The sequence below is a fragment of the Pseudomonas sp. AU12215 genome (assembly GCF_001675465.2).
Lineage (GTDB): Bacteria > Pseudomonadota > Gammaproteobacteria > Pseudomonadales > Pseudomonadaceae > Pseudomonas > Pseudomonas nitroreducens.
The window spans coordinates 1-57,671 of sequence record NZ_MACM02000049.1; the positions used below are offsets into that span (position 1 = coordinate 1).

The following is a 57,671-nucleotide window of genomic DNA, read 5'->3' on the forward strand; positions in this document are numbered from 1 at the left end:
AAATGCCCGATTGAGGTCATGACAGAGGTAGTGGCGTTGCAGCATGATGCACCTGCTTCAATCCAGTAACCGTGTTGCACTCAGCTTCTGCAACCGCCCACTTTTAAATTTCTGCCAAAAGCGCATCGGGATTCGCTCTTCTATAAAACGAGCCTGAATCTGATGGCGAAAGCTGCGATTCAGTCTGAAATTGGATGCGAAGTCGAGATCTGCCGTAATTGTAGTCATGACAGAGGTGCTGCCGGAGATGATTGAGGCCCTATCCTCTCTGGCTTGACGCGAGTAGGCGCGAAAGCCAGCTTGGCCACTAAGACTGCTATAGCAAGCATCATTGCGGATGCGATGAAGCTCGTATCCAATCACCCATCGCATAGCAGACCAACGAAGGTTCGACCCCGCTGCTCGAGGACAGATGCGACTGGGGCCGGAGTATTTTTCCATGATCGAGCAATTTCTGATGCCCGATCTGGGCAGTGTGATACGGCTTTGGCATATTTGGTGGCAAAGTGCTTCATCAATCGGCGAAAATTGAGCAAAAGCTCCAGTAGAATTCTTGGCGCTGGTTGGTCGGTATGTCTCGGCTGTTATCTCCCCCTTCATCATCCATCCACTTGTGGCACTCGATGCCTAGGCTCCTGAGGGCTTTATTTTGATCTGGTTTCTTGAAGGGCAGTCCAGCCAGCGCGACATAATCCTTGGTGCACGGAAAGCCCTTCCAGCACATATCAAGATCTGCGCTTCCCATCGCCAGGACAGGCCGGAGATAACCGCCAACGCTGATGTCAGCTTCACCGAGCCGACGGACAACCAAGAGCGCATCGACTGGGTACTGGATACCGCAGTCACCAACGGTATCAAGGTGATCCTTGCTGGCCGGGTGGGCAGCGTCTTTGAGGCTCAACGGCAGCGTTTCGTTGATGCGGGTCTGGATCTGGTCACCGGCGGATTGTCGATGGATACCTTCCATCTGGTAGACAACAAGACCAACTTCACCGCCGAAGCCGAATTGGCACATCTGGCCTGCGTGCCCGCCATCACTGCCACCAACTCCCAGCAGCTGGCGGACGCGTACAGAGAGCTCAGTGCACATGGAGAGGTGTGCGTTAAGCCCGCGGTGGGCATTTACGGACAAGGCTTCTGGCGGTTCAAAGAGGGAGCGGACCCATTCCGTTGCTTTGCCAACCCGGACAGCAGGGAAATCAATTTCGAGACCTACCTGCAAGCCTATTGCGCTTCTTCTGAGCGGGCACCGCTCTTGGTCATGCCTTACTTCGCAGGAAGCGAATGTTCGATCGACATGGTGTGCAAAGGTGGCGAGCCGATCGCATATGTGGGACGCCGCAAGCAAGGCCTTCATCAGACCTTTGAGAGAGACACCGCGGCAGTAGAGCTGGCGCTTCGTGCAGCCCGCCATTTCAAGTGCGACGGATTGGTCAACGTCCAGACTAAGGATGACTCCAATGGCATCCCCCACCTTCTGGAAATCAATCCCCGCTATTCCGGTGGTATTGGCTACACCCAACATACCGGCATCAACCTTCCTGGCATCTTCGCTACAACACGCCTGGGTCTGCCGGCGCCAGAGAGTGAGTGGCGACCGAATGTCAGAGTGAAGGCCATCACGATTGCGATACCGACAAAGCCTGATATTTAATCAAACCTTAAGTTTGATACTATTTTGCCTTGCTTTGTAAGGATCACGATTCAGGGAGCGATGCAGGGATGATGGTGCTGGCGCCAGGCGCAAACACCGCGATAGGAGCACCGCAGTGCTCCTGGACGCTGGAGTGCGCGAATACCACGGCCTTCGGGGAATATGCTGCAGTTGCTCTTCTTCCGGTTGATGACAAGCGTCAGCCGAAAGGAGATGCGGCGCTCTTCCAGGTTGATCAGAGCTGGATGGAGTGGAATGGCAGTCAAGAGAAGGTTGGCTGCAAGCTAAATCTGTCTGCTTTGCCAGCTGGAGCCGACCGTGTTCTGGTCGTTGTCTACGCCTTTTCGGCCATTGGTCCCGTTCGCGAACTGCGAAACCTCCGACTGCAAGTCGACGGTCAGATTGAGTACAGCCTCGATCTTTCTGACAACGGCGAAGCAGCGATCGTCATCGGCGAATTCTATTGCCGCAATCAGCAGTGGAAATTCCGGGCCCTAGCGGAGGGCTCTGCGTACGGCTTGGCCGCCCTTGGACGCCGAATTGGCCTGAATATCGACGATGCACATCCACATCGTCGCTCCAGCTCTCCTGACTGCAGCCGCTCTAGCAGTGCAACTGGAACGGGGTTTGCCGTCTCCCCAACTCACATCCTCACTTGCGCACATGTCATCGAGGACATGCAGGAAATCCACATTGCATCCTTTGACGGTCGACACCGTGCTGAGCCGGTTGTTGTCGACCGCAGGAACGACTTGGCATTACTGCGGGTTCACGGTGCGCCGGCGTTCAAGCAGGTGACCTTCCGTGACGGCATGGGCTGCGACTTGGGCGAACAGGTCGTTGCGATGGGATTCCCCATGGCCGGCCTGGCTGGCGGTGGAGTGCACGTCACCCAAGGTGGCGTATCCGCCCTGTTCGGTCTTCACAATGACGCCAGCCTTTTGCAGTTCACCGCCCCGATTCAGCCCGGTTCGAGCGGCAGTCCGCTTTTCGATACATCAGGCGCAGTAGTGGGAATGGTGACCTCAACCGTACCCGACGCGCAGAACATGAACTTTGCGGTGAAGGCCGGTCTGTCCCTCGCGTTCTTGGATGCCTGCCAAGTGCAAGCGCTCAGAAATCCCCCTACTGGCCAGACCTTCACTACGTCCCAGATCTCCCGTGATGCACAGCAATCCCTATGGCGAATTGAGGCGAGAAATCCATAGACCGGTTTTGACTTGAAACACAGGGAGCAGGCGTTAGGGTCACCCCCCCTCGCGCCAACCAAGGAAGCAGATATGGAAAGCCAAGCAGTACCCGTCTCCATCCGCGCTCAACTGAAGCGTGGGGAGCTCGAAGTCAAAGTCAACGATGCAGTCCTGCCTCCGGATGCTCTGCTTGGCTTTGCAGAACGTCGCAACCCCAAGCGCGCCTTCCTGTTCGTGTCCAAAGTCCTGGGCCGGCATATTCCTGTTCGACCGTCCGTCATGGCAGCCAGTTTTGAAAGCCTGGCTGCAGAAATCCCGACAGATCTCCCGGGCCCGGTGTTGGTTATTGGAATGGCCGAAACCGCGGTAGGTCTCGGCGCAGGTGTTCACCGCGCCTTTAGCGCAACTCGCCCGGACACCATGTACCTGGTGAGCACCCGCCATCCGCTAGGCACCGAGCTGTTTACTCGCTTCGAAGAGGAACACAGCCACGCCAGCGCTCACCTGATCCACATGCCGGTGGACCCCGCACTTCGGGAAATGATGCTCCAGGCCCGTTCCCTGGTACTGGTTGACGATGAGGCCTCCACCGGGAAAACCTTCGTGAATCTGCACAGAGCGCTAGTGGATGCTGGCCTGAGTAAGATCGAGCGTGTGGTGACCTGTGTCCTCACCGACTGGTCCGCAGGAGCTGTGACCAAATCAATCGGTGATTCGGCGTCATCCGTCTCGCTGCTGCAAGGCTCGTACAAGTTCCACGAAGACCCGGAGGCGCCGTTACCTGAAATGCCCGATGTCGGGGCTGTCTCTATCGGTGAATGGCCGATTTCTCCCCGTAATGACTGGGGCCGCTTGGGTGTACAGCATGTAGATGACACCCTCGCGCCTGACCTGCAGGTAAAGCCGGGCGAGAAAGTCATCGTGATCGGCACCAGTGAATTCGTCTGGCGGCCCTTCCTCCTGGCCGAGCGCCTGGAGCGTGCAGGTGCGGATGTCCGTTTCAGCTCCACAACGCGCTCCCCCATTGCCATCGGGCATTCGATCGAACACGCGCTGTATTTCTCGGACAACTACGGCCTCGGCATTCCGAATTTTATCTACAACGTGAAGCCTGGGCAGTTCGACCGGGTTCTGTTGTGCTCCGAAACGCCGGCGCAGGCGCTCCCCGCCGAGCTCATCGATGCTCTGGGTGCGGAGGTGATTGTTGATGAGCAGTAATCGCCCGCTGGTGCTCGTCGACCTCGACGACACACTGTTCCAGACCGCCCGCAAAATGCCTGAAGGTATGCCGCGTAAAACCGCAACGCTGGATGTGCATGGACAGCCAAATGGCTACATGAACCCGGTGCAAGAGTCCTTCATCAACTGGCTGCTGGCGACTGCAGACGTAGTGCCGGTTACCGCCCGCAGCGTCGAGGCGTACAGCCGCGTGAAGTTGCCCTTCAGCCATGGAGCCATCTGTTCTCATGGCGGAGTGATCCTGAAACCAAACGGCTCGGTTGACCAGGACTGGCACGGTCATATGGCCGAATCGCTCTGGACATTCCAGGATCGCCTTCCAGCACTGAGCGAAGCCACCCTGCAGATCGGTGAAGAGCTTGGATTCTCACTTCGCGGCTGGGTGGTAGAAGAGGAGGGTCTCCGCCATTACGTCGTGACCAAATACAACGAGGGCACCGACGAGGTTCTCACTCAGGTGCTCGCGGCGGTTCAAGCACGCGGCTTGCTGAATGGCATACACATTCATGGCAACGGCAACAACCTGGCCTTCTTGCCCAATGGGCTTGCAAAGCGCCTGGCGGTTCAAGAGCTGCTTCGCCGCGATATCGAGCTCAACGGTGAGCGCCCTGTGCTGGGCTTCGGTGACAGCATCACAGATCTCGGTTTCATGGACCTCTGCCACATGTGGGCAACCCCAGCACGCAGCCAGTTGGCCAAAGCGGTGGAGGGGCTGATCCATGAGTGAGTCCATCACCTCTCTGGCTACGGTCGGTAGCGGCAGCTACGCACCGGACGACGTGCACTTCCTGCTGCAGCCCATGCAAATGGAAGTCACCGATGTCCAGGAGAAGGAGCGGCTGATCCAGAGCAATCGGAAACACTATTCCGAGATGATCAGCATGGAGCACGCGCCGACTGAGGTTCATAAGAACCTTTACGCTCGTGCCCTGGTCCAGAACGGCAAACGCATGGCCACCGACGTCCAAGCTTTAGCGCTGGCGCTCAATGCTGCATGCTCCGGGCCGAGCATCGCGCTAGTCTCCTTCGTTCGAGCTGGACTGCCTCTGGGAGTTCTTCTGCGCCGGTCGCTGGTGGAGATGGGCCGAGATGCCCACCACTATGGCGTCAGCATCATCCGAGACCGCGGCATCGATACAGTCGCTCTGGAATCAATCATCACCCGCCACGGCGCCGAGAACATCGTTTTCGTCGACGGCTGGACAGGTAAGGGAGCCATTTCTGGAGAGCTCAAACGTACGCTGGGCGACGATGAACGCTTCCCTGAAGACCCGCGCCTAGTTGTACTTGCCGACCCGTGCGGTCGTGCTTGGCTGGCAGCGTCCGCCGAAGACTGGGTAATCCCTTCCGGGATTCTGGGGGCGACTGTTTCCGGCCTGGTTTCGCGGTCCATCTGGCCCGCGGATGGGGGGTTACACGGCTGTGTCGTTTACGACCATCTACACGAGCACGACGTCACCCGCGAGTTCATCGAGCAGATTGAGGACCAGCGTCGTGCTCTGATCGCCGTTGAGCCTGCAACGCCATGGTCTGCAGACGAAAGCCTACGCCTCCAAGAGGCTGCTGTGGCGGTTGTGGATGGCCTGGCAAGTCGATTCGGCATCACCAACATGAACCGCGTGAAGCCAGGTATCGCCGAGGCGACCCGCGCCGTTCTTCGGCGTGTGCCTGACCATGTGCTCGTGCGCGATCGCTCCGATAGTGACGTTCAGCTTCTGATGCACCTGACCGAGCGGGCGGGCGTCTCCGTGGAAGAAGTCGGCGAAGAGCTTGGACCTTATCGTGCAGTGACCATCATCCGGAGTGCGAACTGATGAAAGTGATTTCGCCGTTCGCCCTGGGGGCGACCCTGTACATGCCAGCGACCCGAGATGACATCCTCGAGATCGTCTTTGGCACGAAGCTGCCTGAGCTGCGCTCTCTCGTTGTGTGCCTTGAGGACGCTGTTGCCGAAATCGATGTCGCGAGTGCTCTGGCCAACCTGCAAAAGCTGCTGATGCAGATCGATGCTCATGGAGGCCGCCCGGAGTGCGGACCACTGCTCTTCGTCCGCCCCCGGGACTCGGGAATGGCTGCAGTCCTGAACGACTGGCCGCTGATGAAGAATGTTGATGGCTTTGTGGTCCCGAAACTGACGCTGAAGAGCCTCGGAGCTTGGGAGAAGGCCGTCAGCAATCCTGATCTGCTGCTGATGCCAACCCTTGAAACTCCTGATGTCTATAACCCCGGTGCAATGGTGGAACTGGGAGAGGCGCTAAAGGCAACACTCAATGAACGCATCATTGCGTTGCGTATCGGTGGCAACGACCTGATGGGCTGCCTGGGCCTGAGACGCAACCCCAGCAAGACGCTCTATGACACCCCGATGAGCTACGTCATTCCGATGCTCACAGGCGTCATGGGAGCTCAGGGTTTTGCCCTGACTGCCCCGGTCTTTGAGCAACTGGCTACGCCTGAGCTGCTGCAGGAAGAGCTGGAACTGGATATCTCCCACGGCCTCGTCGGTAAAACCGCTATCCATCCGACCCAAATCTCGATGATCCAGGATGCACTGCGCGTCAGCATCGAGGATCTGAATACGGCGAAACTCATCGTCAACCAGGGTGCACCTGCGGTCTTCAAGCACAACAACGCAATGTGCGAGCCAGCGACTCACTTCAAGTGGGCGAGCAACATCCTGGAGCGTGCCAAGTGCCTCGGGGTGAAGCCTGCGGAGATCAGCGTGGGCGAGCCTGGCTTCCGACTGGCGGAGGTGAGCGGGTGAGCCTAGAGATGCTTGAGGCAGGCCCCACGGGAGCGAAGGTGCTGTCGGTATTCGACTTCGACGGCACCCTGACGCGGCACGACAGTTTCGTGCCGTTCCTGCGCTTCGCTTTCGGACGTGGAGAGTTCCTGCGGCGGATCTTCAAGCTGGTGATTCCCAGCCTGAGATACATCGCAAAAGGAATGACCCGGGACGAGCTCAAGGCACGCCTGATCAGCACATTCCTGACAGGAGTAGAACCCAAATGGGTAGGCCAGAAAGCAGAGGAATTCTGCCACCTCATTTGGCCGCGGCTCATGCGCCCTTCAGGGTTACGATCTGTCGCCGAAGAACTGGCCTCTGGTGCAGAAGTGACTCTCTGCTCTGCCTCGCCGGCACTGGTCCTCCGACCGTTCGCAAGTCGGCTGGGGATCAAGCTGATTGGCACCGAGTTGGAAGTTCAAGACGGCCTGCTTACCGGAAGAATCCTCGGGGACAACTGCCGGTGTGAGAACAAGGTCCGCCGACTGGAAGCGGTATATGGCCCGCTGACGGAGTATCGCCTTCGCGCATGGGGCGATACCCGCGGAGATCACGAATTGCTTGCTGCTGCCCAAGATCCTCACTGGCGGCATTTCCACCCTACCTGGCGGCGAAGCCGCGCACCTTTCAAGCAAGTCGGGAGAAAGGAGGGCGCTGTTGCTTCCCAATCCCAACCGAACAATGAAGATCAACAAGGAGCGTAATCATGGCACTCACCCTGAGCAAAAATCAGAGCATCTCTCTGGAGAAAGAGGCTGGTACTGGTCTGAGCAAAATCAGCATGGGCCTGGGCTGGGACCCCGAAAAAGCCAAGGGATTCCTGGCCAAACTGGTCGGTGGCGGCAATAACGAGATCGATCTCGATGCCTCCTGCATCATCCTGGACGGCAACTATGAGCCGCTCGATCTCGTCTGGTTCCGCCAACTGCAATCGCAGGATGGCTCGATCAAGCACTCCGGTGACAACCGTACTGGCGAAGGCGACGGCGACGACGAAACCATCTACGTCGACCTGCAGCGCCTTCCTTCTCAAGCTCAGCACCTGGTGTTCACGGTGAACTCCTTCACCGGCCAGAACTTCTCGAAGGTCGAGAATGCGTATTGCCGCATTCTGAACGAGGCGAACAACAAAGAAATCGTACGCTTCAACCTGTCCGAGAAAGGCAACCACACGGGCATCGTAATGGCCAGCCTGAGCAAGGGCGCCAACGGCTGGACCTTCAAGGCTATCGGTCAGACCACCAGTGGTCGCACCGTCGATGATCTCGTGAACCTGGCCGTTCAGGCGGTGCGTGCATGACCACTCTGGTTCCTGGCGGTAATGCGCCGGTAGCCACCGGCCAAGTGCGCGTCGACATCAACTACACCCCGATTCCGGGCGCTGATATCGACATTTCTGCATTCGCTCTCACTGCCACCGGCAAGGTGCGTGGCGACGGGGATATGTGCTTCTACGGCCAGCCGAATATTCTCGGCGGCGCAGTGCAGCAGAGCGGTAACTCTGCAGGAAACGCGTCCTTCACCCTCGACCTCAGCCGTATTGACCCGGCCGTTGAGAAGGTCGCGCTCACTGCAACGATCTACGAAAACAAGGCGTCGTTTGACCGCGTAAGCACGCTAGCTCTTGCGGTAACTGGCGGGATCGAAGCTCAAATCCCGACTCGCGGAATGAACGAAACCGCACTGATCCTCGGCGAGTTCTACCTGCGCCAAGGTGCCTGGAAGTTCCGTTGTGTCGGGCAGGGCTTCGCTGGTGGACTGGAACCTCTGGCCAAGCATTTCGGCGTCGACATTGCCGCACCTGCTCCTGTCCCGACTCCGGCTGCAGCACCCGCGTCTGTGCCTACTCCTCCCCCCGCGCCGGCTCCGGTACCACCGAAGTCCACCATCAGCCTGAGCAAGGTCACTCTCGATAAGAGTCGGTCCAGCATCAGCCTGGAAAAGCCTGCTGCAGGCTTCGGTGAAATCAAGGTGAACCTGAACTGGAATCAGGGGAATAACGGCGGCGTGCTCGGTGGCATCTTCGGCAAGAACAAGTCAGTTGACCTCGACGTCGGCTGCCTGTTCGAACTGCAGGACGGCTACAAGGGCGTCGTGCAGGCTCTAGGTGAAGCCTTCGGCGACCTGAATCACGAACCTTACATCCAGCTCATGGGCGACGACCGCACCGGCTCCGTAGCAGGTGGTGAGTGGCTTCACATCAACGGCCGGCAATGGGGTGAAATAAAACGCGTCCTGGTCTTCGCATACATCTACGAGGGCGCTCCGAACTGGAAGGCCACCGACGGTGTTGTGACGATCTTCATCCCCGGCCAACCCGAGATCGAAGTGCGCTTGAACGAAGAAGGCGGCCGCCAAGGTATGTGCGCCATTGCCATGCTTGAAAACGTGGGCGGCGCCGTTAAGGTCACCCGCCGTGTCGACTTCCACCGTGGGCACAAGGACATGGACATCGCCTACGGCTGGGGTATGCGCTGGACCGCCGGCTCCAAGTAATAAACATTACGGCGGGGCCCATAGCCCCGCCATTTGAGGGGAAAAACCGAATGCTCGAATGGCTGAAAACCAACGCGGCTAAAGCCCGCGAAACGCTGACCACCGAGGTCAGTAAGTTCAAAAATCGGACCTTCATGGAGGCTGTGGCCAACGGTTGCGCATTGATCTCCGCAGCCGATGGCGAGATCAAGTCCGAAGAGAAGATGAAGATGACTGGCTTCATCAATACCTCTCCGGAACTCAAGGTCTTCAACCTGACCGACGTCATCAAAGTCTTCTCCGATGCCTGCTCGAAGTTCGAGTTCGACTTCCAGATCGGCCAGGCCGAAGCCCTGAAAGCCATCAGCAAGATCAAAGGCAAGGACGGCGAAGCACGCCTGCTGGTCCGCGTCTGCTGCGCCATCGGCGCATCCGATGGCAACTTCGATGAAAAAGAAAAGGCAGCCTGCCGCCTGATCTGCCTGGAGCTGGGTCTGAACCCGGCCGATTTCGAACTCTAAGGTACAGAAACGTGGAATCGACTCACATTGGCTTCCCTCCGCTGACCATGGCGGTATTCGTCGGCCTGGCGCTCGCCGCCCTGCTGCTGGACATGGTCACCCACCGCGATGACAAGCCGATCACCCTGGCCCGCGCCTCGATCTGGTCGGTGTTCTGGGTGGCTATCTCCCTGGCGTTCGCCGGTTTTCTGTACGTCCAGCACGGTGCAGAAGTAGCCAGCTTGTTCGTCACCGGTTATGCCTTGGAGAAGGTGCTTTCTGTCGACAACTTGTTTGTGTTTATGGCCATCTTCGCTTGGTTTAAGGTCCCGGATGGGCTGCGTCACCGCGTGCTCTACTGGGGCATTATCGGTGCCATCGTCTTCCGCGGCGTCTTCGTGGCCATCGGTACCGGCCTGCTCGCATTCGGCCCCTGGGTCGAAATCATCTTCGCGCTCATCGTCGCCTGGACTGCCGTGATGATGCTGAAAGGCGGCGACGATGATGACGAGGAGGAGGACTATTCCCAGCACCTGGCATATCGCTTCGCCAAGAAGCTGTTCCCAGTCTGGCCGAAGCTGTACGGGCACAACTTCTTCGTGAGCCGTAAAAAGCTTGAAGTAGAAATCCAGAAGACCGAAAACAAGGGCATGTCGTTGGCGGCCAAGGGCGGCATCTTCGCCACTCCGCTGTTCCTCTGCCTGGTCGTTGTTGAGGTGTCCGATGTACTGTTCGCCTTCGACTCTGTTCCGGCCGTCATCGCAGTCAGCCGGGAACCTCTGATCGTTTATTCGGCCATGCTGTTCGCCATCCTCGGCCTGCGTACCCTGTACTTCGTCCTCGAGGCACTTAAGCGCTACTTGGTGCACCTCGAGAAAGCGGTGGTCGTGCTGCTGTTCTTCATCGCCGCAAAACTCGGCCTGAACGCGACCGACCACCTGTTCCACCACGGCATCAGCATCTCGCCGAATACCAGCCTGATCATCGTGCTGGCGGTTCTGGCAGTCGGTATCGTGGCAAGCGTTCTCTTCCCCGAAAAGGAAGAAACGCCGGCAGAAAACCCGTAATCAGTAGCAACCAAAAGGAGCTTTACGCATGGCACTGTCTCTCCAAAAAGGCGGCAACCTTTCCCTGTCCAAGGAAGCCCCCGGCCTCACCAAGATTCTGGTTGGCTTGGGCTGGGACCCGCGCGCGACTGATGGCGCAGAATTCGACCTGGACGCAAGCGCATTCCTGCTGGGCGCGACCGGCAAGATCCGTAGCGAAGCCGACTTCATTTTCTACAACCAACTGAAAAGTGCTGACGGCTCCGTGGAGCACACCGGTGACAACCGTACCGGTGCCGGCGATGGTGACGACGAAGTGCTGAAAGTCGACCTGAGCCGTGTTCCGGCTGACGTCGACAAGATCGCCTTCACCGTCACCATCCACGACGCCGAAGGTCGCAAGCAGAACTTCGGCCAGGTCAGCAATTCGTTCATCCGCATCGTCAACGAAGCCAACGGCTCCGAGATCGTTCGCTACGATCTGGCCGAAGACGCTTCCACCGAAACTGCGATGATCTTCGCTGAGCTGTACCGCAACAACGGCGAGTGGAAGTTCCGCGCTGTTGGCCAGGGCTATGCCGGCGGTCTGCGCGCTGTAGCCAACGGCTACGGCATGAACTTCTAATCCACACCACTTCTGAACAAGGAATTTCACCATGGCAGTGTCTTTGACCAAAGGCAGCAACGTCAGCCTCTCCAAGGAAGCACCGGGCCTGAGCGAAGTTATCGTCGGCCTGGGCTGGGACCCGCGCGTAACTGACGGCACCGAGTTCGACCTCGATGCGTCCGTATTCGTCACCGGCGAGAGCGGCAAAGTGCTGAACGACGCCAGCTTCATCTTCTACAACAACAAGAAGAGCGCTGACGGTTCCATCGAGCACCTGGGCGACAACCGTTCCGGCCAGGGCGACGGCGATGACGAGCAGGTCAACGTCAAGCTCACCGGTCTGGCCGCTGACGTGAAGAAGCTGGTCTTCGCCGTCACCATCCACGATGCCGACGCCCGCAAGCAGTCCTTCGGCCAGGTTTCGAACGCCTACATCCGCGTTCTGAACAAGGCTGACGGCAAAGAAATCGCGCGCTACGACTTGTCCGAAGACGCCTCCACCGAAACTGCGATGATCTTCGGCGAACTGTACCGTCACAACGACGAATTCAAGTTCAAGGCGATCGGCCAAGGCTTCGCCGGCGGCCTGAAGCCTCTGGCAGAAGCTCACGGCGTGAGCATCGGCTAAGGCCTGCACGTTGAAAAGCCCCGGCTCCGGCTGGGGCTTTTTCACATCTGCAGCAAGGGAATGAACCGTTCCGACGACACGACCACGTATTCATGGAAGTCCAACATGCGCCGCATGATGAAGGGTATTGCTGTCCTTTCCGCTTGGATCGCAACAAGCATCTCCACCGCCGAAGCAACCAGCTTCGACTGTGCCAAGGCACAGAACTTCGCAGAAACGACCATCTGCTCATCACCCGCGCTGCGACGAGCCGATGAAGACGTAAACTCCGCGTATGTCAAAGCAGTCGACCGGCTGCCGGAAGAGCAAAAGGCGGAAGTCCGTCGGTCCCAAAAGTCGTGGTTGAAGCAGCGCAATGCCTGCACCACGACGACCTGTGTCTCGGTGGCCATGACCGAGCAACTTCGAACGCTTACCCATTGGGGAGCTGAACCAGTACCCGCGCAAGTGGCAAAACCCTCATCGCCCAGGCCTACAGCTGCGCAGCCGACTCCAAAGGCCAACTCCCCGGCCACAGCAGAAGAATTCGACATCAACCGCGGCACGCCCAGTGCTCCCAATCTTGGAGCCCAGGTGTCAACGGCTCTCACTAACGATCCGGCCGATCAGGGCACTACACATCCGAGTCAGGACATGAGGCCATTCAAGATTGGGCTGGTCGCAATGGTCGCTCTCTTGCTGGTGTGCATTTGGCTTCACTCGCGGGAGAACTTAGACATTTACACCGACTACACCGACGCCCTTTGGACCACTTTGACCCCTGTGCTGGCGCTTGGAACCTACTTCCTCGCCAGATGGCTGGAGCTATCGGAGGCAGTTGCAGGGTGGTCCGCGTTGGCCGTGTTTGCGCTCATGTCACTGCAGATTCTGATCCAGACCTACCGAAGCAACGGTTTTTCCCCGTACTTCATTCTCGCGCTCTACGCGAAGATTGCGCTGTTCACCCTTTTCATCTTCCTGATAGCGCTGCTGCTGCTCGGTGGAAACACCAAGGCTGATCGCCGTCGACGCCGAGGTTGGGCAATTGCCGCCGGCGCACTGTTCACATTCTTCACCGCTTGGATGTGTCGCAATCGCCGCTTCAGCCACATTGACGACTACCTCGCTGGCCGTGCATAGACGACACATGGACATAGGCCTGCACCTGGTCAGGCCCCAACTCCCAGAGAGTCTCGGAGGGAAACATGGGATTCCGATTCAGCAAACGGATCACGATCGTCCCTGGCGTTCGCTTGAACATCAGTGGATCTGGCATCAGCACGTCAGTCGGGCCACGCGGCCTGAGTCTCACGATGGGCAAGCGAGGCACTTACCTAAACGCTGGTCTGCCCGGTACAGGCCTTTCCTATCGGGAGCGCCTCGACCGTCCAAGCAGACGCTCCACAGCTCAACCCACTCCAGAAGCACCTGGCTATGACGGGCCCATCAAGGTAAAGGTCGATGATGATGGATCGCTGATCATCACCGACCTCGACGACAACGCCCTCCCTGACGCGATCGTAAAGCGGGTGAAGCAAGAAAAGGCCGAGGACATCCAGGATCTTTTGGAGACGGCCGCAACCAAAGTGAACCAGGCGCTTGAAGAGTGTCTGGGCGTCCACATGGATACCCCTCATCCGGGATCGCTGCCAGCGCTGCCGCCTCCCTTTGCTCAAGATGAACCGAGGCGACCTGTTGCAGACTCTCCGGGCCTCCTCGACAAGATGATGCTGCGCGGCCCCAAGATGGAACGGGAAGCACAAGAGCGCGAGGCCCAGTATCAGCAGGATCTCGCTGAATGGAAGTCTGCCCGTGACGCTCACGAACAAGCCCGAGCGGAGATCGAGAAGGCAATCCGCCTGGCAGCAAAAGGGTTCAGCGCCCACATGGAGCGTGCTCTCGACTATGTGCTCTCTGGAATTGCCTGGCCGAAAGAGACCCTGGTCGAGTACCAGTTCTCTCACGACGTCACCGGCATTGCGGTGGACGTGGACCTCCCCGACGAAGGCGACGTGCCCTGCAGGACAGCTGAGGCAAAGGGCAACGGCAAACTGACGTTCAAAAACAGATCCGAAGCCCAAACGCGCCGGGACTTCGTGACGCTCTGCTACGGGACCATTTTCCGCGTAGTGGGAGAGGTCTTCGCCCTGCTTCCTGGCATTCAAAACTGCCTCGTGTCCGGCTACATCCAGCGAACCAGCGCAGCGACCGGCCGGGTCGAGGATCAGTACGTAATCTCGGCACTGGTATCCCGTGATCAGTGGGAAACCATAGACCATACCAGGCTGGCAATTGTCGATCCGGGGGCTGCTCTGACATCGTTCGGCGCAGTGGTAAAACTGGATCGCTCCTCCCGCTTCACTGAGATCGAACCCCTAGACATGGCGGCACTTGGTTGAGGAGTGTGCTGATGCGGAAATCTAAACTCGTCATGCCGGTTGCAGCCTCGGTATTTTGCCTCGCAGTCGGCTCTGCCAGGGCCACAGAACAACCCACCTGTGAGGTGATTGGTTCAGGGCCTCAGCAGGTGAAGCTGGTAACGGTCACCACCAACACAGGGACCATTGCGCTTAATGGGTCTGCCCGAGCTGCATCAGCGAGCCGCGGCTGGATCGATGGCAAGACACTCTATGAACCGCAGAAGCTCCTACAGCTCACTCAGGAGGGTCTGGAGCGATGTGGAGGTGACCCAGCCCCTACCGCAAGCGAAAGCCCCCAGGAGGTGCCGCAGAAGGCCGCTATCGCAGATGAAGGTTCTAGGACGGTTGAGGCGTTCAAGAAGGCGGCCGGTGCCGGCGATCTGGAAACCGTTCGCCAGTACATCGCATCCGGGTTTGATGTGAACATGAAGGACAAAGGGGTGCCGGCCCTTGGCATTCCTGGAAGTCCGGCGATCGACGCTGCAGCGGCCGCGGGCCAGTGCGATGTTCTGGACGTGCTGCTGGCCGCTGGCGCGAGCGCAGATCCTCGTTCGATCAAGTTCGGGTTTACCCCCTTGAGCCTGGCTGCTCAGAAAGGGGCAAGTGCATGCGTTAAGTCTCTCTTGGCGAAGAAGGTCCGGATCGACGTTCGTACCGAGCCAGGAGGCGACACTGCGTTGATCATGGCCGCTTACAACGGGCACCTGGATGTGGTGCAAATACTGGTAGAGAAAGGGGCCAGCCTGCAGGTGACGAACAAGGACGGCGATACGCCGCTGCGCGCCGCCCAGGCAATAGGGAGTGTCAGCGTGGCCAATTATCTACGGTCCAAAGGTGCTCACTAGAAGCGCGGATGGCCACTCAGGTTTTCAGTTGGGGATTAGTTTTGAAGCGTAATAGTGCCGGCATGTGGGCCGGAATCGTGGGTCTGTTCGTTGTAATCTCCCTCACGTCAGGCTGCCAGAGCAGGCAAGAATACCGGTCCTTCTGTTCACCCAGCACTCCAAGGCTGCAGTGCTCTGCAGACGACCAGAACTACAAGTGCAGTCAGGCCTCGGGACTGGTGAAGCTCTGCGAGACGTACGTGAGGAGACAAGTGGCGCGGAATTCTCCTGGCTCTGAACTGTTGAATTTGCCTCCGCAATACCAGAATCCGGGATATCAGCCTTGGTCGCTTGTATCTACCGGGCGCGATGGGCATACATACGTGGCATACATCGACGGAAGAACCACTCAGGGATTCATCAACTCGGTGTGGACCCTAAAGGCCATGGTTGAGAAACGTGTAGACGATTACCAGCAGGCGTCTGCCAGCTACCTGAATATCGTCAGCGAAGGCATGGAAACGTCCGACGAAAAGGTACGGAAGTCAATTTCGGATCTTGAGGCCCTTGGCCCCGCTCTCCAGGAGGCGCAGACGGTCGGGGATAGCATCCTTAAGGTCATCGATGTCCCCCCGCCCTTCGACTTCCGGACACAGGCTCTGCGGGTGGTGATCGAAACCGCCCCAACTGATATTTACCTGCGCCTAGCCGCAGAGTCCGCCATCCGGAGCCAAAGCCAGATGCGAGAACAGACCCCACAGCTGGTGCGTACATCAAAGGCCCGACTTAACGACCTGCAGATGATCGTGGCCGAGCCATACGCGCAGCAGTTCGCTGATCAGCTACAGCGTGCAGAGGCTGTCGGTAAGCAAGTAGTTCGCGAACGCGCCCGGGAATGGCGTAGGGCTGAGTCGGAGGGGAGTGGGTATCGAAGCGGTGTTGGCGGTGGATGCTCGTGTGCCGGCGGGAATGTCTGCTACGGCCCCCGCGGCGGGCGTTACTGCATCACTTCAGGCGGGAAGCAGCGATACGGGATCTGAGGACAGTGCTGGTGCCCCGATGGCGAAAAGGTTCGCCATCGGGGTTTGCTGATCAGCTGATGATGCCCTTGGATTTGGCTTCCTTGAGCCAGCTCGGGAACTCTTCCATCAGCTTGTCGTAGAGCTTCTCCTCGGTGATCTCGTGCAGATCATCCAGGGCGAAGAAGCTGCAGTTGTCAACGACTCTGCCTCCCATGTCATCCAGCTTTTCAAGAATGCCGTAGCCGCGTCCGCCCAGACCTACGAAATTCCAGTGCAGAGGCAGCTTGGCTGCATCGGTCATTAGCTTGGTGATCTTGCGGTTCTCGTGCACCCCGCCATCACTGATGAAGAGCACGTACACAGGAGAGCGATCGCCGGATCTGGTGTAGAAATCGATTACGGCCTCCATCACCTTGGGCTCATCGTTCACGCGCGAACCGACGTCCCAGTCACGCCAACCGTAGTTGTCCGTGTTGATGAAGTTGTGGAAGTTGCTGAGGGTGATGTTGGATAGGCGCTGCGGCTTGGCCCCGAATGCCCAGCAGTCGATCGAACCGTCGTCATCGAAATGTACTGCCAGAGGCACTAGCCGGTTGACGACCTCCTGCACACGCCCCTTGGAATACTGGCCGTTCATGGAGCCGGAGGCGTCCAGCACCAGAGCAACGCGAGCCTTCACATTCGTGAGATTGGCTTTTTCAAGCGAGATCGTCGCCTTCTTCGCCAAGCTGATCAGCTGTGGGGCGGCCGCCTCGATTTTCTTTTCCAGTGAGATGGTCGCCTGAACCATCGAGGGGGCTGGAGCGGGCGCAGGCGCAGGGTCACTCACCTCTCCGCCGAAGTGCTTGACGAGGGCGGCAAGGCCATCGTTGAACCCCTGCAGATTCGATGCAAGCCGCCACTGTCCGTCCTTACGGTAGATGTCCGCCAGCATGATCGCCTTCTCGCCGGCAAAGGTACTGCCGCTGAAAGAACACGTCGCAACTATCTGTCCAGAGGCATCCTTGATCGAGAAGGAGCTGGATTGGATCTCGCGCATCGACCCCGGGCCATCAATGGCGGCGGTGAACACCAGGCGATCAATGGAGGAGGGGAGTGTGCTGAGTTGCAGCGCAAACTCGCCCGGGGCGGTCTGCCGTACGCTGGAGCAGGGTGACGTCGGCTGGTTGTAAAAGGTCATGTAGCGGTCGTCGCTCAGATGCCCACGGGAATCCAGGCCGAAGCACGAAACGTCCACGGAGTTGGGGGACCCGATTGGGAGCTGTACCGACACCGACAGGGCATGACCCTGGATGAGGTTCGACAACGGCATTCGTTGTCCTTGGGTGATCTGCTGCATCTAAGGCTTCCTTGATTGAACGAACGCGCACCAGGTGCTGGCCGAGATATTAGCGCGGCCGGTCGCAAGTGGCGCACCAAACTGAAGGGGAGCGCTCGCAGCCCCTAACCGCGCTTTCGTAAATGCCAAGGGGGTGCTCCAGCAAAGTGCGCGAAAGCCCCCTTTCGAACGCTCAAAAAAGCCAGTGAAAGCACACCGGGAAATCGTGGGTGTGCCTTCGCTTGAAGATCAGAACCCCATCGTTAGGCTTGGAGAATGTCGGGAGATCGCAGATTTTCTGGCGTCAATTATTGGTAGCAAGCTTTCGAACAAGCAGGCAAAATGCCACTAGCAAGATAGTGGCCTCCTCCTGGATCGAAGGTTTTTTGGCTGCTGGTTCCGATTTCTGACAAGGACCCGTTGGATGCTTCTCGTTGCTCTCGTTGTTCTCAACGCGATCTGTCTGATCTGCGGCCTCATTTTCAACGCCGAACTCCTGAATCTGGCCGGCGCCGATGTCCCCCTCAAGCAGCTCCAATCCCTAGAGATTTACAGCCAGATCCTGGCCGCGGTGAGCGTTTGTCTGTTCGGCTGGCGGGTATGCATTTGGGCGCACCGCCGGTGGGGCGGCACGCAGTACATTGCCTGGTCAATCGTCGCAAGCACCTTGTTTGTAGGCCCGATCACATGGGTGGTTCAGGGCGAAGCTCCCGACCTGATTGCTGAGAAATTCCCGTCGACCCTTCGGGTATACAGCCTGTACGCCTACGTCACGAAAAAGGGCCTGCTCTACGACTCTCTGCAAATCCCCGGCGTCCCCTACAGCACATACAGAAATGCGGGTGAAGGCAAAGCATTCCTCGCCAATATCGGCGTCCTGATGAGTTTGCAGGGCTCCTATGTGGAGCAGATTGATCGCAACTTCCAAGGCTTCGCGACGGTGGTATTCCGCGGTTACACGCGCAGGAATGCGGATTCGCTGTACGAGCGCCTCCAGGAAGAGGTGGTCCCAGTCACAGAAGACGTAATCAGGGAGTACGCAAAGCTGGAGGCGTTCCGAGCTACCCGCGTTCCTGGCTACGAGTGGAAACCCATCGCATGGCCCAAGCCCAATGACGCGTTGGGATACAAACCAACCGTCCGTGATCTTGCCCTATCGATCAAACCCGGCCTGCGATCCAGAGAAAGAATCTCCAATACCCCAGAAGTCCGCTACATGGCGAAGGAAGCGCTAGGCCCTCTCTACGTGAAGGATATGGACGTTCTCGCCAGCCGAGCTCAGTTCGACAGATATCTGCCGGGCATCGCCGCCAACATGGCCTTTGATGTCGCCCACACCGATATCCAGGGTGAGCAAGGCATCACCGTCCTGAAGCACATGTGGTTCGTTCCCTGGTCGCTGATAAGCGGGCTGTTCATGGGTGCGCTCAACATCGTAGGGCTGGTGATTTCCGCAGCTGAACGCGGCGGGCTGGTGCAAGGGCGCCGCCGCATGGTTCGAGCCACAGCTGTCCTCCTCATCATCGCGGTTCCCCTGTTCTCGGGGAACGCAATCATCAAGTCGGACGGGTACCGGACGGCATTCAGAAGTATCGAGAAAGGCCCAACGATCATGGCCGGCATCTTCCATTGGGCGATGTCAGCTGAGGCCATTCTCTACAACCTGACCAAACCACTGCTGAAAGCAGAGTAATATCACCACACGGGAGTGATCCATCGTGCGTAAGAAGTTCGTCGCATCGATTCTGGCAGTAGCCATCGCAGCCTCAGCTACAGGCTGTGCCGAAATGGGCATCAACAAGGAGCAGGCCGGCACCATCATTGGCGGCCTGGCTGGTGCAGCCGTCGGCGCAACCATGGGCAAAGGCAATGGCAAAATTGCTGCGACGCTGATCGCTGCCGGCATCGGCGGGTACATCGGCAACCGCATCGGCAACATGCTGGATGAAAGGGATCAGCAAGCACTCGCTTTGCGTACCCAGGAAGTATTGAGCCAGCCTGTCACCGCTTCTGCTCAGCCGGTAACCTGGGCCTCCGACCACTCCGGTGCCACCGCACAGATCACTCCCGGCAAGGAGTTCACCCAGACCAAGCCCGTTGAGGTGAAGCGCGCACCGAAGATCCAGGCCGTGCCCAGCATGAAGCTGATCAACGAACAGTACGTCAGCACGGCTAGCCTGAATGTCCGCGCCGCACCCAATCAGAAAGCCGACAAGGTCGGTGGTCTTCCCACCAATACCGAATTCACCGCCGTCGGCTCCACCGGCGACTGGATTCTGGTTGGCCGTAAAGGCGTGACCGTTGGTTACGTTCACAAAGACTACGTCCAACCAAAGTCTCAGGTTGTGGCGAAGGCCAGTTCCCCCGCCGTGAACCTGGACGAAATGAACGTCTCCGCGAACAAGGAAACCAAGGCGTTCGATCTGGACTCCATCCAGTCCCTACCGACCGAGCAAGTCGCGGTCGAGACCTCGTGCCGCCCGGTGACCGTGAGCCTCAAATCGGATAAGGGCCAGTCCGAGCAGCAGAACACCTTCTGCAAACAAGCGAACGGCACCTGGGAACTGATCTAAGGACAACCATGAAAAAGCGCGCAATCGCGCTGGCAGTGATCAGTGCTTGCGGCGGCCTCGCGTCGCAACAAGCACTTGCCCACGAGCTGGCCTACTCGAAGAAAGACAACATCAAAGTTGAAGTACCGGGAGACGCAAGCAACTGGTGCAAGCCCGATCTGGAAATGACCATCAGTCGTCCTGCCTGGGATAACAAGGAGCTGTTGGCCGGCTTGGTCTCCAAGCTGCCGTTCGTACTCGGCAAAGACTGCCCGACGGCAAAGGTGACCTGGAAAGCTGTTGATGCCAGCGGCAATCTGTATGCCAGCGGCTCGGGTACTGCATCCAACCTGGGTCTTGTGACTCTCGCCGTTGGTCATACAGATCCAGCACCGTCTCCCGTCCAGGCGCCGAGTTCAGCACCTGCTACTCCGGTGGCTGCGCCAACTCCGTCACCGGCACCCGAAACAGCCCCAGCTCCCACCGTTGCCGCAGAAACTGTTCAAACGCCGGCACAACCGGCAGCACTGCCGGCTGTTACCTCCGCGCCGGCGCAACCTTCGCCTGCCCCGGCAACCGCGGCCGAAGCACCTATGCCCAGCCAGCCTGCAGTCGCTGAAACCAAGGCAGAAACTCCGGCCGCACCTGCCCCGGCACCTGCCGCCCCCACAGCAGTATCTGCATCTCCGACTTCCGACTTTGGTCGTGCGATCGTGGTTGGTCATCCCCAATTGGTCGAGGTCGCAGACGACGCCGGCTGCAAATGGGTGATGAGCAAGAATGCAGTAGAGGGTGAAGTTGGCCTGGCGTTCGGCTCGGCCCCGGCCATGCCTTGCCCTGCCTCGGGATTCGCTCAGGGCTCCTTCGACAAGCTGACATGGAAGATCCCAGGAAGTTACCGTGGCGATTCGTGGCAGAAGATCTTCGTCCATCCAAGCGGTCTGATGTTCAACAAGGGACTGGAAGAGGCCGTGAAAGGCAAAGCACTCTCATTCCTGAGTGTGAACGCCGATCAGGCGCTGTTTTTGGTCGGCGAAGTCCCTGACCGGCAGATGAAGGTCTATCTGGCATTCCAACGTGGCAGTTACCGCGTCCTCGGGCCGTTCAATAGCGAGCCTTACTACGTTGTGACGACCCCTGATGAGTCGTTTGCCCTTGATGCCGTGGAGTACAAAAAAGCGGCGACAGAGGTCTTCCAACTGATCAAGGCGACCTCGCCCTCGACCGTGGAGGTGCAGAACTTCTACGTGGCGAAGACCCTCAGCGATCTGTACCCGGCATCCGGCTGGGGTGATGACAAGGGCAAGATTGTTCGCAGTCGCCTCGGGGAGAATCGCGGTCAGTTCTACTTCGACGTCAAGGAAGGCTCCAACTGGGCCATGCAGCGCGAACAGCAACGCCTGCGTGAAGAGCGTCGCCGCCAGGAACAAATGGCCGAACTCCATACCCGAGTTCTGGCCCGCTACGAGCAGCTCAAGGCAGGCATGAAGGACTACGAAGGCCGGGAAACCGAAGCCCTCGCGAAAATGGCAGGCATCCAAGTTAGCTTTGGCTCGCCGCTGGCGCTACAGGACCCGAACTCCTCCAAGCGTACCGACCTGATGATGGTCCACGTCACTGGCAAGTCCGGCGACTTCTACGACATCGATTTCCCTGCCAAAGGCCGCCTGATCTCGAATCAGGAGTTCGAGAAGGAGTGGTACGTGGTGCCGGTTGCGAACGTCACGCCCTTCCTGCCATTCGACGACGGCCGCGCCATCCCAACCTTCCGTGGCAACCTGCCGTTTGCTCCCGAGGCGTGCAAGCAGGACCACTGCGCGGACAAGGTTTCCTTCGGCGCGGTTCTGGCCCGTGAATTCGGTGCCGATTCCGGTATTGATTTCAGTTGGACCCCGGAATCATCGCAGTCCTTCATCCAGGCCTGGAAGAACGCTTCCGCCCAGATTCAATAAGGCGTCACCATGACTAAATCGATGAACAAGAAGCACATCCTGATCGCTTCCATCGCAGCGGCGGTGGTGGTGGTCGGCGGCGTGACCGCAATGATCTCCAGCTCGGGCAAGAAGTCTGCGCTGAGCTACTACGACAGCTTCAAGGAGCGGTACTTCCTCCAGGATGTGCTCTCTGAGGGGGATGTCTCGTACTCGGTCTTCTCCGGCAACCTGACCGTCAAGAACCCCGAAATTCGTCTTGCTGCCGCCCAAACCAACGGAGCTGAGCAGTTCCTGCAAGGCCTGCGCGGGCTCTTCGAGTCGGCAAGCGGCCGTTCAAGCGATGAAGGCCTGCTGGGATGGGCCAAATACCAGGTTACCTCCACTGCCGGCCGCAACGCCGGCGGCATCTACATGAAGGCTGACGAGCTGAAGATAAGCCACTCCGGCGACAGCAAAGACGGCGAGATCCACGTCCAATTGCTGGGAATGGAGATGGCCAACCCCTTCATCTCGCGTAAAGGCGCCGAAGTTGTTCTGGTTGGTGACCTGACCGCTGACAACGAATGGGAAGCAGCTGACAGTGCGAGCAGCGAGGTGAAGCTGCCCTATTCCTGGGGCACCAACATGGCCGTGCGCAGCCCGGTTACCGGGGCGTTCATCGTGGGGGCAACCGGGGACTTCGGCACCAAGGTCGATCTCGACTTCACCATCAAACGCTCAGACGACGGTGAGGGCTCCATGAAGTTCGTGGTGACCCATCGGAACGACGGCAGCGAGGTTGGCCAGATCGTCCGCCAGGCTGATTTTGCCTTGCTCCCCGAGCTTGACGACGTACAGGACCTGCTGAAGAACGCACTGAGCAGCTTCGTTGTGTCTGCGTATAGCAACTCCACAGGCCTCTCCGTCCTCGCCGACGCAGCCAGCGGGTTTGCGCGGAAAGCCAAGGCGGAGAACTACTCGGTGACCTACAAGGGCTTCAGCCCGCTGAAGGATGCCTTCGGCGCATTCCAGGCCAAGGCAGCCAAAGCCAAGTTCGATGCATTCTGCCAAGAGGTTGGTCTGTCCACCTGGCAGAGCGACTTCGGTGCCAAGGCGAAAGGGCACAGCGATAGCGAATGCGCAATCGCTCAGAAGCTCGTCGACGACGGCAAGTTCGAGGAGGAATACAAGTTCAGTGAAGGCAAAACCCTGTTCGCCTCGATCTTCGTGAGCCGCTCGTACGAAATCGATACGAACTGATCCACCTGCTGCAGCCCGGAGTCCCGGGCTGCTTTCAGGCCCTAGCAGCTAGTGGCCTCCTCTACAGTGCCTCTGGTGCTTCCGACGGAGCGGTTAAGCACCTGAAGAACGGCTGGACAGGCTCTTGGGTTACGACTTTGCGCATCCATCTCGAATGGGTGGCAGAGGAGAAGAGAATCGTCATCGGCCATTGCGGCCGTCACCTGCCGGGACCGGAATTTCGTGAGCGCTCGATCATCCGGGGGCTGGTGAAAATCGCTCTAGGGGGTGGTGACAACCCTCACCCTCGGTACACTGGCCCGAAACTCCAGTGGGCTAACCCCATGTTCGATCTTGACCATCAACTTGCACAGGAAATAGCTGACCGGGCGATGAGCGTCCTGAGATGCAACGTGAACGTGATGGACAGCCAAGGCCTGATCATCGGCACGGGGGAGGCTGAGCGGCTCTACACGCGCCATGAGGGCGCGCAGCTGGTGTTGGCAAATAGCCGGGCCGTTGAGATCGACAGTGCAGCTGCTAGCTCGCTCAGGGGCGTGCAGGAAGGGGTGAACCTACCTCTCTGCCTGGATGACCAGGTAATTGGCGTCATCGGCGTTTCTGGAGCGCCTGATGACGTCAGGGTCCATGCCGAGCTGGTCAAGATGACCGCAGAGATGCTGGTCGCACAGCGGAGCGATCAGAAGCACCGGATCTGGATTCAGGAGAGGAGGGAGGGTGTGCTTGCCAGCCTCCTTCTCAAAGGCCGCCCATCCCTGCGGGTACTGGCGGAGGCACATCGGCTGGGTTTGAAACCGGACCTCGCCCGCACCGCCGTAGTTTTCGATTTGAGTGCACCGGATGAGCTTGAGCAGACGAAGCAATGGCTCAACAGGCAGGGGCATGACACCTGGTGCGTCAGCCTGCACGAGACCAGCCTTGTGTGGTGCACTCCGCGCCCGGTTCAGCCCGCCCTATTGGAGCAGCTGGACACCGCCGGCAGAAAGACCGTCAGGATCATGGTTGGAAATCCCACGATCGAGGCACGACACCTTCACAAGGAGGTGCTGCAGCTCTCCGATCTCGCTGCCTACGCCCAGGAGAAGCTGCCTGGCGATCGGTGGCTTCAGTTGACCGCTCACAGAATTCCGGTCGCGGCATGGAGATTCCGTTCAGAAGCCGGGTTCAGAGAGCTGGCCAAGCCATACGAGGCTCTGCAGAACGATGAATCCAACAACCAGCTGAGCAAAACCCTGCAAGCGTGGTTCGACCACGGCGGCGACGTCCAGGCCTGTGCGGATGCCCTAAATATCCACCGGAACACGCTCCGGTACCGACTGCAGCGCGTCTCGGAGATCACCGGCATCGATCTTTCCTCCCCGAAAGGAGCGGCAGAACTGTACCTCAGCATGACCCTGGCCAAGGTGTAGGGTATTCCAACTCCTTTGTGCAAACGCACAAAAGCACCTCTCCATTTTCGTACTTCCCACATACTCGACTTCGACTTTCAGCGGAAGAATCTCCCCAACAAGAAAGGGCATGTAGCCCAAGGAGACCCGCATGAAAGTCGTGATCGCGCCTGATTCCTTCAAAGAGAGCCTGTCGGCGGAACTGGTTGCCGAAGCCATCGCCGCCGGCGTCCGTGACGCCATCCCTGATGCAGAAATCGTCTGCGTTCCAATGGCCGATGGCGGTGAGGGCACGGTCGACGCGGTACTGGCAGCTACTGGCGGAGAACGCCGGACCAACACGGTCCGTGGTCCGCTCGGGGCCGAAGTCAGTGCTACTTGGGGCTGGCTGCAGGAAACCAAGACCGCAGTGATTGAGATGGCCGCGGCGAGCGGTATTCATCTGGTGCCAGCGGCCCAGCGAGATGCAACTAGTGCCTCAACCTACGGCACCGGCCAGCTGGTTCTGCAGGCCCTGGACGCAGGGGCGCAGCGAATCATCATGGGCTTCGGCGGTAGCGCAACCAACGATGGCGGTACCGGAATGCTGCGAGCGCTTGGTGCCAGATTCCTGAGCGCCTCCGGAGAGGAGATCGAGGAGGGTGGCCTGGCGCTGCAATCGTTGGGGCAGATCGATCTGAGCCCGATGGACAAAAGGCTACACAAAATCCGCTTTGATGTTGCCTGCGATGTCGACAACCCCCTGACAGGCCCCAAGGGTGCATCCCACGTCTTCGGCCCCCAGAAAGGTGCCTCTCCAGACCAGGTCCTACTGCTGGACAAGGCATTGGGTGCCTATGCCGATCTGACTGCTGAATTACTCGGGAAGGACGTACGTGATTTTCCGGGCGCTGGCGCTGCAGGTGGCATCGGGTTCGCGGCACGAGCGTTCCTGAGCGCAGAGTTCCTCCCAGGCGTGCAGCTGGTTGCGGACCTTTCCGGGTTAAGTCAGGCCGTTCAAGGAGCAGACTTGGTGATCACGGGGGAGGGCAAGCTCGACGAGCAGACGCTGCATGGGAAAACGCCGGCCGGTGTGGCCGCCGTGGCATCTGCCGCCGGCGTGCCCACTGTGGCGATCGCCGGGACACTCGGGAAGGGTTACCAGCGACTGCGAGAGGTTGGTATCGCCGCGGCCTTCTCCATCACCTCTGGCCCAATGACGCTTGAGGACGCATGTGCGGGGGCGGCAGAGCTCCTCAGGGAGCGGGCATCCGATGTTATGCAGGTCTGGGGTATCGCTGCGCGGGGATAATCCCGCGCCTCACCACTGGGCAGGTAGTGCTCATGCCGGCCCTATCCCCCTTGTTGGGATGCTTCCCGAAGTATCTCGAGGAAAACATCATGCCCGCTGCGTCCCTGGAGCTTACGGGCAGTCCTGTACCACCATGGCGAGGCAGGGTGGGGAGTGTGGTCAACGACCCGGCCAGCAACCCTGAGTGACGTGATGAGTTCCTGCGAAGCGGCAGCATTCCAGGCAAGCTTGGTGCAGAACAAAATTGCGTGAGGCTGAAAGACCTGAGCAACTTCCTCCAGTACCTGTGCGCTCACCATTCGGTCCAGGTCCGAAACGCGGATCGACTTACCGGTTACCTCAGCGGGCCTCTGGAAGTAGTTCATGTAGGCCAATCTGGAGAAGGGAGCAGCACCGTTCGAGAACCCGGCTTCGGCGAGGGAAACCGAAAGGCGGCGGAAGATGGTCTTGGATTTGCCCTTCCAGTTGGTCTCCAAGCCTTTCGCAACGACCCCACGGGTTAGCATCCACGCGACAGAGTTATCCGCCGGCAGATAGACCCCGCGTACCAGGCCTCTGGGTCATGGTGATAGGTCACTTCCTCCAGAAGGTAATGGCTCTCCCCAAGGATCAGCAGTTTCAGTGGGGACGCGCGGTACCCGCTTCCAACCCACGGCAACAGGTTCGGGTAGCGGCTGTAGTGCTCCACCTGGAGAAGAAGGTCATCGAAATGGGAGTCGTGCATCAGGCCCAGCAATCCTAAGTTAGCATTGAGAAGTTAGGTTTCATCGAGGTGTATCTGCTCAGCGAGAAGGGCTCGCGCCTCTCGGAGGACGGAGACTCTCGACTCCCACTCCACCTGCTCGATCATCTGACGACGTTCGTAGTGCAGATCCAGCTGCACTTTCAGATTGAGCTGCAATTGCTTCCGCTGCTCTGGTGTCAGGGTCAACACCTCAGTGAGGAAGCTCCACCCAAAATCAGGGGAAATACCGGACTTGGTGTAAAAAAGCTCAACCAGGTACCGGATCTCCCCAAAGCCGCCCAAGCGGAGGCTGAGGTCAAACTCTGTGAGAAAGAGGTCTTCGTCGAAGTCACATTTCTCAGTGATGCCCAGTCTGTAGGTGCGGTACCGGTCATCTCTGGCTGCTCCGTGATACCTGTGCCAGGACATGTTGGGTACCTGGAAAGATGTCGGCTCAGATGAAGCCCATGACGCAGAGGGCATCTTTGCGCCGCGGACGAGATGCTGAACGCCTGCCTCCAATTCGTCCTCTGTGAAGGCTGCGTCAGGAATGTCGTGGTCATCAAAATCCGTCATGAGCAGACCGAGAGTGGGAAAATGGACAGCCGAGATTATTGAAGCTGAGCCGATGTTCCAAGGCACCACTGATCCGTTCCGATGATGGCAACTCAACCCCAATGTGCCACCTGAATGATAACCTTGGAGGCACCAACATTCATCATCAAGGAACGATCAATGAAGAAGCTGATTCTGGCCCTGGCACTGTCTACTCTCGGATCGAGCATGGCTTTTGCCGCAAGCAATATCGGTCAGTGCGTGTACCCCAAGAACACCGTCGGGCCTGACGGCAACCTGCAGTTCAAACAGCAGATCGTCATCCTCAGCCAGCCAGATGGCGAAGGCACTAATTCCTTACTGAAGACCTTCAGTTCGTTCACGGTTGGGGCAGAGGCAAACGGGTACATCCAGCTGGTTACGACGCCAGATTACGATTTGCCTGAACCTGATCAGGCGGCAGGCAAGATCTTCGGATGGGCGAAGCTCAAAGACTTCGACTCTGTCCCGCCGCGGAACTGCAATTAAACCGCCAACGCCAGCGATTCGGGATGGAAGCCATCGGTAGTCCGCGGGCTTCCTCTGATCAGCTCACGAACTCAACCGCGGCGTCATACAGCTGTTTCGCGTCGAGCACCGCCTCGTGGCAGGCGGCATCCATCGCCGCGTGACAGCCCGGATTAATCTCTCCACGGGCAACTCGCGATTCCACAATCTTGGCGGCGATTTGGCTGATACGGCTTTTGCGGTGGTCCAGTGCATGTGCTGCAGCGCTCATAGGTGTGACCTGAAAGGTGGTGAGGCTTCGACCATAGCTCCTGGATGCACGTGCCAGAACCTATGCGGCAGCGGCTGGAACATCAATGGCTTGCTGAATGACCCGTTGGGTAAGGTAAGTCCAGCCAAGAGGGTCCTGGAGCGTAGCGAAGTAGCCGACCAGCCTTCCCTCACGATCCCAGCATAACCTGACGAGGTCTCCGGCTTCATTTTCCATCCCATCAAGAGCGAGGCAGGGCAGGGTATCGCTGATCTCCAGCATCCACGCCAGGCCCGAGGACAGAGCATCGTCAGGGGATTGGTGAAGCTGTAGGTCCATCCCGTGGGCCATATCACCAGCAATCTGCACGCAGTGAAGATCAACACGTCCTGCAGATTCCCCGACCCGGATGAAATAGGCCACCAGGTCTTCGCCGCGCCATGCAGACATCATGCTCCCAAGCTGAGGGAAGACGTGGCTGTGTACGTGGGTGGTGCCATGAACTCGGCCAACTTCACTCAACCAATCCAAGCCCGTGGCGCTGAGGTGGCCGACGTCGTTCCCTTGCATGTGGAACACAGCTTGGTGGTGCTTCATGTACCGTTCTCCGTGGACTTCGAGCCTGATCTGAATTTCCAGGAAATTCGGTGGGTTCATGATTGAAGCCGGGAATGATAACGGGCGGTAGCGCATCACCCGGCCGAAACACCTGGTCTGGAATCCCTGGCCCCAACAGACGTAAATTCGCCGAATCGGCCGTTACACTTCAGCCACGAGATTCAGATTCCATCGGCATCCGAATCTTTCCAGAACAGGCGCAGGACGCCTCTGTATAAACCCAAGGAAATGGCAAGACATGACGCAACAACTCAAACCCGGCGAAAACACTGCACTCACTCATACCCAGGGTAAGGTAGAGGTCACCCACAAGGACGGGGACGGCCTTGATGTGAATCTCACAGCTTTCCTTGTGACTGAAGCTGGAAAAGTCCAGAACGACGAAGGGATGGTCTTCTTCAATGCACCGGTGCACCCATCCTCTGCTGCATCGTTCATCGAACCTGCAAGGGATTCTGGGCAGGTGAAGCATGCGATCAGCTTCGACCTGAACTGTCTGCCAACCGGTGTCACTAAGATCGCAATCACCCTGACACAAGACGGGCCCGTGGGCGGCTTTGCAGCAGTCCGTGATCTACGGGCACGCGTGATCGCTGGAGATCAGGTACTGGACCTTATCCCAGGTGCTTTCGATCAGGAAACCGGCATCATCGTGCTTGAGCTCTATGTGCGGGGCGGACAGGCGAAAGCGCGCTCGGTTTGGCAGGGATTCGCTTCTGGCCTCGCCGGGCTATGCGGTATGTACGGAGTTGAAGTAGATGATGCTCCTCCTCCGGCCGCGGCCCAGCCGCCGGCCTCTCCCGTCAAACTGACGAAGACCGTAATCACCCTTGAGAAGCCTGGTGCGACGCACAAGGTGTCTCTTGAGAAAGGCCCGTCTGCGCCGAAAGCAATCAAGGTCTCCGCAACCTGGATCGACAACGGTGACGGCCGCGACAACGACGACCTAGATCTACGCATTGGCATCCTTCGTCCAGACGGGCGCATGTCCATCATCCAGGCCCCCGACAAGAGCGGGGCTTTCGCTTCTGACCCCTATGTGCTGCACACCGGCGACGTTGTAAGCGCGAGTGCATCGGCTCCGGGGATCGAGACAGTCGAAATCAACCCAGCCATCTCCAAGCTCATGGGCGGGAAGGTGGCGCTGGTTTGCAGCGTCTACTCGGCCGTCGACAACGGAGCTGTTTCCATCTCCTCTCTGAAACCACGTATGAGAATGGAGTACGGCGACCAGGTCGTGGAGTGTGCCTTCGAATTCAAGAAGGGTGGGTTCTTCAGCAGCCTGGTTTACACCTACGTGCTGGGTACTGTGGTCGTTGACGGGGACGAGATCACCATCAGCCCAAGCGGAGCAACCTCCCGCTCTGGGAGTGAAGCCACTCCCTGGCTCAGCTGGAAGGGGGGGCAGTTGGATCTGACTATGGATGGCCCCCACGTCTTCAAGGGACGTCCACTGGACCGGAAGGGCAGTAAGCAGTACGTCTAAGACCGGAAAGTCCTGAGCGCTCCGGCTACACGGTGTGCTCAGGTGCTGCTCGGCGTATTTCCAGTAAGTGATGCAGCAGGGTAAACCATGGCCAAACACAGCCCCTCAATTGCGAGGAACCAGATCCGTCGCTCCTTGATGGCCATCATCGATCCATACCCCACAGCCGATGAACTTGCGATGCTTTGGAAGCACTTCAGCAACCGCTGCGCCTACTGCGATGTCGAGGTGAGCAAGGAAGCTCGTGACGGGCAGGTCGACCACATCATCTCTGCGGCCTTGGGAGGCAAGAACGGCGTGCACAACCACGTCTTGGCGTGTGGTCGGTGCAACGGAGACGAGAAGCGAGAACTGGACTGGCTGACGTTCCTCAAGCAGAAGATCCCGGATCAAGCCGTCCGTGATCAGCGCCAGCAGAAGATCATTGCCTGGATCGGCGACGGCGCCGACCAAAGCAAACTGAGTGAGGTACAGGAGGAGCAGGTTGCCGAGATCATCAAGCAGGCTCTGCAGGCCTTCGACGTAGCAGTAACCGCAATGCGGGAGTTACGCGATCAGAGAAAGGTCAACTCTGCATCACCAGAGAGTAACCCCGGTGACAAACAGCCAGGCGCCGAGCGGGACCCCAAATACGAGACCGGCACCTAGGCAACAAAACAATACGATCAGCGTCTCCGAATTCAAGCCTGGTACTTCTCCCCAGAAGCTGGCAGGCCGTTTGGCCGGCGCGTGCCGAATCGGTACTACCTTCGAATCCCGTCCGGCAGTGGGCCTCTCGGCTGGCTCGCGTGCAGGCTTGGCTCTAGATGACGCGGCTTGCTCGGCAAGGGTCCGATTGTCGTCGAGTTGGGATTGGCGGTACTTGGGTACCGCGGAGGATTTCTTCATCGTCAGACATGAGATTCACGGGGCACAGAAGGCTAACATCCTGATTTCGCTGACAACTTCGAAAAGAGGGCCGGGAGATCCGGCCCTCGGCATATTCGGGAGTTGGGATGCTAGCGAATCTCCCCGCATCGAAGCCTTAACCTTGGCGCTGTCCGCCACCATTGGGGGCTGCAGCCAGGAACCGACTCGCGAGCCGGCTAAAGGGGAGTGACTGTATCCAAACAGTTCCCGGCCCGCGAAGAGTGCCGAGGAACATACCCTCGCCGCCAAAAAGCATGCTTTTGATCCCACCTGCAGGCCGAATGTCAAAGTCGACGCTGGCAGTCATAGCAGCAAGACAGCCCGTGTCGATGTCCAACTGCTCCCCAGGAGCGAGCTCGATCTTGCGTAAGGTTCCGCCCATGTGGACGAACACCACACCATCCCCTTCCAACTTCTGCAGACAGAACCCTTCGCCGCCGAACAAGCCTGTGAGGATCTTCTTCTGGAAGTGCAAGCCGATAGAGACGCCCTTGGAGCCGGCCAGGAAGCTGTCCTTCTGGCAGATAAGGCGCCCGCCGAAGGCTTTAAGATCCAGAGCGAGGATTGTGCCGGGGAAGGGCGCAGCGAAGGCAACGACGCCCTTGCCGGGCCGCTTCTGAGTGAAGACTGTGGTGAACATTCCCTCACCAGTGATGAGCCTCTTCCCGGCGCTGAAAAGCTTGCCCACGAATCCGCTGTCCGAATCGCTGCCATCCCCAAAAATCGTTGTCATCTCGACGCTGGGAGACTTGAACATCAAGGCCCCGGCCTCCGCGACTGCACTCTCGCCCTCGTCCAGCTCCACCTCTACAAACTGCAGGTCGCTTCCGTGCACCTTATAGTCGATCCCATCGGTACGCTTATTCGATCCATAGCCTTGGGACATGCCTCCGCCAGGTAACTCCTGAACCACGGTGCTGGATGCAACTGAAGGGGGCGGCGTTGGCTCAGGGGCGGATGCAGGAGGGGAATAGGTAGAGGCAAGCGCCACTCCGGCCGGAAACGACAACGGCTTCGCCGAGATCATCTCAGCTGCCGGGGCGGGTAGCGGGGTACCGTCACGTTTCGCCGGGCGGATTTCAGGCACAAGGTGGACCAACTCCCAGTCAGACATGCCAGACCGCCAGCACCAGGAGCCTGGTGATTCCCTGGCAATCAACTTCGCCTTTTCGGTATCCATCGGGCCAGCGAGTTTGCCGTTCACAGATAAGGTCCAGTTCGCCAACGGCGTAACTCCAATATTAGGGTCACGAAAGCCTATCAACTTTGAGTTGCTGGCGTGGGCATTTGCGTTACCAGTGGAAGGAAAGACGGCTATCCACGACCTTAGACGCTGCATCCCCAGCCCAGTCTTCATGGTTGCCAGGAACGTACAGTATGCACCGAGGGCGGGTCCTACCTGTGTAGATCGCAGTAGAGAGTCATTTGGTGTCCGAACGGGTTGATTCAGGTCGCGAAAACAGTTTGGGATTGTGGCGGATGTAGTCTGCCCGGTCATCGGTGCTTCTGGCGTGCAGGCGGGGCACTGGCGCCAAGCTGTTAGGCGTCGCCGCAATGAAAGGCCGTCATGGGCGGCGAGCTTACTTAGCTTGATAAGGGATTGCAGTACCGACTGGTGGTGAGAGAAGCCCCCCTTTGGCCTGCTCGTTGGGGCTCTGTAATTAATGGACTTAATGTGGTTGGTGCGCGTTAGGCCTAGTAACTGTCGCTCGTTGCGTTTGTGGCAATGCAATATGCCGCCCAGTCGCTCATCAATGCCCGGCGTCTCTCCAGAAAATCCGAGCGCGAGTAGGCCGCTTCGGTTTGGTCTCGCTCATCGTGTGCTAAAGCAAACTCGCAAACTTCTCGTGGGTAGTGTGTGCATTCACTTGCCCAATCTCGGAAGGTTGAGCGGAATCCGTGACGTGTGATGTCAGCATGTCCTAACCGATGGAGCAGGTTGCGGATCGCGTTAGTGTGCATGACCCCGCTTTTACCGTGCCCGGGGAAGAGGAACGGCGAGTCAGTATGCTTCACCGTCTGAAGCAGTTCTATGGCTGGCGCAGGTAGGGGAACGAGAAAGGCTTTTTTCATCTTCATGCGTTCGGCAGGAAGCGTCCATATTCCCTCTTCGAGATCGAACTCGCTCCACTGGGCGAGTCGCACCATGTGCGATCTTGCGCCCGTGATAATCAACAGGCGAGCAGCTAATGCATCTCGGCTGGAGTCCTTCTGGAGCTTGGCTATCAGTTCCGGCAGATCACGCCAGTGCATGGCGGGAAAGTGCTGCCGCTGTCGTGCCTTTTTCTTTTCAGCTTTGCTGAGGAGATTTTCAAGGTGCCCGCGCCAGCGAGCGGGGTTATCTCCCTGACGTAGTCCGTGCGCTTTCGCGGCATCGAGGATTTGCTCGATCTGGCCGCGTATCTCATCTGCAGTACGGGTTTTAGATGCCCAGATGGGGCGCAGGACCTTCAGTACGTGCTCGGTCTGTACGGCATCCGCGGAGAACTTGCCTAAGACAGGGAAGGCATGGAGCTCAAGCTTACGAAGCCAACCCGTGCGCCATTTCTCCGACCAGTTTTCTCCGTGAGCTTTCAGATGCTCGTCTGCAAGCTCTTCGAATGTGGTGCGTTGTGCAGCAGCTGAACGCTCGGCTTCGCGCTTCGCCTCCTTTTCGGCATCGCGTTTAGCGAGAGGGTCGGCACCACTGACGAGATTTTTTCGCTGCTCCCCTGCAAGCAGTCGCGCTTGGCTGAGGGAAACTGTGGGGAAGGGGCCAAGCCCCATCTCGCGACTTTTCCCATTCAGCTTGTATCGGAAGATCCAGCTTGAGGAGCCGCCTTTGGCTACCTGGAAGTAGAGCCCATCACCGTCATTGGTCTTTCCCGCGACTGAGGCTCTTGCCAATGACTCGACAGTCTTGCTCGTCAGCTTACCCATACCCTTGCCTCTTCGGTAAACCCACACCTTGACCCACACTTTGGCGGTGGATTCAGCTAGTCTTTGCTGGACGTTATGAGACCAATGGTAGGCCGTAATACCTTTATTTTCTAGGGTTCTCGGATTTTTCTAGATTTTGCTGGATGCTAAAAACGCCGGTCTCAGACCGGCGTTTTCTTATGCTGCTGGCGATACTCGCCCGGTGTCTGGTCGGTCCAGCCCTTGAAGCTGCGGTGGAACGAGCGCGACTCGGTGAAGCCCAGGTACTGGGCGATGTCCTGGATCGGCAGGTCGCTGTGTACCAGGTAATGCTCGGCCAGCTCCTGGCGCAGCTCGTCGAGGATCTGCTGGTAGCTGGTGCCGGCCTGCTGCAGGTGGCGCTGCAGGGTGCGCACCGTCATCTCGAAACGTTCGGCGACACGCTCCTTGCGCGGCAGGCCATCCTTGAGCAGCAGGCGCAGGGCGTTCTTCACCCGCAGCGGCAGCGGCTCGTCGTCGTCCAGCTCGGCCATCAGCGCCAGGGCGTGTTCTTCCAGGGTGCGCAGCAGGTTGGCGTCGGCCTGGCGCAGGGGATAGCTCAGCAGTTGCAGGGGCACCAGCAGGGCGCTGAAGGGTTGCTCGAAACGCACCGGGCAGCCGAATAGCTGCTCGTACTCGGCGATATCGGTGCCCTCGGGCTGTGGGTGTTCGAACCAGACTTCCTGCGGGGAGCCGCTGGTGTCGGCGATCCAGCGCGCATACAGCAGCCAGGAGGCCAGCACGTTCTCCACCATGTGCCGGCGGATCTGCGCGGCCTCGTGGCGGCAATTCCAGATCAGCTTGATGTGGTCTCCGCCAGGCTCCAGGCGGCTGACGCCCATGTCGCCGACCAGCTTCTCGTAGGGAATGATGCGGCCCATGGCTTCGCCCAGGTTGGCGCAGTTCATGGTGATGTAGCCCAGCACGCTCCACGAGCCCGGCTGCACGAAGCGTGCAGAGTGCAGGCCGAACAGCGGGTCGCCGGAATGCGCGCACAAATGCTGCAGCAGGCGTTCGTGAGCCTCGCTGGGCAGGCGCTGGCTGTTGTCGCTCAGTTGCGAGCGCGCAAGGCCCGCGGCCTTGAGGGCGACGTCCAGGTCCATGCCGAGGGACTCGGCGTGGCGCAGGTATTTCAGCAATGCGGGGACGGAGGTATAGCCGAGGGAATGCATGGCGTTCGTTCTTGTTCTGGTGTCTCGATCGGCAACTGCGCCTGTCTTGATCCGACAGTGACAGGGCAGGGCGGCTGGCTAGTATAGGCAGCCATCAAGCGGCACCGAAATAGCAATCGAAATTGCAGACAGAGACCCTGAATAAAAGGAGCGGGCATGCGACGCTGGAACGGCTGGGGTGAAGAAACGACGGTGGTGGAACTGCCCGACAACGGACGCGGTTTTCTCGCCGAACTGGTCGGCCCGGGCCTGACGCTGCCGGACGCGACGCTGGAGCAGGTACTGGCCAAGGTACCGGCCTCGCGCCTGCCCGAGCATCCGCTGGTGGTGCGCGAAGCCCGCGACCGCCTGCTGCACGCCCGAGGCCAGAGCCTGCCGGACTGGCTGGCGATGCGCGAAGGCGAGTTCGGTGTGTTCCCCGATGGCGTGGCCTACCCGCAGACTGCCGAGCAGATCCGCGAGCTGCTGAAGTTCGCCGAGCTCTGGGACTGCCTGGTGATCCCCTACGGCGGCGGTACTTCGGTGGCCGGTCATATCAACCCGCCGGAGTCCGACAAGGCGGTGCTCACCGTTTCCCTGGAACACATGAACCGCCTGCTGGAGCTGGACGAGCAGAGCCTGATCGCCACTTTTGGCCCCGGCGCCAACGGCCCGCAGGTGGAAAGCCAGCTGCGCGCCCGTGGTTACACCCTCGGCCACTTCCCGCAGTCCTGGGAGCTTTCCACCCTCGGCGGCTGGGTTGCCAGCCGCTCCAGTGGCCAGCAGTCGCTGCGCTACGGGCGCATCGAGCAACTGTTCGCCGGCGGCACACTGGAAACCTTCGCCGGCAGCCTGGAGATCCCGACCTTCCCTGCGTCCTCCGCAGGCCCGGACCTGCGCGAGATGGTGATGGGTTCCGAAGGCCGCTTCGGCATCCTCTCGTCGGTGAAGGTACGGGTCACGCGCATCGCCGACGATGAACGTTTCTACGCGGTGTTCCTGCCGTCCTGGGAGCAGGCGCTGGAAGGCATCCGCACCCTGGTGCAGGCGCGCGTGCCGCTGTCGATGTTGCGCTTGTCGAATGCCATCGAGACCACCACTCAACTGGCCCTGGCCGGCCATCCGGGGCAGATCGCCTGGCTGGAGCGCTACCTGAAGATGCGCGGCGCGGCCGAGGGCAAGTGCATGCTGACCTTCGGCGTCACCGGTGACCGCGCGCAGAACGCGACGTCGCTGCGCGCCGCGCGCCGCCTGCTCAAGGGCTTCGGCGGCGTGTTCACCGGCACCCTGCTGGGCAGGAAATGGGCGCAGAACCGCTTCCGCTTCCCCTACCTGCGCGAAGCGCTGTGGGAGAACGGCTACGTGGTCGATACCCTGGAAACCGCCACCGACTGGTCCAACGTGGACAACCTGCTCAACCGTATCGAGGCCTGCCTGCGCGAAGGCCTGGCCGCCGAGGGCGAGCGCGTGCACGTGTTCACCCACCTGTCGCACGTCTACGGCGAGGGTTCTAGCATCTACACCACCTACGTGTTCCGCCCGGCCGCCAGCTATGCGCAGACACACGAGCGCTGGCGCAAGCTCAAGCATGCCGCCAGCCAGACCATCGCCCAGAACCGCGGCACCATCAGCCACCAGCACGGCGTGGGCAAGGACCACGCGCCTTACCTGCCGGTGGAAAAGGGCCCGCTGGGCATGGCGGCGATCAAGGCGCTGGCCGGGCATTTCGATCCCTCCGGCCGGCTGAACCCCGGCACCTTGCTGCAGGACTGAACCCATGCCTGCCTGGAACGCAGCCTGGCGCGCGCAGGCGCTGCCGGAGCTGGCGGCACGCGACTGGGACCTGATCGTGGTCGGCGGCGGCATCACCGGCGCCGGCATCCTGCGCGAAGCGGCACGGCGCGGATGGCGCTGCCTGCTGGTCGAGCAGCGCGATTTCGCCTGGGGCACCTCCAGCCGCTCATCGAAGATGGTTCACGGCGGCCTGCGCTACATCGCCAAGGGCCAGTTCGGCCTGACCCGTGACTCGGTGCGCGAGCGCCAGCGCCTGCTGGGCGAGGCGCCGGGGCTGGTCGATCCGCTGAGCTTCATCATGCCGCACTACCAGGGCGGCTTCCCCGGCCCGCGGGTGTTCGGCACCCTGCTGTCGCTGTACGACGCGCTGGCGGGGCGGCGCAATCACCTGTTCCATCGCCTGGAGGAACTGCGCTACCTGGCGCCGGGCCTGAAGGAAGATCGCCTGCTGGGCGGCACCCGCTTCCAGGATGCGGTGACCGATGACGCGCGCCTGGTCATGCGTGTGCTGGGCGAAGCGCGAGCCGAGGGCGGCGAAGCACTGAATGGTTTGAAGGTGATCGAACTGGATCGCCGCGACGGTCGCGTTCAGGGGCTGGTTGCCGAGGATCGCGAGAGCGGCGAGCGCTTCACCTTCCGTAGCCGCGCCGTCGCCTTGGCCACTGGCGCCTGGGCCGATGCGCTGCGGCAGAAGCACGGCAGCGAGCACATCCGCCCGCTGCGTGGCAGCCACCTGTTGCTGCCGGCCTGGCGCCTGCCAGTCACCCATGCGTTCAGCTTCATGCACGGGCAGGACAAGCGTCCGGTCTTTGTCTTCCCCTGGGAAGGGGCGACCGTGGTCGGCACCACCGACCTGGATCACCGGGAAACCCTGGACGATGACGCGGCCATCAGCCGCGAAGAGCTGGAGTACTTGCTGGCCGCCTGCGCGCAGCAGTTTCCGGCTGCGCAGATCACCGCCGGCGATGTGCGCTCTACCTGGGCCGGTGTACGCCCGGTGGTCAGCGATGGCACGCCCTCGCTCAAGCCGTCGGATGAAAAACGCGAGCATGCGCTGTGGGTCGAGCCCGGGTGCGTGACTCTTGCTGGCGGCAAGCTCACGACCTTCCGCCTGCTGGCGCTGGAGGTGCTTGCCGCTTGTGCGCCAATGCTGGAGCGCCAGCTGGAAACTGCGCCTGACCACGTCTTCGCGGCCGTCGAGGACGTCGTCCTGCCGGGCCTCATTCCACCTCAGCAGCGCCGCCTGCGCGGGCGCCATGGGCGCTCCTTGCCGGAACTGGCGCGCCTTCTGAACGAGGTGGGCAGCGAGTGTATCGGCCATACCGATTCGCTCTGGGCCGAGCTGGCCTGGGCGGCGGAAGGCGAACTGGTGCTGCACCTGGACGACCTGCTGCTGCGTCGCACCCGCATTGGCCTGCTGCTGGCCGATGGTGGCGCTGCCGAGTTGCCGAGGATTCGCGCCTTGTGTCAGCGCCGCCTGGGCTGGGACGACGCGCGCTGGAAACAGGAAGAACAGGACTACCTGGAGCTGTGGCGCCGCAGCTACAGCCTTCCGCACTGACCGACCCTCCATGACCAAGAGCCCCATGAATAACAACAACTACCTGCTGGCCATCGACAACGGCACTCAGAGCGTGCGCGCGCTGCTCTTCGATCTCCAGGGCAACCTGGTGGGCAAGGGCAAGGTCGAGCTGGAGGCGTATTTCTCCTCGCAGCCCGGTTGGGCGGAGCAGCACCCGGACTATTACTGGGAGCAGCTGGGCGAGGCGTGCAAGCGCCTGTGGGCCAGTGTCGACATCGACCGCAGCCGCATTCGTGGCGTGTCGCTGACTACCCAACGCGGCACGGTGATTCACCTCGACGAAGCCGGCCAGGCCCTGCGCCCGGCGATCATCTGGCTGGACCAGCGCCGCGCGGAGCTGGGCGATCCGATCAAGGGGCCCTGGGGCTGGCTGTTCAAGCTGGTGGGCGCGCAGGGCGCGGTGGACTACTTCCGCACCCAGGCCGAAGTGAACTGGGTGGCCCAGCAGCAGCCGGACATCCACCAGCGCACCCACAAGCTGCTGCTGCTCTCGGGCTTCCTCACCCAGCGCCTGTGCGGGCGTTACGTGGACTCGGTGGCCTGCAGCGTTGCCTACCTGCCGTTCGACTACAAGAAGCTCGCCTGGGCTGCGCCGCGGGACTGGAAGTGGCAGGCGATCGACGTGCGCCCCGAGCAATTACCGGAGCTGTACAAGCCCGGTGAGAAACTGGGCGAGATCACCGCCGAGGCCAGCCGCCTGACCGGTATTCCCGAAGGCCTGCCGCTGATCGCCGCGGGTGCCGACAAGGCCTGCGAAGTACTCGGCGCGGGCGCGATCGACCCGAGCGTGGCATGCCTGTCGTACGGCACCACCGCGACCATCAACACCACCCGTTCGCGCTACCTGGAAACCATCCCGCTGATCCCGCCGTACCCGGCGGCGATTCCCGATCACTACAACACCGAGGTGATGATCTACCGCGGCTTCTGGATGGTCAGTTGGTTCAAGCGCGAGTTCGGCCTGCGCGAGATGCAGCGTGCCGAGGAGCTGGGCGTCGAGCCGGAGAAACTCTTCGACGAACTGGTCAACAGCGTGCCAGCCGGCTCCATGGGCCTGATGCTGCAACCCTACTGGACGCCGGGCATCCGCGAGCCGGGCCTGGAGGCCAAGGGCTCGATCATCGGTTTCGGCGACGTGCACACCCGCGCGCACATCTACCGCGCCATCCTCGAAGGCCTGGCCTACGCGCTGCGCCAGGGCAAGGAGCGCATCGAGAAACGCTCCGGCACCCGCATCCAGCGCCTGCGCGTGGCCGGTGGCGGCTCGCAGAGCGACGCGGCGATGCAGCTCACTGCCGACATCTTCGGCCTGCCGGCGGAGCGCCCGCACGTCTACGAAGCCTCCGGCCTGGGCGCTGCCATCGATTGCGCGGTGGGGCTGAAGCTTTATCCGGACTTCGCCAGCGCCATCGCCGCCATGACCCGCGTCGGCGACGTCTTCCACCCGCGCCCCGAGGCGCAGCGGACCTACGAGCGGCTGTACAACGAGGTCTACCAGCGCATGTACAAGCAGCTCAAGCCGCTGTACCAGAGCATTCGGGAGATCACCGGCTACCCGGCCTGAACCGCCCATTCCCGATTCAGTGATGAAAAGCGAGGAAATTTTCCCGCGCTACTCTGGGTCCATTAGTTGACGCTCAATGGACTACTCGCGAGGAAGCCGACCATGACCCAGCCCAGGGCCCTGCTGATCCTGCACGGCAAGCAAGCCGCCAACGACGAAGTGCGTGCCGCCGTGCTGGCCACGCGCGAAGCGGGGCGCCAGTTGGATGTCAGGGTGACCTGGGAGGGCGGTGATGCTCGGCGGCTGGTGGAGGAGGGCCTGGCGGCGGGATACACCACGCTGATCGCCGGCGGTGGCGACGGCACCGTGCGCGACGTCGCCGAGGCGCTGGTCCAGGCCGGGGGCAAGGCCAGCCTGGCCATCCTGCCGCTGGGCACTGCCAACGACTTCGCCCGCGCCGCCGGCGTTCCGCTTGAACCCGCGGCCGCGCTGGCCTTGCTGGACGTGCCGCCGCGCCCTATCGACCTGGGGGAGGTCGACGGACAGTTCTTCCTGAACATGGCCACGGGTGGCTTCGGTTCGAAGGTCACCGCCAACACCCCGGAAGACTTGAAGAAGCTGCTCGGCGGCGCAGCCTACCTGCTGACCGGCCTGACGCGCTTTTCTGAAGTCCATGCGGCCCAGGGGCGCTTTACCGGACCGGATTTCGAGTGGGAAGGCGAATTCCTCGCCCTGGGCATCGGCAATGGCCGACAGGCTGGCGGCGGACATGTGCTCTGCCCGCAGGCCACGGCGGATGACGGGCTGCTGGACGTGAGCATCCTGCCCACCCCGCAGGACATGGTCGGTACGCTGGGCGCATTGCTGGGCAGTAGCGGGTTCGGCATCCAGGACGTCTTCATCCGGGCGCGCCTGCCCTGGGTTGAGGTTGAAGCCCGCGAGGGCCTGGACGTCAATCTCGACGGTGAGCCGCTGGAGGGCCGCAAGCTGCGCTTCGAGGTACGCCCGGCAGCGCTCGCCATGCACCTGCCGGCAGACTCGCCGCTGCTCTCGTCCACTGGGCGGCTCGTTGCCGAACAAGGCTGATCGCGCTGGTCCGGACCGGACAAGTCGTGCATGATGGCGTACGGCCAGTATCTTGTTGGTGCCGATACGGCCGATAGCTCTCCCGCACGACTCATTCCGAATCTGGAGCAGGCATGGCCGGTATTCTCGACACTGTCGATCAACGCACCCAACTGGTAGGCGAGAATCGCCTGGAAATCCTGGTCTTCCGCCTCGCCGGGCGGCAACAGTTCGCGATCAACGTGTTCAAGGTGCAGGAGGTGCTGCAACTGCCGCGCCTGACGCTGATCCCGCAGCGCCACCCGATGATCTGCGGGGTGATCAACCTGCGCGGCCAGACGCTGCCGGTGATCGACCTGTCGCGCGCCATCGGCATGCGCGCGCTGACCCCGGATGCCAACAGCACCATCATCGTTACCGAGTACAACCGCTCGGTGCAGGCGTTCCTGGTGGGTGGGGTGGAGCGCATCCTCAACCTCAACTGGGAATCGATCCAGCCGCCGCCCGGTGGCGCCGGCCGCCAGCATTACCTGACCGCGATCACCAAGGTGGAAGACCGCCTGGTGGAGATTATTGACGTGGAGAAGGTGCTCGCGGAGATCGTACCGATGAACACCCGTGTCTCCAGCGACCGCCTGGACGACACGCTGCTCAGCCAGACCCGAGGCCGCGAAGTGCTGGTGGTGGACGACTCCAGTGTCGCTATCTCTCAGCTGCGCGATACCCTTGGCCAGCTCGGTCTGCGCCTGCACGTGGCGACCGACGGCCTGCGCGCGCTGCAGCAGCTCAAGCGCTGGGCCGATGAAGGCCTGGACATGGAAGAGAAGCTGCTGATGATCTTCACCGACGCCGAGATGCCGGAAATGGACGGCTACCGGCTGACCACCGAGATCCGCAACGACCCGCGCCTGCGTGACCTCTACGTGGTGCTGCACACCTCGCTGTCGGGTAGCTTCAACGACGCCATGGTGAAGAAGGTCGGCTGCGACGACTTCCTCTCCAAGTTCCAGCCGGACCAGCTGGTGGAGGTGGTACGCCGCCGCCTGCAGAAAGTTCCCGCCTAGCTCCGATCTCCCTGTAGGAGCGAGGGGGACGCCTAGTTCTTGCTCGCGAACGCTCGTCGTCGGATATACCGGCATCCAGCTGTTCGCTAGCAAGCCCGCTCCTGCAGGAGAGTGCCCATTGCTAGACGCCCGTTCCACACCGTATAAGGTCGCTTTCGCCTGCCCGAAAGGAAGCCTCCGATGTACACCCTCAGCGAGCTCTACCGCTACCCGGTCAAATCCACTGCCTACGAGCCCCTGGAGTCCGTTCGCCTGGACGCCCTGGGCCTGGAAGGGGATCGACGCTGGATGGTGGTCGACTCCGCCAACGGGCGCTTCCTCACCCAGCGCCTGCTGCCGCAGATGGGCCGTATCGAGGCGCGCTGGCAGGACGAATTCCAGGCGTTGCGCCTGCGTGCACCGGGCATGGACGACCTGCTGCTGCAAGTGCCGGGACGCGATGACAACCTGCGTGGCGTGCTGATTTGGCGTGACATGCTGCAGGTGCCGGATGCCGGCGATGCCGCCGCGCAGTGGCTGAGCGCATTCCTCGAGCGTGATGTGCGCCTGGTGCAGATGCCCGAGCAGCGTGCGCGGCAGGTGGACACCGCCTACGCCGAGCCCGGCGAGCACGTGCACTTCGCCGATGGCTTCCCGCTGCTGCTGATCGGCCAGGGCTCGCTGGACGACCTGTCGACGAAGGTTGGCCGCCCGCTGGAGATGCTGCGCTTCCGCCCGAACCTGGTGGTCACTGGCGCCGAACCGTTTGCGGAAGACGGCTGGAAGCGCATCCGCATCGGCGACGTCGCCTTCAAGGTGGCCAAGCCCTGCGCGCGCTGCATCCTCACCACCATCGACCCGCATACTGGCGAGCGCGACGCCGCCCGTGAACCGCTGGCCACGCTACTGGGTTATCGCAACGTCAATGGCGAGGCGCTGTTCGGCGAGAACCTGATCGCCCTGAACAGCGGGACACTGCGCGTGGGTATGGAAGTAGAAGTTCTGGAGTAGGGCGCATAGTCACATCACGCGTAGGGTTGCGCGCCTGGCCCCAACGTGCAGGAGCGAGCTTGCTCGCGAACCCGCCTGCCGCCTGTGCCGACGGAAACTTTTCGCGAGCAAGCTAGCGCCTGCAGGTAACCGCAGGGCGAACAACTTTCACGGTTGTTCGCCGTCGGCGCCTTACAGCTTGCTGTCGACGCAACCGGTGCTCTGACACTCGCGCTCACGCTCGCGCAGCACGGCCAGGCGCTCGTTGGTCTTGTCCACGGCGCACTGCAGGTTGACGAAGTAACCGCCGTCGCGCTCGTAGCTGCACTGGGCGTCGCGGTCCTTGATCCAGGCGATCTGGCTCTTCTTCAGCGCGGCCTTCTGGCCGTCGTTGAGCATCTTGCGCAGGGTGCCGAATTCATTGTTCAGCTCGCGGTCGACCTGGGCGTACTCGGTGCTCAGGCAGTACACGCTGTCGAAGGCGTTGCGCGGCTTCTCGCAGGCGGCGAGGGCGAGTTCGGCGCTGAGCAGGCCTGCGGCAAGCATGGAAAGCGAGAGAACGGTCTTGCGCATGGAAATTTCCTTTTTTCCTTGAGGGAATGAAAACCGCCCGGCGGGTGCCGGGCGGTGGAGGGTGTCAGAGCTCGTCGAAGAAGCGTTCGTGCCAGTCGACGATGGGTTGTGGCGCATTGAGCTTCTGTCCGTAGATCACCGCGTAGGACAGCACGTTCTGCACGTAGGAACGGGTCTCGTCGAACGGAATGGTCTCCACCCAGACGTCGAAGGCCAGGTGGCGCGCATCCTTCAGCCATTGCCTTACGCGGCCGGGGCCGGCGTTGTAGGCGGCGGTGGCGAGCACGCGGTTGCCGTTGAACTGGCCGTGAACCTGGCTCAGGTAGGCGGCGCCGAGCTGGATGTTCACATCCGGCACTATCAGTTGCTGCGGCGAGGCCAGCGGGATGCCGAACTTGCGCGAGGTTTCCTTGGCGGTGGCCGGCATCAGCTGCATCAGGCCGGTGGCGCCGACGCCAGAGCGCGCATCGGACATGAAGGCGCTTTCCTGGCGGGTGATGGCGAACACCCAGCTGGAATGCAGGCCGCGGTTGCGCGCCTCGCGCACCAGGGTGTTGCGGTAGGCCATCGGGAAACGGATATCCAGGTCGTCCCAGTACTTGGCCTGGCTGATGGCGCGAATGGCCGGGAAGTACCACTGCATGTCGTAGGCGATCTTGGCCTGGGCCAGCAGCTCATCGTGGCTCAGGTGGCGGGCGGCGTGGTACCACTCGCGGCGGGCGTTGATGATCTCGCCACGGGCGTAGAACTCCAGCGCGCGGCGGGTACTCGGCGCATTGCGAACGCGTTGCATGGTGCCGGCATCCGGCGAAACCGGGCGGTTGTTCAGCTGGTACGGTGCATTGATCCGGTCGGCGGCGAGGAAACCATAGAAGTCACGCTCGTCGGCCACCGGCTTGTACAGGCTGACGGCTTGCTTGTTCTGCGGCTGCGCCAGTTGCAGCGAGCGCGCCTGCCAGTACTTCCAGCGGTTGGTCTCGGCCAGCGACGGCGGCAGCGCGCGGGTCAGCTCGTAGGCTTCTTCCCAGCGGCCCAGGCGCAGCAGCAGGCGCAGGCGCCATTCGGTGACGGTGTCGTCGCGCAGTTGCGGGTCGTACTTGACCATCATCGGCAGGGCGCGCGGATCGTAGCGGCGCGCCAGGCTCAGGCCGATCTCGCGGGCGATGGAGACCTTCTCGTCGCTGGAGAAGGGCAGCACCGAACTGTAGTAGTCCAGCAGGGTGATGGCCTTTTCCGGGTCCTGCTTGGCCAGGCGGCGCAGACCCAGGCCGACGACGTCGGCGGTGGCATGGTCGCGGGCGCCAAAGCGGGTGGTCTGGCTCAGCTGCGCGGGGTTCTGCGCCACGTTGACCATCAGTGCGCCCTGGCTGCCGAGGGTCGGCAGGCGCTTGGAGAGCACGGTGGCGAGGCTGTAGTTGCCTTTCTCGGCGGCCAGCTTCAGGCGCTTCCACACCTTCTCTTCGGTGAGCTGGCCATCGGCCTGCCACATGGCGAAGGTAGTGTCGCAGGCGTCGGGCTGCGGCTTGCCGACCAGCCAGAGCTTCTCGGCGGTGGCATAGCCTTCGGCCTTGTTGCCATGGCCGAGCTGATACTGGCCGTAGAGACAGTCCAGTTCGGTGAAGTTCATCTTCGGGTCGTAATAACGGACGAAGGTGTTCCAGTCGCCCTGATCGGCCAGCTGGCGCATCCAGCGCAGCTTCAACCAGTTGATCTGCGGCAGGTCGCCGTGCTGCTCGATGAAGCGCTCGATCTCGGCGTTGCTGGCGCTTTTCAGGCGGTTGGTCAGCTCGTCATAGGCCAGGTACGGCTGCAGCGGATAATCGGCCAATGCCGACTGGTAGCGGAAATACGGGCCGCTGTCATTGCGCGCCAGTGCCTTCTGCGCCTCGTCGTACATCTGGCGCTGCTGGGGCAGGGACGCTGCATTGGCTGTCGAAGCGGACAGGCTGAGGATCAGGCAGGAGAACAGTGAGAAAAGGCGACCGCGCATGGCTCTTCCGGGAAGATGATCGGTGGGCGCTGGATGGCGCGCGCCCGCTGCCCTGTAGCTTAGCCTGTTGCGCGAGGGCGGCGAAAGCGCCACCACAGATGCACCGCGCAAAGGCGGACGCCTGTCTCGCCGCGCGAGTTTGCGCGCGACCCTCTGACTTTTCCGCGCTTTCCCTTAAACTGCGCGCCCTGTTTGTGGAGATACCCAATGACCCTGCTCAAGTTCACCGACGTGTCCCTCGCCTTTGGCACCACTCCGCTGCTGGATAAGGTGTCCTGGCAGATCGCCCGGGGTGAGCGGGTGTGCGTCATTGGCCGCAACGGTACCGGCAAGTCGAGCATGCTCAAGCTGGTCAAGGGCGAGCAGAAGCCCGACGACGGCGACATCTGGCGCGCCCCGGCGCTGAAGATCGGCGAACTGCCGCAGGAGTTGCCGCGCGCCGACGACCGCACCGTCTACGACGTGGTCGCTGAAGGTCTGGCCGAGGTGGGCGAGCTGCTGGCGCGCTATCACCACCTGAGCATGCACATCGAAAGCGAAGAGGACCTGAACAAGCTGGCGCGCGTCCAGCAGGAGCTGGAGGCCCGCGACGGCTGGCGCCTGGGGCAACTGGTGGACACCACACTGACGCGCCTGCAACTGCCGGCCGACAAGACCCTCGCCGAGCTCTCCGGTGGCTGGCGCCGCCGCGTGCTGCTGGCCCAGGCGCTGGTGGCCGAGCCCGACCTGCTGCTGCTGGACGAGCCGACCAACCACCTGGACATCGGTGCCATCGCCTGGCTGGAAAATGCCCTGGCCGACTTCCCCGGCGCCGTGCTGTTCATCACCCACGACCGTGCCTTCCTGCAGGCCGTGGCCACCCGTATCCTCGAACTGGATCGCGGCCACCTGATCGACTGGAACGGCGACTACGCCAGCTTCCTCGTGCATAAAGAGCAGGAATTGGCTGCGGAAGAGGCAGCCAACGCGCTGTTCGACAAGCGCCTGGCCCAGGAGGAAGTGTGGATTCGCCAGGGCATCAAGGCCCGTCGTACCCGTAACGAGGGCCGTGTGCGAGCGCTGAAGGCGATGCGCAACGAGCGTGCCGATCGCCGTGAGCGCCAGGGCAAGGCCAGTTTCCAGCTGGAGACTGCGGAGAAGTCCGGCAAGCAGGTCATCGTCGTCGAGAACGCCGGCTTCGCCCACCCGGGCGGCCCGGCGCTGATTCGTGATTTCTCCCTGGTGCTGCAGCGCGGTGACCGCATCGGCCTGCTGGGCGCCAACGGCACCGGCAAGACCACCCTGCTCAAGCTGCTGCTGGGCGACCTGCAGCCGACTTCCGGCAGCGTCAAGGAAGGCACCCGACTGGAAGTGGCTTATTTCGACCAGTTGCGTCACCAGCTGGAGCCGGAAAAGACCGTTATCGACAACATTGCCGAAGGTCGCGAATTCATCACGATCAACGGGCAGAATCGCCACGTTCTCAGCTACCTGGGCGACTTCCTGTTCTCCCCCCAGCGCGCCCGCACTCCGGTGAAGGCGCTCTCCGGAGGCGAGCGGGCACGCCTGTTGCTGGCGAAGCTGTTCAGCAAGCCGGCCAACCTGCTGGTGCTGGACGAACCGACCAACGACCTGGACGTGGAAACCCTGGAGCTGCTCGAAGAAGTGCTGCTGACCTTCGACGGCACCGTACTGATGGTCAGCCACGACCGAGCCTTCCTCGACAATGTGGTCACCAGCACCCTGGTGTTCGAAGGTGAAGGTCGCGTGCGCGAATTCGTCGGCGGCTACCAGGACTGGCTGCGCCAGGGCGGTTCGCCCAAGTTGCTCGGTGTAGGTGAAGAGAAGGGTGACAAGCCCGCTGCTGCTGCCGTTGCCGAGCAGCCGGTGGCTGTCAGTGCGCCGGCGGAAGCCGCGCCGAAGAAGAAACTCAGTTACAAATTGCAGCGCGAGCTGGAAGCCATCCCCGGGCAGATCGAGGCCCTGGAAAGCGAGATGGCAGCGTTGCAGGAAGAAACCGCGTCGCCGGATTTCTACCAGCGCCCGCAGGGCGAAACCCAGGCCGCCCTGGCGCGCCTGAGCTCCCTGCAGGAAGAGCTGGACCGGCTGATCGAGCGCTGGGCCGAACTGGAAGAATAATCCGGTCGGTCCGGCGATGTGCCCGTGCATATCGCTGATCAAAGACTGCTAGGAATGGCCGAATGGCAATCGAGTACCGCATCACCCTGGATGATGAGCACGAGTTCAGTTACCGCATCGAGCTGGAGCGCCAGTACGATCCGCAGATAGCCGCCCAGGCGCCGCGCTGGACGCGCCTGGAGAACAACCGCTGTAGCAATTGCCCGCTGAGCACGGCGCAATACAGCCACTGCCCGGCGGCGGTGGATCTGCACCGGGTGATCGAGGACTTTCGTGGTTTGCCGGCTTTCAAGAAGGTCTCGGTGCAGGTCCGTACGCCCGAGCGGGAATACATCAAGCATGCGGGGCTGGAAGAGGGACTGCGTGCACTGCTGGGGGTGATCATGGCCACCAGCGCCTGTCCGCTGCTGGGCCGACTCAAGCCCATGGCGCAGCAGCACCTTCCGTTCGCCAGCAACCAGGAGTTCATCCTGCGCGCAGTGTCGCTCTACCTGATGCGGCAGTACTTCAACTTCCGCGAAGGGCGGCATGCGGATTGGGAGCTGAAGGGGCTGGTGAAGCAGTTCCAGCAGTTGCAGCTGGTCAACCAGGCGTTCTGGCAGCGCATCCACGAGACCTGCGAAGGCGACTCGAACCTGAAGGCATTCCTCAGCTTCTTCTCCATGGCGTCGAGCATGAGCTATTCGCTCGAGGCACAGTTGCAGAAGGTGCGACCACTGCTGATGAGCGGGGACATGCTCGGGGCTTGAAACGAAGCGGGCCCCACAGGGCCCGCTGTCTCACCTTGAGCTGGTTCAGCTGGTTTTCTGCAGGCGCACGGCGAGAACGTCGCAGGGCGCACCGTGCAGCACGTCGTTGGCGGTAGAGCCCAGCAGCAGGGCTAGACCGTGGCGGCCGTGGCTGCCGACGACGATCAGGTCGCAGTCCTGTTCATCGGCGAGGCGGTGGATTTCCTGGCGTGGCTGGCCGTAGACCAGGTGGCACTGGGAACTGGTGATCTCGGCGTAGGTCAGGGTGAACTGGTGCAGGCGCTCCTTGGCCTGGTCGAACTGCTGCTGTTGCAGCATCGACAGGTCCATCGGCACGTCGCCACCGAAGGCCATGGCCATGGGCTCGACCACATGCACCGCCGAGAGCCGGGCATCATTGGCCTTGGCCAGCGCGACCGCCCGCTTCATCACCGGGTCGCATTCTTCGGTAAGGTCGACGGCGACCAGAATGTGTTGGTAGGGCATGAGCGTCTCCTCCGGGGGACTCGATAATTATCAGTATGGCCCTAACGGCCGTGCTTGACCTGTTTGACCGGTATACCCGATATGACCACGTGGATGGTAATTCTTCTTATCGCATTGGTGCTCAGCCCCCTGACCTGGCTGATTCCTTCGCGCGGCCAGCGCGGGCAGATGGACTTGCGCCTGCAGGCGCGGCGCCTGGGCCTGGCCATGCAGATGGCGCAGCAGGACTGGCCGCACTGGCTGGAACGGCAGCCGCCGCGCCAGTGCGCCCAGTACCACCGCGCGCGCGGCAGGAACCGCGATGTCTGGTGCTACTGGCAGAGCGAGCCGGGTGTCTGGCTGGACCGCTGGCGCGAGGCGAGCGCCCCGGTCGAGCTGGCCCAGGCGCTGGCCAGCCTGCCGAAGGATGTCTACATGGTCGAGGCCACGCCCCAGTTCCTGGCGTTGTACTGGGGCGAGCGGGGCGACAGCAGCGATCTTGAGCGTGTCGCGACCTTCCTCAGGCAGCATGCCTGATTCGATCAGCTCTGCTGCGCGGCATAAAGGCCGGAGACCTTCTCCAGGTCTTCAATGATGCGGTCGGAGTACTTGTTGATCAGGAACGGCACGCTGTTCTGGTTGTAGTTCTGCAGCGATTTTTCGATGTAGCGCCACTTGATCGCCACGCCGCGCAGCTCCTGGCCGATCTCCGGCGTGGTCTGCGGCGCCTGCTGCAGCTTCACCAGGTTGATCGCGAAGCGGTTGGCGAGGTCGTCCAGCGGGCGTTCCTCGCCGCCGCCGAAGAAGCTGGCGCCCACCGAGGCATTGCGTGAGGCGTAGTCCACCGCGATGTCCTGCATCAGCAGGCTCTGCTCACGGGTCTGCTGGGTCAGCGGCGGGACCTTGCTGCCGCTTTCTTCCTGGATCTTCGCGTAGAGCTGCTCGGCGGTGTCCAGCAGCTTGCGGTTCTGTGCGGCGAGGTCGGCCACCGGTTGCAGGTCGGTGTAGCCGCTCTTGTCCAGTGCGCCGGTGAGGGTGTGCAACTGAGCCGCGTAGGCTTTCCATTCATCCTGCAGCTCGCTTCTGAGCTTCTTCGATTCGTTGCCGGGCATTTCCCCCAGCTTGCCCAGAGCGTCAGTCGCGCTCTGCGACGAGGCGTCGACCATCTTGGCGTACTTCTGGTCGCCTTCCATCGCGTTGAACATGAAGAAATCGCCGAGGCTGCGCTGGGCGGCCAGGCGCGTCTGGTGGACATTGAGCAGGTCGCTGGCGGTATCGGCGGCAGCGATGAGGGGCAGGGTGGTGAGCGCGAGCGCGGACAGCAGACGCACGAGCGGACGGCTGGACATCGTTCCAACTCCTTGGAGCCATGGGCTTCTTGTTGTTTTGTTTTGCACAGGTTCCAGGCGTCCGCCGGTGTTGGCAGGAGGCAGATCGCCATTGCGCCCGACTCTAGCGCGGGCCATGGGGTTTGAACAGTGGCTGTCGGGACGGTGGTGCCAGGTAGCGATTGTCATGATAGGCGTGATGAATGGGGTATCAGGACTGCGCTGAATGCTCCGGCCCAGACGCCCCGGCCGCTTTGCGACTGTTACGTCTCGCCGATTGACAAGCATTGGCTTTTGCTAGAAGGTGGGCGCACCCAAATCAAACGGGCGTATGAATCGAGCGTTTGCCCTGCGCAGTGACTCGATCAGAACGCCCCGGCTATCGCGTCGGCGGGTGTGCCGCAAGCTTTGGGACTATCCTCGGCGACTGCCGGGCCGTCCCGATACACGGTGTCCGACGTGTGATTTCAAGCTTCCCTAGCGTGGAGATCAGTTGATGATTTACCAAGGTAAAGCCATCACGGTTAAGGCTCTTGAGAGCGGCATCGTCGAACTGAATTTCGACCTCAAGGGCGAGTCCGTCAACAAGTTCAACCGACTCACCCTGAATGAACTGCGCCAAGCAGTCGATACCATCAAGGCCGATGCGTCCGTCAAGGGCGTGATCGTGACCAGCGGCAAAGGCGTGTTCATCGTCGGCGCCGACATCACCGAGTTCGTCGACAACTTCAAGCTGCCTGACGAAGAGCTGCTGGCCGGCAACCTCGAAGCCAACAAGATCTTCAGCGACTTCGAAGACCTCAACGTTCCGACCGTAGCCGCGATCAACGGCATCGCCCTGGGCGGCGGTCTGGAAATGTGCCTGGCGGCCGACTTCCGTGTCATGAGCGCCACCGCCAAGGTCGGCCTGCCGGAAGTGAAACTGGGTATCTACCCGGGCTTCGGCGGCACCGTTCGCCTGCCGCGCATCATCGGCTGCGACAACGCGGTCGAGTGGATTGCCTCGGGCAAGGAAAACAAGGCTGAAGACGCGCTGAAAGTCGGCGCCGTCGATGCCGTCGTGGCTCCCGAGCAGCTGCAAGCCGCCGCTCTGGACCTGGTCAAGCGCGCCATCGCCGGCGAGCTGGACCACAAGGCCCGCCGTCAGCCGAAGCTGGAAAAGCTCAAGCTGAACGCCATCGAGCAGATGATGGCCTTCGAGACCTCCAAGGGCTTCGTTGCTGGCCAGGCCGGCCCGAACTACCCGGCTCCGGTCGAAGCGATCAAGTCGATCCAGAAAGCCGCCAACTTCGGTCGTGACAAGGCGCTCGAAATCGAAGCCCAGGGCTTCGTGAAGCTGGCCAAGACTTCGGTTGCGCAGAGCCTGATCGGCCTGTTCCTGAACGACCAGGATCTGAAGAAGAAGGCCAAGCAGTACGACGAGATCGCCAAGGACGTGAAACTGGCCGCCGTACTGGGCGCCGGCATCATGGGCGGCGGCATCGCCTACCAGTCTGCTTCCAAGGGCACTCCGATCCTGATGAAGGATATCCGCGAAGAGGGTATCCAGATGGGGCTGAACGAGGCCTCGAAGCTGCTGGGCAAGCGCGTCGAGAAAGGCCGCATGACCCCGGCGAAAATGGCCGAGGCACTGAACGCCATTCGCCCGACCATGTCCTACGGCGACTTCGGCAACGTCGACATCGTCGTCGAAGCCGTGGTCGAGAATCCGAAGGTCAAGCAGATCGTTCTGGCTGAAGTTGAAGGCGTAGTGAAGGAAGACGCGATCCTCGCGTCGAACACCTCCACCATCTCCATCAACCTGCTGGCCAAGGCGCTCAAGCGTCCGGAAAACTTCGTCGGCATGCACTTCTTCAACCCGGTGCACATGATGCCGCTGGTAGAAGTCATCCGTGGCGAGAAGTCCAGCGACGTCGCCGTCGCCACCACCGTGGCCTACGCCAAGAAGATGGGCAAGAACCCCATCGTGGTGAATGACTGCCCCGGCTTCCTGGTCAACCGCGTGCTGTTCCCGTACTTCGGCGGCTTCTCCAAGCTGCTGGGCTTCGGTGTGGACTTCGTGCGCATCGACAAGATCATGGAGAAGTTCGGCTGGCCCATGGGCCCGGCCTATCTGTCCGACGTGGTCGGCATCGACACCGGCCACCATGGCCGTGACGTGATGGCTGAAGGCTTCCCGGACCGCATGGCCGTGGAAGGCAAGACCGCCGTCGACGTGATGTACGACGCCAACCGTCTGGGCCAGAAGAACGGCAAGGGCTTCTACGCCTACGAGACCGACAAGCGCGGCAAGCCGAAGAAAGTCACCGACCCGCAGGCTTATGAGCTGCTGAAGTCCATCGTCACCGAACAGCGCGAGCTGAGCGACGAGGACATCATCAACTACATGATGATCCCGCTGTGCCTGGAAACCGTGCGCTGCCTGGAAGACGGCATCGTCGAGACCGCTGCCGAGGCCGACATGGGCCTGATCTACGGCATCGGCTTCCCTCCCTTCCGTGGCGGTGCCCTGCGTTACATCGACTCCATAGGCGTGGCCGAATTCGTCGCACTGGCCGACAAGTACGCCGACCTGGGTGCGCTGTACCACCCGACCGCGAAGCTGCGTGAAATGGCCAAGAACGGCCAGAAGTTCTTCGGTTGAGTGCGCAACGAATAGAGCGAGAGTGAATTTATGAGCCTGAATCCGAGAGACGCCGTCATTGTCGACTTCGGCCGCACCCCGATGGGCCGTTCGAAGGGTGGCATGCACCGCAACACCCGTGCGGAGAACATGTCCGCGCACCTGATCAGCAGCGTGCTTGCGCGCAACCCGAAGATCGACCCGGCGGAAGTCGAGGACGTGATCTGGGGCTGCGTGAACCAGACCCTGGAGCAGGGCTGGAACATCGCGCGCATGGCGTCGCTGATGACCCAGATCCCGCACACCAGCGCCGGCCAGACCGTCAGCCGCCTGTGCGGTTCGTCCATGAGCGCCCTGCACACCGCCGTGCAGGCGATCCAGACCGGCAACGGTGACGTCTTCGTCATCGGCGGCGTGGAGCACATGGGCCACGTCGGCATGATGCACGGCGTCGATCCGAACCCGCACATGTCCCTGTACGCCGCCAAGGCGTCGGGCATGATGGGCCTGACCGCCGAGATGCTGGGCAAGATGCACGGCATCACCCGCGAGGCGCAGGACAAGTTCGGCGTGCGTTCGCACCAGCTGGCCTGGAAAGCGACCCAGGAAGGCAAGTTCAAAGACGAAATCATTCCGATGGAAGGCTACGACGAGAACGGCTTCCTGAAGATCTTCGACTTCGACGAAACCATCCGTCCGGAAACCACCCTGGAAAGCCTGGCCGCCCTGAAACCGGCGTTCAACCCCAAGGGCGGCACCGTGACCGCGGGTACTTCCTCGCAGATCACCGACGGCGCTTCCTGCATGATCGTCATGAGCGCCCAGCGCGCCCAGGACCTGGGTGTGCAGCCGATGGCCGTGGTTCGCGCCATGGCCGTGGCGGGCGTTGATCCGGCGATCATGGGCTACGGCCCGGTTCCGTCGACCAACAAGGCGCTCAAGCGCGCCGGCCTGACCATCAACGACATCGACTTCTTCGAGCTCAACGAAGCCTTCGCCGCACAGGCCCTGCCGGTGCTGAAGGACCTCAAGATCCTCGACAAGATGGAAGAGAAGGTCAACCTGCACGGCGGCGCCATCGCCCTGGGTCACCCGTTCGGCTGCTCCGGTGCGCGTATCTCCGGCACCCTGCTGAACGTGATGAAGCAGAACAGTGGCACCCTGGGCGTGTCCACCATGTGCGTGGGCCTCGGTCAGGGCATCACCACCGTCTTCGAACGCGTCTAAGCTTTCGTGGATGGGAGAGCCGGGGCCTTGTGCCCCGGCTTTCGTTTTTGTCGGGTGGGGATTGCCCGGCGGCCGCGCAATCAGCACAATCGCCGCCTTTTGGCCGGCGGAGGGAGAACCGACATGCACTTGCAGCCCGGATTGTATCGACACTACAAGGGACAGCAGTACCGCGTGCTCGGCGTCGCCCGGCATTCGGAGACCGAGGAAGACCTGGTGATCTACCAGGCGCTGTACGGCGAATTCGGCCTCTGGGTACGCCCGCTGAGCATGTTCACCGAGGCGGTGGAAGTGGATGGCGAGAAGGTTCCTCGATTCGCTCTGATCAGCGCCGAAGATGATCCGTTGGGTCTCCAGACCGGCCCGTCCGGCGAAACCCAAGCTTGACCTTGGCGCGACCGCCACTATATATAGCGGTGCCGCTCCAAGCGCCTCCCTCCTTGTAAATTCATCTTTTCGACGCAGGAATCTTCCGATCCATGGGTAAATCGCTGGTCATCGTGGAATCACCGGCCAAGGCCAAGACCATCAACAAGTACCTGGGCAACCAGTACGTGGTGAAGTCGAGCATCGGCCACATCCGCGACCTGCCCACCAGCGGCTCGTCCGCGTCGAAGGAGCCTGCGGCGAAAGCGCGCAAGACGGCTGCCGAAGCGCCGGCCCTGTCGCCGAAGGAGAAGGCCAAGCGCCAGCTCGTCACCCGCATGGGCGTCGACCCGGAGCACGGCTGGAAGGCCAAGTACGAGATCCTGCCCGGCAAGGAAAAGGTGATCGAGGAGCTGCGCCGCCTGGCCAAGGACGCCGACACCATCTATCTCGCAACCGACTTGGACCGCGAAGGGGAGGCCATTGCCTGGCACCTGCGCGAGGCTATCGGTGGCGACGACTCGCGCTACAAGCGCGTGGTCTTCAACGAAATCACCAAGAAGGCCATCCAGGAGGCCTTCTCCCAGCCCGGCGAGCTGGATATCAACCGCGTGAATGCCCAGCAGGCGCGCCGCTTCCTCGACCGCGTGGTGGGCTACATGGTCTCTCCGCTGCTGTGGGCGAAGATCGCCCGCGGCCTGTCCGCCGGCCGTGTGCAGTCGGTGGCGGTGAAGCTGGTGGTGGAGCGCGAGCGCGAGATCCGCGCCTTTGTCCCGGAAGAGTACTGGGAAGTGCATGCCGACCTCGGCACGCCGAAGAACGACAAGGTCCGCTTCGAGGTGGTGCGCGAGAAGGGCGAAGCCTTCAAACCGCTCAATGAAGCGCAGGCCATGGCCGCCCTGGAGAAGCTCAAGGCTTCCAGCTACAGCATCGCCAAGCGCGAGGACAAGCCGACCTCCAGCAAGCCCTCGGCTCCGTTCATCACTTCCACTCTGCAGCAGGCTGCGAGCAATCGCCTGGGCTTCGGTGTGAAGAAGACCATGATGATGGCCCAGCGTCTCTACGAAGCCGGCTACATCACCTATATGCGTACCGACTCGACCAACCTGTCGGCCGACGCCATCGACATGGTGCGCGGCTTCATCGACAGCGAGTTCGGCAAGAAGTACCTGCCGGCCAAGCCGAACTTCTACTCCAGCAAGGAAGGCGCCCAGGAAGCGCACGAAGCGATTCGTCCTTCCGACGTCAACCTGCGTCCGACCCAGCTGTCGGGCATGGAGCGCGACGCCGAGCGCCTGTACGACCTGATCTGGCGCCAGTTCGTGGCCTGCCAGATGCCGCCGGCCGAGTACCTGTCCACCACCGTCAGCGCCGCTGCCGGTGACTTCGAGCTGCGTGCCAAGGGCCGCATCCTCAAGTTCGATGGCTACACCAAGGTGCTGCCGCAGCAGAGCAAGCCGGGCGAGGACGACGTCCTGCCGGTCATGAACCAGGGCGATGCGATGAAGCTGCTCAAGCTCGACCCGAGCCAGCACTTCACCAAGCCGCCGGCGCGCTTCTCCGAAGCCAGCCTGGTCAAGGAACTGGAAAAGCGCGGCATCGGTCGCCCGTCCACCTACGCGGCGATCATCTCCACCATCCAGGAGCGCGGCTACGTCACCACCCATAACCGCCGCTTCTACGCGGAAAAGATGGGCGACATCGTCACCGACCGCCTCAACGAGAGCTTCTCCAATCTGATGGACTACGGCTTCACCGCCGGCATGGAAGAGAACCTCGATGACGTGGCCCAGGGCGAGCGCGACTGGAAGAATGTGCTGGACGAGTTCTACGGCGACTTCCGCAAGAAGCTCGACCTGGCCGAGGCCGCCAACGACGGCATGCGCGCCAATCAGCCGACCCTGACCGACATCCCCTGCCGCGAGTGCGGCCGACCGATGATGATCCGTACCGCCTCCACCGGTGTGTTCCTCGGCTGCTCCGGCTACAGCCTGCCACCCAAGGAGCGCTGCAAGGCGACCGTGAACCTGATCCCAGGCGACGAGATTGCCGCGGATGACGAGGGCGAGTCCGAGTCCCGCGTGCTGCGTGGCAAGCATCGCTGCCCGATCTGCAGCACCGCGATGGATGCCTATCTGGTCGACGAGAAGCGCAAGCTGCACATCTGTGGTAACAACCCGGATTGCGCCGGCTACGAGATCGAAGAGGGGCAGTACCGCATCAAGGGTTACGAAGGCCCGAGCCTGGAATGCGACAAGTGCGGCAGCGAGATGCAGCTCAAGACCGGCCGCTTCGGCAAGTTCTTCGGCTGCACCAACCCGACTTGTAAGAACACCCGCAAGCTGCTGAAGAATGGCGAGCCTGCACCGCCGAAGATGGATGCCATCCGCATGCCGGAACTCAAGTGCGAGAAGGTGGACGACATCTACGTACTGCGTGACGGCGCTTCCGGCCTGTTCCTGGCCGCCAGCCAGTTCCCGAAGAATCGCGAGACCCGTGCTCCGCTGGTGGCCGAGCTGATTCCGCACAAGGAAGAGCTGGATCCGAAGTACCACTTCCTGCTCGCCGCGCCGGCAAAAGATCCGGATGGCCGCCCGGCGGTGATCCGCTTCAGCCGCAAGACCAAGGAGCAGTACGTGCAGTCCGAAGTCGACGGCAAGCCCACCGGCTGGCGTGCCTTCTTCGACGGCGGCAAGTGGAAGGTCGAAGACAAGCGCTGATGGAAGGCGCGCCCCGCTGAGGTGGGGCGTGCTTATACTGCCGAAGTCGACTGCAGAGGGCCCGGTCATGGCGAACGAACTCTATACCCGCACCAACCAGAAGCTGTTCTTCGCCGGCCTTGCTCTGGAAGCCTGGCGCAGCGCCGAAACGGCGCGTGCGATGAATGCCCAGGCGCGCATCCAGGCCGAGCGCGAAGCGGCGTTGTTCCATCTCTATGGTGCCGTGCTGGGTGTGGCCCATGAGATCGCCGGTTACTACCGCCTGCCCCAGGCTGGTGCGCCGCGCGTCGATATGCTGCTGAATGC

Annotated in this window: 51 protein-coding genes (1 of these 51 running past the window's edge); 40 read left to right on the forward strand and 11 right to left on the reverse strand. The window is 61.2% G+C overall.

Annotated elements, in window-relative coordinates; all coding sequences use genetic code 11:
* Positions 1-649: 649 nt before the first annotated feature.
* The 17 genes from A9513_RS11930 to A9513_RS36480 all read left to right on the forward strand — a co-directional run bounded on the left by A9513_RS11930 (position 650) and on the right by A9513_RS36480 (position 16,387).
* Complete coding sequence (locus tag A9513_RS11930; protein ID WP_065084846.1) at positions 650-1,654, forward strand: ATP-grasp domain-containing protein; 1,005 nt, start codon at positions 650-652, stop codon at positions 1,652-1,654.
* Positions 1,655-1,722: 68 nt separating this feature from the next.
* Entirely contained in the window at positions 1,723-2,862 is a 1,140-nt protein-coding gene (locus tag A9513_RS11935) for a trypsin-like peptidase domain-containing protein (RefSeq protein ID WP_065084847.1), read from the forward strand.
* A gap of 72 nt (positions 2,863-2,934) precedes the next feature.
* The gene (locus A9513_RS11940; protein WP_065084848.1) at positions 2,935-4,062 is read left to right on the forward strand and encodes a phosphoribosyltransferase domain-containing protein; all 1,128 of its coding nucleotides are present in this window, start codon (positions 2,935-2,937) and stop codon (positions 4,060-4,062) included.
* Positions 4,052-4,810 (forward strand): trehalose phosphatase, encoded by a 759-nt coding sequence (locus tag A9513_RS11945; RefSeq protein ID WP_065084849.1) that lies wholly within the window; start codon positions 4,052-4,054, stop codon positions 4,808-4,810. The genes A9513_RS11940 and A9513_RS11945 overlap by 11 nt, the downstream gene beginning before the upstream one ends.
* On the forward strand, positions 4,803-5,897 hold the full coding sequence (locus A9513_RS11950; protein ID WP_065084850.1) for a cysteine protease StiP family protein: 1,095 nt from the start codon (positions 4,803-4,805) through the stop codon (positions 5,895-5,897). Before A9513_RS11945 ends, A9513_RS11950 begins: the two co-directional genes overlap by 8 nt.
* Complete coding sequence (locus tag A9513_RS11955) at positions 5,897-6,847, forward strand: HpcH/HpaI aldolase/citrate lyase family protein (RefSeq protein ID WP_065084851.1); 951 nt, start codon at positions 5,897-5,899, stop codon at positions 6,845-6,847. Before A9513_RS11950 ends, A9513_RS11955 begins: the two co-directional genes overlap by 1 nt.
* On the forward strand, positions 6,844-7,572 hold the full coding sequence (locus A9513_RS11960; RefSeq protein ID WP_065084852.1) for an HAD family hydrolase: 729 nt from the start codon (positions 6,844-6,846) through the stop codon (positions 7,570-7,572). The genes A9513_RS11955 and A9513_RS11960 overlap by 4 nt, the downstream gene beginning before the upstream one ends.
* 2 nt (positions 7,573-7,574) lie before the next feature.
* A complete protein-coding gene (locus A9513_RS11965) occupies positions 7,575-8,168 on the forward strand; it encodes a TerD family protein (protein ID WP_065084853.1) in 594 nt (197 codons plus the stop codon).
* Positions 8,165-9,364, forward strand: coding sequence for a TerD family protein (locus tag A9513_RS11970; protein ID WP_065084854.1), 1,200 nt, complete (start codon positions 8,165-8,167; stop codon positions 9,362-9,364). The genes A9513_RS11965 and A9513_RS11970 overlap by 4 nt, the downstream gene beginning before the upstream one ends.
* 50 nt (positions 9,365-9,414) lie before the next feature.
* Positions 9,415-9,864, forward strand: coding sequence for a tellurite resistance TerB family protein (locus A9513_RS11975; protein ID WP_065084855.1), 450 nt, complete (start codon positions 9,415-9,417; stop codon positions 9,862-9,864).
* An 11-nt stretch (positions 9,865-9,875) separates the two neighbouring features.
* The gene (locus tag A9513_RS11980; protein WP_065084856.1) at positions 9,876-10,910 is read left to right on the forward strand and encodes a TerC/Alx family metal homeostasis membrane protein; all 1,035 of its coding nucleotides are present in this window, start codon (positions 9,876-9,878) and stop codon (positions 10,908-10,910) included.
* Between the two features lie 28 nt (positions 10,911-10,938).
* The gene (locus A9513_RS11985) at positions 10,939-11,514 is read left to right on the forward strand and encodes a TerD family protein (RefSeq protein WP_065084857.1); all 576 of its coding nucleotides are present in this window, start codon (positions 10,939-10,941) and stop codon (positions 11,512-11,514) included.
* A gap of 31 nt (positions 11,515-11,545) precedes the next feature.
* The gene (locus tag A9513_RS11990) at positions 11,546-12,124 is read left to right on the forward strand and encodes a TerD family protein (protein ID WP_065084858.1); all 579 of its coding nucleotides are present in this window, start codon (positions 11,546-11,548) and stop codon (positions 12,122-12,124) included.
* A 60-nt stretch (positions 12,125-12,184) separates the two neighbouring features.
* Positions 12,185-13,243: a lysozyme inhibitor LprI family protein gene (locus A9513_RS34805; RefSeq protein ID WP_083196098.1), complete on the forward strand. Its 1,059-nt coding sequence runs from the start codon at positions 12,185-12,187 to the stop codon at positions 13,241-13,243.
* A 65-nt stretch (positions 13,244-13,308) separates the two neighbouring features.
* On the forward strand, positions 13,309-14,502 hold the full coding sequence (locus tag A9513_RS12005) for a DUF4236 domain-containing protein (RefSeq protein ID WP_083196099.1): 1,194 nt from the start codon (positions 13,309-13,311) through the stop codon (positions 14,500-14,502).
* 11 nt (positions 14,503-14,513) lie between these two features.
* The gene (locus A9513_RS12010) at positions 14,514-15,368 is read left to right on the forward strand and encodes an ankyrin repeat domain-containing protein (RefSeq protein WP_065084861.1); all 855 of its coding nucleotides are present in this window, start codon (positions 14,514-14,516) and stop codon (positions 15,366-15,368) included.
* A gap of 362 nt (positions 15,369-15,730) precedes the next feature.
* Positions 15,731-16,387 carry a hypothetical protein gene (locus A9513_RS36480; RefSeq protein WP_255302845.1) on the forward strand — a complete coding sequence of 219 codons (657 nt, stop codon included), beginning with the start codon at positions 15,731-15,733 and terminating at the stop codon, positions 16,385-16,387.
* Between the two features lie 52 nt (positions 16,388-16,439).
* On the opposite strand, the gene A9513_RS12020 is transcribed toward A9513_RS36480, so the two are convergent.
* Positions 16,440-17,708 (reverse strand): VWA domain-containing protein, encoded by a 1,269-nt coding sequence (locus A9513_RS12020; protein WP_065084863.1) that lies wholly within the window; start codon positions 17,706-17,708, stop codon positions 16,440-16,442.
* A gap of 403 nt (positions 17,709-18,111) precedes the next feature.
* Between A9513_RS12020 and A9513_RS12025 the strand changes: the two genes are divergently transcribed.
* The 6 genes from A9513_RS12025 (at position 18,112) to A9513_RS12050 (ending at position 26,091) form a co-directional block, all read left to right on the forward strand.
* Entirely contained in the window at positions 18,112-19,380 is a 1,269-nt protein-coding gene (locus A9513_RS12025) for a hypothetical protein (protein ID WP_065084864.1), read from the forward strand.
* A 25-nt stretch (positions 19,381-19,405) separates the two neighbouring features.
* The gene (locus A9513_RS12030; protein WP_065084865.1) at positions 19,406-20,260 is read left to right on the forward strand and encodes an SH3 domain-containing protein; all 855 of its coding nucleotides are present in this window, start codon (positions 19,406-19,408) and stop codon (positions 20,258-20,260) included.
* Between the two features lie 8 nt (positions 20,261-20,268).
* Positions 20,269-22,191 (forward strand): hypothetical protein, encoded by a 1,923-nt coding sequence (locus A9513_RS12035; RefSeq protein ID WP_065084866.1) that lies wholly within the window; start codon positions 20,269-20,271, stop codon positions 22,189-22,191.
* Between the two features lie 9 nt (positions 22,192-22,200).
* The gene (locus A9513_RS12040; RefSeq protein WP_065084867.1) at positions 22,201-23,412 is read left to right on the forward strand and encodes a hypothetical protein; all 1,212 of its coding nucleotides are present in this window, start codon (positions 22,201-22,203) and stop codon (positions 23,410-23,412) included.
* A 323-nt stretch (positions 23,413-23,735) separates the two neighbouring features.
* Entirely contained in the window at positions 23,736-24,821 is a 1,086-nt protein-coding gene (locus A9513_RS12045; RefSeq protein ID WP_065084868.1) for a sugar diacid recognition domain-containing protein, read from the forward strand.
* Between the two features lie 130 nt (positions 24,822-24,951).
* A complete protein-coding gene (locus tag A9513_RS12050) occupies positions 24,952-26,091 on the forward strand; it encodes a glycerate kinase (protein WP_065084869.1) in 1,140 nt (379 codons plus the stop codon).
* A 757-nt stretch (positions 26,092-26,848) separates the two neighbouring features.
* Here the strand turns inward: A9513_RS12050 and A9513_RS12065 are convergent.
* On the reverse strand, positions 26,849-27,457 hold the full coding sequence (locus tag A9513_RS12065; protein WP_141678384.1) for a hypothetical protein: 609 nt from the start codon (positions 27,455-27,457) through the stop codon (positions 26,849-26,851).
* A gap of 93 nt (positions 27,458-27,550) precedes the next feature.
* On the opposite strand from A9513_RS12065, the gene A9513_RS12070 reads away from it, so the two are divergent.
* A complete protein-coding gene (locus tag A9513_RS12070; protein ID WP_065084873.1) occupies positions 27,551-27,898 on the forward strand; it encodes a hypothetical protein in 348 nt (115 codons plus the stop codon).
* Positions 27,899-27,956: 58 nt separating this feature from the next.
* Here the strand turns inward: A9513_RS12070 and A9513_RS12075 are convergent, their stop codons facing one another.
* Entirely contained in the window at positions 27,957-28,148 is a 192-nt protein-coding gene (locus tag A9513_RS12075) for a hypothetical protein (RefSeq protein ID WP_065084874.1), read from the reverse strand.
* A 60-nt stretch (positions 28,149-28,208) separates the two neighbouring features.
* Positions 28,209-28,724, reverse strand: a complete 516-nt coding sequence (locus tag A9513_RS12080) for a hypothetical protein (RefSeq protein WP_065084875.1) — start codon at positions 28,722-28,724, stop codon at positions 28,209-28,211.
* 259 nt (positions 28,725-28,983) lie between these two features.
* Between A9513_RS12080 and A9513_RS12085 the strand changes: the two genes are divergently transcribed.
* Positions 28,984-30,231, forward strand: coding sequence for a TerD family protein (locus A9513_RS12085; RefSeq protein ID WP_065084876.1), 1,248 nt, complete (start codon positions 28,984-28,986; stop codon positions 30,229-30,231).
* Between the two features lie 87 nt (positions 30,232-30,318).
* Positions 30,319-30,879 (forward strand): HNH endonuclease, encoded by a 561-nt coding sequence (locus A9513_RS12090; RefSeq protein WP_065084877.1) that lies wholly within the window; start codon positions 30,319-30,321, stop codon positions 30,877-30,879.
* A 376-nt stretch (positions 30,880-31,255) separates the two neighbouring features.
* Here the strand turns inward: A9513_RS12090 and A9513_RS12095 are convergent, their stop codons facing one another.
* The 3 genes from A9513_RS12095 to A9513_RS12105 all read right to left on the reverse strand — a co-directional run bounded on the left by A9513_RS12095 (position 31,256) and on the right by A9513_RS12105 (position 35,249).
* Positions 31,256-32,344 (reverse strand): AIM24 family protein, encoded by a 1,089-nt coding sequence (locus A9513_RS12095; protein WP_255302847.1) that lies wholly within the window; start codon positions 32,342-32,344, stop codon positions 31,256-31,258.
* Between the two features lie 491 nt (positions 32,345-32,835).
* Positions 32,836-34,059 (reverse strand): site-specific integrase, encoded by a 1,224-nt coding sequence (locus A9513_RS12100; RefSeq protein ID WP_065084878.1) that lies wholly within the window; start codon positions 34,057-34,059, stop codon positions 32,836-32,838.
* A gap of 161 nt (positions 34,060-34,220) precedes the next feature.
* On the reverse strand, positions 34,221-35,249 hold the full coding sequence (locus A9513_RS12105; RefSeq protein WP_065084879.1) for an AraC family transcriptional regulator: 1,029 nt from the start codon (positions 35,247-35,249) through the stop codon (positions 34,221-34,223).
* Between the two features lie 156 nt (positions 35,250-35,405).
* Here A9513_RS12105 and A9513_RS12110 point away from each other — a divergent pair, with 156 nt between their 5' ends.
* From A9513_RS12110 to A9513_RS12135, 6 genes are all read left to right on the forward strand, one after another.
* Positions 35,406-37,001 (forward strand): FAD-binding oxidoreductase, encoded by a 1,596-nt coding sequence (locus tag A9513_RS12110; RefSeq protein WP_065084880.1) that lies wholly within the window; start codon positions 35,406-35,408, stop codon positions 36,999-37,001.
* Between the two features lie 4 nt (positions 37,002-37,005).
* Positions 37,006-38,583 carry a glycerol-3-phosphate dehydrogenase/oxidase gene (locus A9513_RS12115; protein WP_024767354.1) on the forward strand — a complete coding sequence of 526 codons (1,578 nt, stop codon included), beginning with the start codon at positions 37,006-37,008 and terminating at the stop codon, positions 38,581-38,583.
* 25 nt (positions 38,584-38,608) lie between these two features.
* On the forward strand, positions 38,609-40,168 hold the full coding sequence (locus A9513_RS12120) for an FGGY-family carbohydrate kinase (protein ID WP_065084881.1): 1,560 nt from the start codon (positions 38,609-38,611) through the stop codon (positions 40,166-40,168).
* A 102-nt stretch (positions 40,169-40,270) separates the two neighbouring features.
* Positions 40,271-41,194 carry a lipid kinase YegS gene (gene yegS / locus A9513_RS12125; RefSeq protein ID WP_038803715.1) on the forward strand — a complete coding sequence of 308 codons (924 nt, stop codon included), beginning with the start codon at positions 40,271-40,273 and terminating at the stop codon, positions 41,192-41,194.
* Between the two features lie 113 nt (positions 41,195-41,307).
* Positions 41,308-42,237 carry a chemotaxis protein CheV gene (locus A9513_RS12130; RefSeq protein WP_024766843.1) on the forward strand — a complete coding sequence of 310 codons (930 nt, stop codon included), beginning with the start codon at positions 41,308-41,310 and terminating at the stop codon, positions 42,235-42,237.
* Between the two features lie 180 nt (positions 42,238-42,417).
* Positions 42,418-43,227 (forward strand): MOSC domain-containing protein, encoded by an 810-nt coding sequence (locus A9513_RS12135; RefSeq protein ID WP_065084882.1) that lies wholly within the window; start codon positions 42,418-42,420, stop codon positions 43,225-43,227.
* 171 nt (positions 43,228-43,398) lie between these two features.
* Here the strand turns inward: A9513_RS12135 and A9513_RS12140 are convergent, their stop codons facing one another.
* A complete protein-coding gene (locus A9513_RS12140) occupies positions 43,399-43,779 on the reverse strand; it encodes a lysozyme inhibitor LprI family protein (protein WP_065084883.1) in 381 nt (126 codons plus the stop codon).
* Between the two features lie 64 nt (positions 43,780-43,843).
* On the reverse strand, positions 43,844-45,769 hold the full coding sequence (locus A9513_RS12145; RefSeq protein WP_024766846.1) for a transglycosylase SLT domain-containing protein: 1,926 nt from the start codon (positions 45,767-45,769) through the stop codon (positions 43,844-43,846).
* 207 nt (positions 45,770-45,976) lie between these two features.
* Between A9513_RS12145 and A9513_RS12150 the strand changes: the two genes are divergently transcribed.
* Positions 45,977-47,887 carry an ATP-binding cassette domain-containing protein gene (locus tag A9513_RS12150; protein ID WP_065084884.1) on the forward strand — a complete coding sequence of 637 codons (1,911 nt, stop codon included), beginning with the start codon at positions 45,977-45,979 and terminating at the stop codon, positions 47,885-47,887.
* A 62-nt stretch (positions 47,888-47,949) separates the two neighbouring features.
* A complete protein-coding gene (locus A9513_RS12155; RefSeq protein WP_024766848.1) occupies positions 47,950-48,636 on the forward strand; it encodes a hypothetical protein in 687 nt (228 codons plus the stop codon).
* A 45-nt stretch (positions 48,637-48,681) separates the two neighbouring features.
* Here the strand turns inward: A9513_RS12155 and A9513_RS12160 are convergent, their stop codons facing one another.
* Entirely contained in the window at positions 48,682-49,122 is a 441-nt protein-coding gene (locus A9513_RS12160; protein WP_024766849.1) for a universal stress protein, read from the reverse strand.
* Positions 49,123-49,203: 81 nt separating this feature from the next.
* Here A9513_RS12160 and A9513_RS12165 point away from each other — a divergent pair, with 81 nt between their 5' ends.
* Positions 49,204-49,638 carry a hypothetical protein gene (locus A9513_RS12165; protein ID WP_065084885.1) on the forward strand — a complete coding sequence of 145 codons (435 nt, stop codon included), beginning with the start codon at positions 49,204-49,206 and terminating at the stop codon, positions 49,636-49,638.
* 5 nt (positions 49,639-49,643) lie between these two features.
* On the opposite strand, the gene A9513_RS12170 is transcribed toward A9513_RS12165, so the two are convergent.
* Positions 49,644-50,450, reverse strand: a complete 807-nt coding sequence (locus A9513_RS12170) for a hypothetical protein (protein WP_065084886.1) — start codon at positions 50,448-50,450, stop codon at positions 49,644-49,646.
* Positions 50,451-50,925: 475 nt separating this feature from the next.
* Here A9513_RS12170 and fadB point away from each other — a divergent pair, with 475 nt between their 5' ends.
* The 5 genes from fadB to A9513_RS12195 form a co-directional block, all read left to right on the forward strand.
* The gene (fadB, locus tag A9513_RS12175; RefSeq protein ID WP_065084887.1) at positions 50,926-53,073 is read left to right on the forward strand and encodes a fatty acid oxidation complex subunit alpha FadB; all 2,148 of its coding nucleotides are present in this window, start codon (positions 50,926-50,928) and stop codon (positions 53,071-53,073) included.
* Between the two features lie 30 nt (positions 53,074-53,103).
* Positions 53,104-54,279: an acetyl-CoA C-acyltransferase FadA gene (gene fadA, locus A9513_RS12180; RefSeq protein WP_065084888.1), complete on the forward strand. Its 1,176-nt coding sequence runs from the start codon at positions 53,104-53,106 to the stop codon at positions 54,277-54,279.
* A gap of 123 nt (positions 54,280-54,402) precedes the next feature.
* Positions 54,403-54,666, forward strand: coding sequence for a DUF1653 domain-containing protein (locus tag A9513_RS12185; protein ID WP_024766854.1), 264 nt, complete (start codon positions 54,403-54,405; stop codon positions 54,664-54,666).
* Positions 54,667-54,758: 92 nt separating this feature from the next.
* Complete coding sequence (topA, locus tag A9513_RS12190; RefSeq protein ID WP_037012660.1) at positions 54,759-57,365, forward strand: type I DNA topoisomerase; 2,607 nt, start codon at positions 54,759-54,761, stop codon at positions 57,363-57,365.
* Between the two features lie 67 nt (positions 57,366-57,432).
* On the forward strand, positions 57,433-57,671 hold the 5' end (the start) of the coding sequence (locus A9513_RS12195) for a DUF6586 family protein (RefSeq protein ID WP_065084889.1). Its footprint extends 283 nt past the window's final position; 239 of the gene's 522 nt are visible here — the first part of the coding sequence; the start codon lies at positions 57,433-57,435; the stop codon falls past the right edge of the window.

Bases quoted from the DNA above. Each gene is read 5' to 3' on its own strand.
- A9513_RS11975 (WP_065084855.1), top strand. From the start codon at position 9,415: ATGCTCGAATGGCTGAAAACCAACGCGGCTAAAGCCCGCGAAACGCTG.
- A9513_RS12135 (WP_065084882.1), top strand. From the start codon at position 42,418: ATGTACACCCTCAGCGAGCTCTACCGCTACCCGGTCAAATCCACTGCC.
- A9513_RS11965 (WP_065084853.1), top strand. From the start codon at position 7,575: ATGGCACTCACCCTGAGCAAAAATCAGAGCATCTCTCTGGAGAAAGAG.
- A9513_RS12165 (WP_065084885.1), top strand. From the start codon at position 49,204: ATGACCACGTGGATGGTAATTCTTCTTATCGCATTGGTGCTCAGCCCC.
- A9513_RS11955 (WP_065084851.1), top strand. From the start codon at position 5,897: ATGAAAGTGATTTCGCCGTTCGCCCTGGGGGCGACCCTGTACATGCCA.
- A9513_RS12115 (WP_024767354.1), top strand. From the start codon at position 37,006: ATGCCTGCCTGGAACGCAGCCTGGCGCGCGCAGGCGCTGCCGGAGCTG.
- fadA (WP_065084888.1), top strand. From the start codon at position 53,104: ATGAGCCTGAATCCGAGAGACGCCGTCATTGTCGACTTCGGCCGCACC.
- A9513_RS12145 (WP_024766846.1), bottom strand. From the start codon at position 45,769: ATGCGCGGTCGCCTTTTCTCACTGTTCTCCTGCCTGATCCTCAGCCTG.
- A9513_RS12025 (WP_065084864.1), top strand. From the start codon at position 18,112: ATGCTTCTCGTTGCTCTCGTTGTTCTCAACGCGATCTGTCTGATCTGC.
- A9513_RS11950 (WP_065084850.1), top strand. From the start codon at position 4,803: ATGAGTGAGTCCATCACCTCTCTGGCTACGGTCGGTAGCGGCAGCTAC.
- A9513_RS11935 (WP_065084847.1), top strand. From the start codon at position 1,723: ATGATGGTGCTGGCGCCAGGCGCAAACACCGCGATAGGAGCACCGCAG.
- topA (WP_037012660.1), top strand. From the start codon at position 54,759: ATGGGTAAATCGCTGGTCATCGTGGAATCACCGGCCAAGGCCAAGACC.
- A9513_RS12010 (WP_065084861.1), top strand. From the start codon at position 14,514: ATGCGGAAATCTAAACTCGTCATGCCGGTTGCAGCCTCGGTATTTTGC.
- A9513_RS11945 (WP_065084849.1), top strand. From the start codon at position 4,052: ATGAGCAGTAATCGCCCGCTGGTGCTCGTCGACCTCGACGACACACTG.
- A9513_RS12080 (WP_065084875.1), bottom strand. From the start codon at position 28,724: ATGAAGCACCACCAAGCTGTGTTCCACATGCAAGGGAACGACGTCGGC.
- A9513_RS12155 (WP_024766848.1), top strand. From the start codon at position 47,950: ATGGCAATCGAGTACCGCATCACCCTGGATGATGAGCACGAGTTCAGT.
- A9513_RS12020 (WP_065084863.1), bottom strand. From the start codon at position 17,708: ATGCAGCAGATCACCCAAGGACAACGAATGCCGTTGTCGAACCTCATC.
- A9513_RS12160 (WP_024766849.1), bottom strand. From the start codon at position 49,122: ATGCCCTACCAACACATTCTGGTCGCCGTCGACCTTACCGAAGAATGC.
- yegS (WP_038803715.1), top strand. From the start codon at position 40,271: ATGACCCAGCCCAGGGCCCTGCTGATCCTGCACGGCAAGCAAGCCGCC.
- A9513_RS12045 (WP_065084868.1), top strand. From the start codon at position 23,736: ATGTTCGATCTTGACCATCAACTTGCACAGGAAATAGCTGACCGGGCG.
- A9513_RS12185 (WP_024766854.1), top strand. From the start codon at position 54,403: ATGCACTTGCAGCCCGGATTGTATCGACACTACAAGGGACAGCAGTAC.
- A9513_RS12035 (WP_065084866.1), top strand. From the start codon at position 20,269: ATGAAAAAGCGCGCAATCGCGCTGGCAGTGATCAGTGCTTGCGGCGGC.
- A9513_RS11940 (WP_065084848.1), top strand. From the start codon at position 2,935: ATGGAAAGCCAAGCAGTACCCGTCTCCATCCGCGCTCAACTGAAGCGT.
- A9513_RS12130 (WP_024766843.1), top strand. From the start codon at position 41,308: ATGGCCGGTATTCTCGACACTGTCGATCAACGCACCCAACTGGTAGGC.
- A9513_RS12170 (WP_065084886.1), bottom strand. From the start codon at position 50,450: ATGTCCAGCCGTCCGCTCGTGCGTCTGCTGTCCGCGCTCGCGCTCACC.
- A9513_RS12075 (WP_065084874.1), bottom strand. From the start codon at position 28,148: ATGAGCGCTGCAGCACATGCACTGGACCACCGCAAAAGCCGTATCAGC.
- A9513_RS11990 (WP_065084858.1), top strand. From the start codon at position 11,546: ATGGCAGTGTCTTTGACCAAAGGCAGCAACGTCAGCCTCTCCAAGGAA.
- A9513_RS12070 (WP_065084873.1), top strand. From the start codon at position 27,551: ATGAAGAAGCTGATTCTGGCCCTGGCACTGTCTACTCTCGGATCGAGC.
- A9513_RS12105 (WP_065084879.1), bottom strand. From the start codon at position 35,249: ATGCATTCCCTCGGCTATACCTCCGTCCCCGCATTGCTGAAATACCTG.
- A9513_RS34805 (WP_083196098.1), top strand. From the start codon at position 12,185: ATGAACCGTTCCGACGACACGACCACGTATTCATGGAAGTCCAACATG.
- A9513_RS12120 (WP_065084881.1), top strand. From the start codon at position 38,609: ATGAATAACAACAACTACCTGCTGGCCATCGACAACGGCACTCAGAGC.
- A9513_RS12110 (WP_065084880.1), top strand. From the start codon at position 35,406: ATGCGACGCTGGAACGGCTGGGGTGAAGAAACGACGGTGGTGGAACTG.
- A9513_RS12005 (WP_083196099.1), top strand. From the start codon at position 13,309: ATGGGATTCCGATTCAGCAAACGGATCACGATCGTCCCTGGCGTTCGC.
- A9513_RS12150 (WP_065084884.1), top strand. From the start codon at position 45,977: ATGACCCTGCTCAAGTTCACCGACGTGTCCCTCGCCTTTGGCACCACT.
- A9513_RS11985 (WP_065084857.1), top strand. From the start codon at position 10,939: ATGGCACTGTCTCTCCAAAAAGGCGGCAACCTTTCCCTGTCCAAGGAA.
- fadB (WP_065084887.1), top strand. From the start codon at position 50,926: ATGATTTACCAAGGTAAAGCCATCACGGTTAAGGCTCTTGAGAGCGGC.
- A9513_RS12050 (WP_065084869.1), top strand. From the start codon at position 24,952: ATGAAAGTCGTGATCGCGCCTGATTCCTTCAAAGAGAGCCTGTCGGCG.
- A9513_RS12085 (WP_065084876.1), top strand. From the start codon at position 28,984: ATGACGCAACAACTCAAACCCGGCGAAAACACTGCACTCACTCATACC.
- A9513_RS12140 (WP_065084883.1), bottom strand. From the start codon at position 43,779: ATGCGCAAGACCGTTCTCTCGCTTTCCATGCTTGCCGCAGGCCTGCTC.
- A9513_RS11970 (WP_065084854.1), top strand. From the start codon at position 8,165: ATGACCACTCTGGTTCCTGGCGGTAATGCGCCGGTAGCCACCGGCCAA.
- A9513_RS12100 (WP_065084878.1), bottom strand. From the start codon at position 34,059: ATGGGTAAGCTGACGAGCAAGACTGTCGAGTCATTGGCAAGAGCCTCA.
- A9513_RS12090 (WP_065084877.1), top strand. From the start codon at position 30,319: ATGGCCAAACACAGCCCCTCAATTGCGAGGAACCAGATCCGTCGCTCC.
- A9513_RS12040 (WP_065084867.1), top strand. From the start codon at position 22,201: ATGACTAAATCGATGAACAAGAAGCACATCCTGATCGCTTCCATCGCA.